The following is a 47,525-nucleotide window of genomic DNA, read 5'->3' on the forward strand; positions in this document are numbered from 1 at the left end:
CCGATCCATTCGCCGGTGGCAAGCTTGGGCAGGAAACGCTGTTTCTGCTCTTCGTTTCCGAATTTGAGGATGGGAACGCAGCCGACGGAGCTATGGACGCTCATGATCGTCGAGCAGGGGCCATCGCCGGCGGCGATCTCTTCGAGCGCGGCGGCGTAGGCAACCGTTCCCGTATCGGAGCCGCCATAGGCCTCCGGCACCAGCATGCCGAGAAGGCCGAGTTCACCCATCTCCTTCAGTTCGTCGCGCGGGAAGTTGTGTGTGCGGTCCCGCTCGGCGGCCCCGGGTGCCAGTCTTTCGCGTGCAAAATCGCGCGCGAGGTCCCTGATTTGGCTCTGCGTGTCGGACAAGATCATCAGCGCACCTCCCTTTTGCGCTCACTGACGCTCTATGGCGATCGCGGTCGCTTCGCCGCCACCGATGCACAGCGTCGCCATCCCGCGCTTCATCCCGTATCGCTCCAGCGCCGCAAGCAGCGTAACGATGACACGAGCTCCGGACGCGCCGATCGGATGGCCCAGTGCGCAAGCGCCGCCGTGGACGTTGACCTTGTCGTGGGGGATCTCGAGATCACGCATGGCGGCCATCGGCACGACGGCGAATGCTTCGTTGATCTCAAACAGATCGACGTTCGATAGCTGCCATCCGGTGCGCTCGGAGAGCTTTCTCAACGCGCCGATCGGCGCCGTGGCGAATTCGCCGGGTGCCTGGGAATGCGTGGCGTGCCCGACAATGGTCGCGCGCGGTGCGATGTCGTGTTGGTCGGCCCGCGAGCGGCGCATCAGCACCAGCGCTGCAGCTCCGTCGGAAATCGAGCTCGCATTGGCTGCCGTCACCGTGCCGCCCTCACGGAAAGCCGGCTTCAGCCTGGGGATCTTGTCGATGCTGGCCTTGCCGGGCTGCTCGTCCTCACGGATTGTCGCTTCGGTTTTGCCTGCCATGACCGAAACCGGCACGATCTCGTGATCGAAATAACCAGCCTCTATCGCCTTCTGTGCCCGCGTGAGGGACGTGATGGCATAGGCGTCCTGCGCCTCGCGCGTGAATTGGTAGGCTTCGGCGCAGTCTTCCGCGAATGTCCCCATCAAGCGCCCCTTCTCATAGGCATCCTCGAGCCCATCGAGGAACATATGATCGACCACGCGCCCATGGCCGAGCCGATAGCCGCCCCGAGCACGATCAAGTAGATAGGGCGCACTCGTCATGCTTTCCATGCCGCCCGCGATCACCACCGAAGCGCTGCCGGCGGCGAGCAGATCATGGCCGATCATCACGGCTTTCATGCCGGAGCCGCACATCTTGTTGACGGTACTGGCGGCGGTAGAGAAGGGGAGGCCGGCGCCAATCGCCGCCTGTCGGGCCGGTGCCTGTCCCTGGCCAGCCGCAAGCACGCAGCCCATGATGATCTCATCGACACACTCAGCCGGGACTTGGCTTTGCGATAACGCCGCTGCGATTGCCGATCCTCCCAGCTGCGGTGCGGCCAGGGAGGCGAAGGCTCCCTGAAAGCCACCGATTGGCGTGCGGGCGGCGCCTGTGATCACAATCGGATCCTGCATCGTCATCGCGACCTCCTCCTCGAAGCCGGCATCGGGCTGTACCGTAGGCCATAACGAACTTGGCCCCGAGAAGACCAAACGTCGTCAAGCTGCACGGTTCTCCTCCCATGCATCATCTCGTGAATTGCACTTCGCCGCATCAACCTCCAGCAGCACGTCAGGCAATCAAGATAACGCAAAGTCTATGCGCGCTCTTCGTTGAAAGCGATGGCAAATTGTTGCGATGTTTATCGGCAGCGGGCAACGAAATTGCCGGACGAATGGCTGCGTCAGACCGATCGTTGCGGCGCGGCTCAGCCGCGTTGTTGCAACCGGTTGAGCCTCGGATCCAGCAAATTGTCGTCCCGCGATGCCGCCCTTTATCGGCCGTATCGGGCGAGCGACAGGTCGCTGACGTCGATATCTGCCTTTCGGCCACCGACGACATCCGTCAGCACCCGTGCGGAGCCGGTGCTCATGGTCCAGCCAAGCGTGCCGTGGCCGGTGTTGAGGAACAGATTACGGATGTTGGTCGCGCCGATGACGGGCGTGCCATCCGGCGTCATCGGCCGCAGCCCGGACCAATAATTGGCGGCCTTCAGATCGCCGCCGGGGAAGAGATCGCTGACGGAATGCTCCAGGGTTCTCCGGCGCGCGGGGCCGAGGTCGTTCGTATAGCCAGAAATCTCCGCCATGCCGCCGACCCGGATACGGTCGCCCAAGCGCGTGATGGCAATCTTGTAGGTTTCGTCCATCACCGTGGACTCAGGCGCACGCGATGCATCGGTGATCGGGATGGTCAGGGAATAGCCCTTTACCGGATAAACGGGGAGCTCGATCCCGAATGGCTTCAACAGCAGCGGCGAAAAACTGCCGAGCGCCACGACGACGGCATCGGAGAAGACGGTGCCGGTATCGGTGACGACACCCTTGGCCTGTCCCGCCTCGATCACGAGGCCCTTGATCTGGCGTCCATAGTCGAAGGTGACGCCCATCGAAACGCACTTGGCGGCGAGCGCATTGGTGAATTTGAAGCAATCGCCGGTCTCGTCCTTGGGCGTCAGCAGGCCGCCGACGATCTTGTCGCTGACGTGGCGCAACGCCGGCTCCATGCGGATGCAGCCCTCGCGGTCCAGCACTTCGTAAGGAATGCCGTCAGCCGCCAGCGCCTTCACATCCTTGGCCGATGCGTCGAGTTGCGCCTGCGTGCGGAAGAGCTGCAGCGTTCCCTGCATGCGCTCGTCATAGGCGATATCAGTCTCAGTGCGCAGCTCGGCGAGCGACAGGCGGCTGTAATCGGCAAGGCGCAGCATGCGCGACTTGTTGATCGCGTAGCGCTCGGATGTGCAGTTGGCGAGCATCCTGATCATCCAGGAGATCATCGCGTAGTCCACCTTCGGACGGAGGACCAAAGGCGCATGTTCCATGAACAGCCACTTCAGCGCCTTCTGCGGAATACCCGGCGCTGCCCACGGAGAGCAATATCCGAAAGACACTTCGCCGGCATTGGCGAAGCTGGTTTCGAGAGCCGGGCCGGACTGGCGATCGATAACGGTGACCTGATGTCCCGCCTTGGCCAGATAGTATGCGCTGGTGACACCGATGACGCCGGCGCCGAGAACTGTGACTTTCATGCTTGCCCCTCTTATGTATGCTTTTTTCAGATGTATTGGCGATGGTAGCGCTGGCCAAGGCCCGTGAGTATCTCATACGAAATCGTGCCGGCATCGCGCGCGATGTCCTCAAGGCTTTGATCGGCGCCGATCAATTCCACGAGGCTGCCGAGACCAACCGCATCTGCTGGAAGAGATGAAATGTCGATCGTCATGCTATCCATGGACACGCGGCCAACGATCGGCAGGCGCTGGCCAGCGAAATAGGCGGCACCACGCCCGCTGAGACTTCTCGGCAAACCATCGGCATAGCCAGCGGCGAGCGTCGCAAGCCGCATCTCCGACGGGACCCGGTAAGTACCGGCATAGCCAACCAGCGCGCCTTCAGGCACGGTGTGCGTCTGGACGACGCGGACGCTCAGTTGAACAACCGGCTTCACCGGATTGGCAATGCGATCGCTTGCCGCGCCGCCATAGAGCGCGATCCCCGGTCGCACCATGTCGCCATGAAAGTCAGAGTTGAGGAGAATGCCGCCTGAATTGGCAAAGCACAGCTTGGCCTGCGGAAAGCGGGCCGCGTGATCCTGCATGACGGCAAGCTGCGCGGCGTTCTGCGGGTTGTCCCTCTCATCCGCGCTGGCCAGGTGGCTCATGATGAATTGCACGTCGATATTGCGCAGCAATGTAGGATCTTGCGCAAGAACCGATGCATCGTCCAAGCTCAGGCCGAGGCGCGACATGCCGGTATCGAACTGAAGCACGGCAGACAAGGGTGCACCGCGCCGTTCGGCGGCGAGAGACCAGTTATGAAGCTGCGCCATCGAGTTGAGAACCGGAATGATCCCGTTTGCAGCCGCAAACTCTTCACCACCGGGCATGATCCCATTCAGAACAAAGAGCTTGGCATCCGCTGGCAAATATCGCTTGAGGTGTCGGGCTTCGACGAGGTGTGCCACGAAGAAGTGGTGGCACCCTTCGATAGCCAGTGCCCGGGCGACGCGATCGGCTCCCAGGCCATAAGCATCCGCCTTGACGACAGCGCCGCAAATCGATGGCGCGACTTGGTTTGCGAGGAGCCGGTAATTCGCCGCAAGCGCGCTAAGGTCGATCGTGAGAAGACCGGACAACGCGCCCTCACTGAGAGTATTTGTGACGGCAGCGTCCATCATGATCCCCTTTGACTGTTGCCATGAAGATAGCGAAACAATCGAGCAATTTCCTGGTGATCAGCATTGCGATATTGCAATCGGTCGATGAATGCGAAATTATCGAGCGTCAAAAGAGGAATTATTGCGCATGATCTTGGATGCGATCGATCGTAACATTGTCCGGCAACTCAGATTGAATGCGCGCATCGCCAACACGGCACTTGCAGCCGAAGTCGGTCTTTCTCCATCAGCATGTCTCCGACGGATCGCAAGACTGGAAAAATCCGGCCATATCAGGGGGTACACGGCCCTGATCGGTACCTCCGACAGCGACGATGCGCTTGCAGTGATCGTCAATATCACGCTCGATCGACAGACCGAGGAACACCTGAACAGGTTCGAGGCGGCCATCCGCCGTTATCCAGAGATCCAGGAGTGCTTCCTGATGACGGGCGGTTCGGATTATATTCTCAAGGTCGAGGTCGAAAGTGCGCGCGATTTTGAGCGGATCCACAAGGATATCTTATCGACTTTGCCTGGCGTCGCACGTATCCATTCGAGCTTCTCTATCAGGGACGTGTTGAAGCGGGGACCAAGAAGGAGCTCATCGGGATGATGCCTTCAGGTTGCAGCGCAGGCGCGGCGCCGGCGTGATGGGCCAAAGGCCAATTCGCAAGAGTTGGGGGAGGAAAATTGCGACCCCGCAGTGTGGTCGAATGCGAAAACAACTGAAGCTTTTGTCGACAGGTGGCTGATTTGCCATCATGTGAAAAGATGCCGTCTAATTTGGCAGGTGGCTGCAGTCGGGCTCCTGAGCCACTCTCGTGTGAAAACGCTTTGCTCGTTTGGGTAGATCCTTGCACACGCCGCGCATACATATTAATGGCTGTCGCGGTTGGCAAAGACGTGTGTCCAGCGAGAAACCTATAGCGAGTTTGGCGCCCGATGGATGCCCCAGGAGACCACTGTGCGTGAACGCCAGCAGACTGACAGCGCAGCTGACGACCAAACGCGCCGATCCGCAACAGGCGAGACCTTGTCTCGGCGGCACATCGTGTCCTACGTCATCAATCTCGATCGCTCCATCGACCGCTGGCAGCATATAAAGAGCCAAGCCGAAGAATTCGGCCTTGATGTGCAGCGTATCGCAGGCGTCGAGATTGATGCGGCGAGCACCGCGCAGTGGCGAGACTACGACCGAGCCGGTTTTGTTCGCCGCAATGGCCGTCCGATGCTGCCGCAGGAATATGGTTGCTATCTCGCCCATCTAAAGGCGCTTGAAGCGTTTGTCGAAAGCGCGGCGGAGTGCGCAATCATTATGGAAGACGACGTCAACCTCAGCGGCGACCTCGTTTCTCGTGGCTATAGCGCACATAAGGCTGCGCCATTTGCTGACGTGCTGAAATTATTGAACCACCGTGTCGTCTGGTTTCGACCCGTTGCCCGATCCGTCGACGGCGATATCGTCGGTAAATGCCTGTTCGGACCACAGGGGTCGGCAGCATGCTATCTCGTGACCCGAGCGGGCGCGCAAAAACTCGTCGACGCCCTCAAGGTCATTACATGCCCGTTCGACATAGCGCTGGAACGCGGTTGGGCAACCGGCGTTGAAGTCTACACCCTCAAACACGATCTGATCTCCCTGTCGGTTCGCTCCAAGGAGAGCCAGATCGCCGATCGCGCGCGGTATCGATCAGTGAAGCTGCGCGGGCTTCGCAAAATTCCAACTCATGTCTGGCGCACGCTGGAACTCCTTCGCCGTGTACGGTACGCAGTTTCATGAGCCATCTTCTCCGAAACAGTTTTTGCCGTAGCATCCAATGTCGGCCGCTATTGCCAAACCCGTCACAATCGAGCCAGCGCCATGTTTGACAATTACGTGCAGCAGGTTCTTGCCTTGCCCCGGCCAGCCAAGCGCGTCATCGCGCTGCTGTTTGATGCCTGTCTATGCATCATAACGGTTTGGATTGCATTCTGCTTCCGCTTCAACGACTGGTACCTGCTCACGGGTGTGCAGTTCTGGACGATCCCGGTATCGCTCGTCATCGCGCTGCCGTTGTTCATCACCTTCGGTCTTTACCGCGCCATCTTCCGCTTCATGGGCTGGGCCGCATTTTCGACAGTCATCAAGTGCGTGCTGATCTATGGCGCCGTCTACATGGTGATCTTCACGGTCATCAGCGTACCGACGATCCCTCGGACTGTTGGCATATTGCAGCCGATGCTGCTGTTGCTCGCCGTTGGCCTTTCGCGCTTCGTGGCACGCTATTTTCTCTACGATGCCTATAGCGAAATTCTCGGCGAGGCCGCGCCGATCCGGACCCTGGTCTACGGCGCCGGCTCGCAGGGACGGCAGCTGGTCAGCGCCTTGGGCCATTCGGCCGAGTTCAAGGTCGTGGGCTTTCTTGATGATGATCGCGGCCTGAAAGGAATGTCGCTCAACGGGGTGAAGATCTACAGCCCTCAAAACATCGAGAAGGTGTGCGCAGATCTCGAAGTCAAGACCGTTCTTCTGGCCTTGCCACAGATCGAGCGGGGCCGGCGCAACGAGATCATCGAACGCTTGCGTTCGGCACGCGTTGCCGTTCGCACCGTCCCCGATATCAGTGCATTGGCAACCGGCCAGGCGCAGCTGACGGACCTACAGGACCTCGATGTCGAGGACCTGCTGGGCCGTACCGCGGTGTTGCCGAACACCGCCTTGCTGGAGCAAAACGTCGCCGACCGCATTGTCCTGGTCACCGGTGCTGCAGGCTCCATCGGCAGCCAGCTGTGCCGCGAGATCGCCAAACTGCGTCCCAAGGCGCTTCTGCTTCTGGACCAGAACGAATTCGGCATCTACGCGTTGCAGGGCGAGCTTGCCGGCGAAGATGCAGAACCGCCATTTCCGATCGTCCCGCTGCTTGCCGACGTGTGCGATGAGCACCGCATCAGCACGATCATCCAGACATGGAAGCCCGCGACCGTCTATCATGCGGCCGCCTACAAGCACGTGCCGCTGGTCGAGCAAAACCCCGCCGAAGGCGTCAAGACGAACGTCTTTGGTACGCTTACGGTCTCCAGGGCAGCTCTCGCCGCCGGCGTCGAGCGCATGATCCTTGTCAGCACGGACAAGGCGGTGCGGCCGACCAATGTGATGGGTGCGACGAAGCGCCTGGCCGAAATGATCCTGCAGGCGCTTTCCGAGGAGCACGGGAACACGACCTTTTCCATGGTGCGCTTCGGCAATGTCCTGGGTTCATCGGGATCCGTCGTGCCGCTCTTTCGCCAGCAGATCAGCCGCGGTGGCCCGATCACGCTGACGCATGAGGAGATCACACGCTTCTTCATGACCGTTCCCGAAGCCGCTCAGCTCGTCATCCAGGCTGGTGCGATGGCATCGGGCGGAGATGTCTACCTGCTCGACATGGGCGAGCCGGTCAAGATCATCGATCTTGCGCGCCGTATGGTCGAACTCTCCGGACTGACGGTTCAGGACGATCTGAACCCGGGCGGCGACATCGCGATTGTAACAACCGGTCTGCGGCCGGGCGAGAAGCTCTACGAGGAGCTGCTGATCAACGACAATCCCGAAGTCACGGACCACCCGAAGATCCGGCGCGCGCGCGAACTCTTCCTTGGCTGGTCGCAACTGTCAGGAAAGCTCGACGCGCTGGCGCAGCTTGCACGCGATGGCGATGCAAGGCGTCTGAAGGAAGCTTTGAGCGATCTGGTGCCGGGATACAGTCCCATGGAGCGCGTGGTGGATCTCGTTGCCCTCAGGCAGGAGGTTTCCAGGTGAGGGCCTTCGTCTTGCCGATATGCCTGCTGCGCTGGAGGCCGTCATGTTTCTCGTAACCGGTGCCTCTGGCTTTGTCGGTCAGGGGCTTTTGCGCACGTTGCAGCAACGCTCCATTCCGTTTCGTGCAACGAGCAGGCGGGGCGGTGATGGGCTGTTTGCCGTCGGCGACATAGATGGCGCGACCGACTGGTCGGCTGCCCTTGAAGGGGTTGATGTCGTCGTCCACCTCGCTGCCGTCAATCAAAACGTCGTCGAAGGCTCGCCGGCGGTTCTTGCGCAGTATCGGTCCGTGAACGTTGAGGGCACGATCAATCTGGCGCGCCAGGCAGCGGCGGCGGGCGTAAGACGGTTCGTGTTCTTAAGTTCAATCAAGGCGAACGGCGAGGCAACGACCAGAGGCACGCCGTTTACAGCGACGGCCACACCCGACCCGCAAAGTGACTACGGTCGAACGAAGCTCGAAGCCGAGCGGTTGCTGCTTGCCCTTGGCGCCAGCTCGAAAATGCAGGTCGTCGTCATCAGGTCGCCGCTCGTTTATGGACCCGGCATGCGTGGAAGCTTCCAGGCATTGGTGCGGCTCGTGCAACGTGGCCTGCCACTGCCCTTCGCCTCGATCGATAATCGCCGCTCGATGGTCTATCTCGAGAACCTGACCGATCTTATCGTGACTGCCGCAAACCACCCGGATGCGGCAGGGGCAACATTCATGGTTGCTGACGCCAAGAGCCCATCGACACCAGAACTCGTGCGCATGATTGCCGCGGCATCCGGCTCGACGGCCTCGCTGCTGCCGTTTCCTCCAGTGCTGCTGGAACTTGCTGGTAGCGTTGCTGGAAAACGCGAACTGGTTCATCGCCTGACACGCTCGCTTGAAGTCGACACTCTTGGAACCAGGCGGTTAGGCTGGACGCCGTCGTTTTCGATGGACGAAGCACTGGTTCGAACGCTTGGCACGGCAACGAGCGCCAAGGCCCCGCAACCCTTTAAGGACTGACATGACAAGCAAGCTCGACCAGGGGATCAAGAGGGCTTTCGATTTCTGTGCGGCAGCCGGTGGGCTCGTCGTTTTGTCTCCCGTCTTGCTTGTGCTCATCGTCATGGTCCGGCGTTCGTCGCCTGGCGGTGCATTGTTTCGTCAAAAAAGAGTGGGCCGAAACGAGTTGCCATTCACCTGCCTGAAGTTCAGGACCATGGCCGCCGGTACGCCTGATGTGGGCTCCCATGATGCGGCCGAAGCTTGGATCACGCCGATCGGCAAGACGCTACGCGCCTACAAGCTCGACGAATTGCCCCAGCTCGTCAACGTCTTGAAGGGCGAGATGAGCCTGGTTGGCCCGCGCCCATGCCTGCCGAGCCAGCCCGATGTCATCGCGGCCCGCAGAGCCCGGGGCGTATTTGCTGTTCGCCCCGGCATAACCGGTCTGGCGCAGATTGCCGGCATCGACATGTCGACCCCCGAGCGACTTGCTGCGGCAGACGCCGAATACGTCAAGACCGCCAGCCTTTGGAATGACATCGCCATGATCCTCGGCTCCGTGATGGGCAAGGGAAAAGGCGACGCAGCGCGGAAATAGCTGTTGGCGTCGACGAGCGGTTTCTTCGCTCTATCGCGCGGTCTGCTCACAGAGTTCGCGAAGTAACTAGCCTGCGGCCGCCTGCAGACCCGCTAGGTTTTCCTGCGCTGGCCGCAAGCGCAGATTGCACCAACAGGCAAAGGCTGACGTCACGAGCGCAAGACTTTCTCCGATCGCCAGCCGGTTGTTGGAGTTGCTGAGAAGGGTGAGCGCGAAAAAGAAGATGCAGACAAGATAGGCGTGCATGGCCGCACGCGGGATGATGCCCTGGCGACGGGCCTTGCAGACGGAGACGATGAAGCTCGCCAGGATAAGCGCCATGACGACGGCCCCGAACAGACCAAAGCGCACCAGTATCTCCAGATATCCATTGTGTAGCAGCGTATAGGAAACGTGGGCGTAGCGTGTGTGCTGCCAGCGCTCGAGCCATTCGTTGCCCCATCCGAAGATCGGCGCGGAGGAGAAAAGCTCCCAACCGTTCGACCAGAGCTGGAGGCGTTCGTCCATCGCAACAGGCGTCGTGTCCGACTGAATGGTCTGCGTGATCGTCTCAGCATGGTTCGAGCTGCCCAGAACGCTAGAAAAGAGCGAAGCGGTTGCTTTGATCGTCGGGCCGGCTGTCTGATCGAGATTATGGCGCACGGCGTAGATTCCAACCCCAAGCAGCGCAATCGCGCAAACCATCACCAATCCACTGCGCGCGCGCACCTTGATGTATCGCATGCCGACAATGGCGAGAACCGGCAGTGTGAACATCATCGCGAGCCACACGCCCTTGGATTTGGCGCCATAGATTGCGATTACGCATAAAACCAGAATAAGCGGGGATACCACATAGGCTAGCCTGGCGTACCGACGATCGGCATCAGGGGTTGTCAGGTAGTGCAAAAGCCAAAAGGTCGACATCACGAAAATCAGGCCACAGGCGACTGCGCCGTGGATCTGATTGTTCATGACGAGTGGGCGCACGGCGACACCGGTGGTAATCGTGCCAATCGTCAGCGCCACCGTAACGGCAAGCATAGCAACGGCGACGACGAAAAATGCCGCGATGATCCTTTCCATCTCGCCCTCGTAGAGCGCGAATGCGACCCCGAGGATCGGGAAGAACAAGGGAAATGCAAAGAGCCAGTCGGATCCGCCCATATCATGATGTTCGGTCGTGAGGTAGATGAACGCAAAGCGTGCCAGAACATAGAGTGCCCAGCCCATGCACAGCCAACCCAGCCAGTTCGTGCGCGGACGCGACGGTTCCTTGACATAATAGACCAGTGCAATGACGGCCAGGATCGCGCATGCGTAGCGATAAGTGTCACTCTCTACCAGCAGGGCCGATGAGGCGAGCACCCAAAGCAGGCCGCCGAGCAATTTAAGAGCAAGGCTCATGGATGCGCTCGAGGCGCGGAACGAACTGTTCAAGATGTCTACTTCTGCCCGCGCGCGTGTTCCAGCGTCAATGTCGATGGCCGCTCACCGAAAACATGACGCGCACCAGCGCCTGTCAAAGGCGTGGTGCGTCAGATTACCAAGTCGATATTTACGAAAAAAGTGTGACCGACAAGGCATTCCAGCAACAGTTCACCGCAAAAGCTTTGCCACTGCGCAAAAGACATCCGAGCGCGCTGTGTCATGAGTGACCCTCGAACCGAAGTCATGCGCTGCGCGCAGTCGGGTCAAACTATTCAGTGAGTAGCAGCCCGGTTCAGCTTTGAAAGGCTCAAGATATAGTCGTCAGCGATGTCGGCAATCGCCATCGCGATCTCCGCGGGCGAGTATTCCATCTGCTTTTCGCCGAAGATCATTTGATGAACGGCTTCCTCGATCTGCTGACGGCAGGCCAACAAACGGTCCGCGTGGTTTATCTCAATGGCAGGTATCTGCATGACGTCAATCCCCATCTGCTGCGCCTGAAGTCGCGGTGTGCGGTGATTGCCCCGTTTTTGGAAAGCACCCACCTAACGTTAACCGAGCGCATGCCCCAATTTTACTCAACCATTATAAATGGGAACTCCAATTGCTTGCGTGAAATCGGCGTGACACCAGTTAAAGTGGTTCTTGGTGAAGAATACGCCCTTCTGATGTGACAAAGACAAGCGTTTCGGAGGATGGTTGTGGATAGTTTTTACGACGTTCGGAGAAGTCTTTAAAGATTTTGAGTGGCCGCTTTACTTTTAGTTGCATTTTTCTGCGGTGGCCCCATTATGCACCTGCATTCCTATTGTTGCAGGCGAGGGACGCCATGAAGGCGAAATCGACGAACGCGATCGACGGCTATGTCGGGGAGCGGGTGAGGCTGCGTCGCAAGATGCTCGGCATGAGCCAGGCCAGCCTTGCCGAAGCGTTGGGCATAACATTTCAGCAGATCCAGAAATATGAAAAGGGCATCAATCGCATCGGCGCCAGCCGCCTTTTGCGAATGGCCGAAATTTTTGGTGTAACCGTCGGATATTTCTTCGAGAACGGCACCTCCAGTGCCGGTGAAGACGGCAGCCGTCCGGAGACGGACGCAGTCGCCGCTTTCATGGCCTCGAAGGAGGGGTTGGCGCTCGGCAAGGCCTTCATCGCCATCGAAGACCCGAACGTGCGGCAGAAACTACTCGCTTTGACCCGCAGCCTCGGTTCGCCTGGCATCGTGATCAATGATCGCTACGGTGCGGACCACACGGAGCACGAAGGCACCTAGAAAGATGCGCCAATCGCCCTTGTGCCTGATAATGCGAGTGGTTGTCTGCCCGTTTCTTTTTTTGGGTGACTGGCACTGACCTCGATCATCGAACCGCCAAGCTATTCGGATCGGATAATCTCAGCGCCGGCGACGCTGGCGCGCGTCACGCCGCTTCTGGCGCAATTCGGCATCACGCGCGTGGCCCGCCACACCGGGCTTGATCATATCGGTATGCCTGTATGGTGCGCCTACGCACCGAACGCACCCTCTGCTGTCGTGGCACAAGGGAAGGGACTGTCAGACGTTGATGCACGCGTCTCGGCAGTCATGGAGGCGCTCGAACGGGCTGTTGCCAGCAGACCGGCGGTGTCAACATTTCGCGCCACCGTCCAGGAATTGCGCGACAACGGTCATCCTCTGACAACGCTCGAGTGTTTGATCGGCTTGCACCAAGCAGATATCGGTCCGCATGAGCCGGTCGAGTGGGTGAAAGGGCGCGAATTGATATCGGGCGGGATGATCCATGTCCCGTTCGAGGCTGTTATCTTAAACCGCACCAGACAAACGCGCTTCTGGATGTCGTCCGACGGACTGGCGTCGGGAAACACTATCGACGAAGCCATCTTGCATGGCATGCTCGAACGCATCGAGCGGGATGCATATGTGCTATGGCAAATCAGCGACGAGAGCGTCAGGCACTCCCGATGTGTGGACCCGGCATTGTTCCGCGACGATGTTCTTGATCGGCTGTTGGAGAGGATAAAATCCTCCGGCCTGGTCCTCAAACTGTTTGATATAACCAGCGATGTCGCCATTCCCTGTTTTACCGCCTTGCTCGGACCACGGGCCGCCCTGTCGGGCGCAGCTGTGCGTTTTGCCGAAGTGACGGGCGGGAGTGGTGCCCATCCATCAGCCGTGCGTGCAGCCATTCGCGCGATAACCGAGGCAGCTCAGTCGCGCCTGACCTTTATCAGCGGAGCGCGTGACGATATTGCGCCGACGGCCTTTCAAGCGCTGCTGCCCGCCGAGCTGCGTGTCAGTTTCACGAGCAGGCCAACGGTGCCCCCGCCGCCGTCTGTTGCGAAGGGTCTATCCTTGCAGCAGTATCTGGATCATACGACGGACAAGCTGCGCGCCGCCGGGATTGCCATGGTGGCTGCTGTGCAGCTTAGTCACCCGGATCTTCCATTCGCCGTGGTCAAGGTGTTGATACCGGATCTGGAAAATCCAGACGGAAAGCGAGCCCGGCGTTTCGGCAATCGGGCTCTTTCGAGCGCCTTTCTTTTCTAGGTCTTCTATCCTGGCAGCTGCAAGGCAATCCCGCGAGATAACACCCTGAAGTTGTTTCACACTTTATTCACGGGCGCTGCGCGTGTCGCCGGCTTATGTTGCCTCGGATTGGCGGAGAGCAAAGATGAGTGCAATGCCTGAAGACCACGGGGATGATCACGGCGACAACGCAAGATCGCCAGAGGATATCAAGGAGCTTGCGGCACTCGCGCGCCTTATCAGCTACGCGCGCGCTGCTGCGGAAGATGTCGAACTTGTCGGCGCAGTCCATTGGCTCGAGCTTGCAATGCAGGCTGTAAAGCGGGAAATTCTCGCCTCGCCGCACCTGGAAATCGTCGCGCCGCACCTTACGACCGTCACGGACAGCCGAAGCACCCATTGATGCCGAAGCACCCACTGAAATTGTGATTGATACTCGTGAGCAGGCACGGGCGATAAACCCCAAAATTAGCTGGGTTGTAGTACAGCTGTGGCAAGCATTTTCGAATAGATACACAAGGCGTTCGACCGGTTATAACCATTCGTCTTGTAATAGTTTGCAACACCACCGATCTGGCGTGACACGAGCCAAACCTGCAAGTAGCCGAGCTGGATCGCGGCACGCTCGACGTGAGTAAGCAGGGCCGTTCCAAATCCCATTCTCTGGTGCGATGGCGAAATTGCAATCTCTGCGACATACAAGCCGGTGCCGATTGCTGAGGTATGCGGTGATGCGAACGCGAAGCCAACGAGCTGGCCCTGACAGAACGCGCCGAGCCTGATGGCGTCCGGGGGCGAAGACAGCTCGATGAGCCGCCTCCTGGCGTTCTCCATTGTCCAAGCCTCTTCCCATGGGGGCTCGCCATAGGCATGAACCAGAATATTGGCGCCGCCTAGCGCCTCTGCCTGATCAATTCGTCTTACGCTGAACGTCATACGAACCCGCTACCGACCGATGCTCACTTTGTGTCGTGCTACCCAGTAGAACATAAGCATGCCTCCAGGTGGTGTGACTTCGACGTGACACAGCTTAAGGGTGAACCTCAACGTCACTACGTACATCCCCGAATGCAAGTGGGAGAGGAGCACAGATATGATCGGTTTGAATGGCTTGAGGGTGTAGCAGCGATCGAGCGCCAGCCAACGTCGTGTGGCAAGTTCGCGTCTAGATGTTGACTTTAGCATTCAGCATTCCAAATGCCATATCTTGGATTGTTTCGAGCTGACGTTTGGAGGACATGCATGGCGGAATTAGCAGTTTATATCGGATGGGATTCCCGCGAAGATATCGCCTACCAGGTCGCCAAGGCGACCTTGCTCGAAAAGGCATCCATCGACGTCGAGGTCCATCCTATCAAGCTGCAGGAGCTCGTTGATCAGGGTGTCTACACCCGCGAAGTCGATCCGCTTGCGTCGACCGAGTTCACCTATTCCCGTTTCTTCACGCCGTGGCTTGCAGACTATAAGGGCTGGGCGCTGTTTTGCGACTGTGATTTTCTGTTTTTCGGGGATGTGGCGGAGCTGCTGCGCTACAAGGACGATACGAAGGCCGTTGCGTGCGTCCATCACGACTACACGCCCAAGGAAGGCGTGAAGATGGATGGCAAGGTACAGACAAACTACCCCCGCAAGAACTGGTCGTCGTTCATGCTGTTTAATTGCGCGCACCCTTCCACCCGCCAGCTGACACCCGAGCTCGTCAATTCACAGACCGGCGCCTATCTCCACCGCCTGCAATGGGCCAAGGACAGTGAAATCGGCGAGATCCCGGAAGAGTGGAACTGGTTGGAGGGCTGGAGCACCAGGCCCTCGCAAGGTTTTCCAAAAGGCGTCCATTACACCAATGGCGGCCCTTGGTTCCATAACTGGCAGGACGTCGAATACGCGGATGTGTGGCTAGAAAAGGCTCGCGGACTCGATCCTCATTTCGCACCTGTGTGATCCCGTGAACCTCGGCTTTGTGGTTCGCCTGCGCGCCACCTTATCGCGCGGGGCGTTGCGGATCGGCAAGGGCGCAAACATGCGATACCTGCCAAAGCTTCGCTATCGCAACGGCAGGATTGAGATCGGGGATCGGCTTTTCACTCGATGTGGCGTCGTCCTCGATGCCCAAAGCGGCGCGATCGAGATCGGCAACGAGGTATCGATAAACGATTACTCGATCGTGCTCGGACATGGTGGCGTCACGATCGGCGACGGTTCCCGGATTGCGGCGCACGTCGTCATTGTCTCGTTCGAGCACAGCTATGACGACGCCACGCTCCCCATCAAGGATCAGCCAATCAAAAAAGGCAGGGTCGAAATCGGTAAGGACGTCTGGATCGGCGCGGGCGCCAAGGTGCTTGCCGGCACCAAGATCGCCGATGGCTGCGTGATTGGGGCAAACAGCGTGATCAAGGGGGCAACGGAGCCGTTTGGCGTCTATGTTGGGTCACCCGCGCGTTTGGTCAAAAGGCGCGGATTGCCCGACACGACTAGGAGGGAACAATGACCGACGGGCATGGAGATACCGGTTCAAAAAAGGCGAACGCTGTCGCCGAGGAGTGGAAATCTCTCCTGGCAGGATACAGCGATGTTGTCTTGGTCGCAAACAGCGATGAAGTGAACATCGAGGAGCTCAAGGCGCGCTTTCCCGACACCACACTTTTTATCTTCTTCAACAAGGTCTTCAAGGTTCTGAATGAGCCCTTCACCCGTCCTTCCTTGCTCCTGTCGAGAAGCGGAACCCTGGGTGCCAACCTCGTGAAGAGCGGTAAAGTCGACAAGGTCCTGCCCTATTTCGACATGCGCACTTTCCACGGTGTGGTGAACGTCAAGGCGGGGCCGAACGAGCAACTCAGTCCGGCATCGGAGTTCGGCGACGTTCATGTCAGACACCTTGATCTGACGGAGGTGTTTACGCCGTTTTATCCACGCGCGAGCGTGCCCACGACTGGGTTCGCGCTCTGCTTCTGGCTGACAACACTTGATCTTGGTGCAAGGATCACACTGGCCGGTTTTTCGTCGAAGCGAAGCGAGCGCTACAAGGTGCTCGATGTTCACGACTGGACTTTTGAACAGGTGCTCCTGCGTCTGATGTTCCGCAAAGGGAAGATCAATATAGTCGGAAGAGACGCGGCCAATCCGTATGCGGACCTTTCGGCCCACTTTCCCGAGTACACGCCCGCCGACATAGAGCTCACTGCCAATGAGATCATAGACGAACGGCTTGGCAACCTGAGTTCGATCGTCGACCGCCTGATGGATGTCACCCGGTTTCTCCGCTTTGTCGATCGAACCTGGAAGAGCCTGAAGCCAAAATCACGTAAGCAGCGGCGATGGGACGAGATGGAAAAGAAGAAGACCGATCGGTGAGCTGCAACGGGCCGTGATCTTCATTTCGTACCGCGCGATGATGAGCTGAGCGACGTGTGACAAGCTCACCCTTGCAAACGCAGTCCATTCGTACAATCCTGCCGCGGCAGTCGTTTTATGTTTGATGATGGTGGTCGAAGGCCGGCCACTGAATCGACGCGCGACTTGCCGGCAGTCAGAGAATGTCGCGGCAATCGATGTTGACTGCTTCGGAGACGGATGATGATTGCTACGCCCATCGACCCGACTGATCCCTGGCTGCGCCAGGCGCAGACATTCCCGGTTCTGTCCTTCGAGATGATCGAGCGCGCCAAGGCCTATGGTCTTGAAGAGAAGGTGACTGAGGATACCATCGTTTTTGAGCGCGGCCAGCGCACGATCGACTTCTTCCTTGTGCTGGAGGGGGAGATCGAGTTGTTCATCGATGATGTCAGGCGGGGTCGCCGCTTGGTCTTCACCTATCACCCAGGCCAGTTTTCCGGCGAACAGAACATCTTCACGAAGCGGCCCATGCTTCTGACCGGGCTGGCAAAAGCCGGTTCGCGCCTGTTGCGGATCACCAATCGCGACTTCCATAGTTTTATCACGGGCGAGCCCGATATCGGCGAGACGATCATCCGATCCTACATCCTGCGCCGCGCCGGTTTCGTGCGCCATTCCGAAGGTGGCGTCTTGTTGATCGGGGACCGGCACCACGGTGACGTTCTGCGTATCCAGCGCTTTCTCACGCGTAACCTCTATCCGGTCGCAGTCGTCGACCCCGCGATCGAGCCGACGGCTTTGCCCCTGATGCAGAAATTGGCAGTGACCCCAGATATGCTTCCTGTCGTCGTGACGCCTGACAGGAAAGTCTGGTCGCGTCCGTCCAACACCGCACTCGCTGATCTGGTTGGCATCAATGAGCCTCCGGAGGCAGACACCATCTATGACGTTGCGGTCGTCGGTGCCGGGCCTGCCGGTCTGGCAGCATCGGTTTATGGCGCCTCAGAAGGTCTTAGCACCATCGTGCTTGAAACAATGGCGCCTGGCGGGCAGGCGGGCACCTCATCAAAAATCGAAAACTACCTCGGCTTTCCCACTGGTATCTCCGGCCAGGCGCTGGCCGGCCGGGCGCATATTCAAGCGCAGAAGTTCGGCGCCAGGATTTCGGTCTCGCATGAGGTCATGACGCTCGATTGCTCCTCGCATCCCTATAGGCTCGTTCTTGACGACAAAACGTCCTTGCGCGCGCGCTCCATCGTGATCGCGACAGGCGCGCGCTACCGAAAGCTCGACGTGTTGAACTACGACAAGTTCGAAGGGCAGGGCATCCACTACGCGGCAACAGCCATGGAGGCCCAGATCTGCGCGGATGAAAATATCGTCGTTGTCGGCGGTGGCAATTCCGCGGGTCAAGCGGCAGTCTTTCTGTCACGAACGGTCCGGCACGTACACATGCTGATGCGCAGCGGCATCGCGTCAACCATGTCGGATTATCTCGTTCAGCGCATCGAGCGGTCGCCGCGCATTAGTCTCTATCAGCAGGCTGAAATCGCCGCGCTGCATGGCGAAAAGTCATTGAACGGCGTGACCTGGATCGATCATCGCACAGGAGAACGCCATGAGCTGGCGGCCACCAACATCTTCGTCATGATCGGTGCATCCCCGAATACCGGTTGGCTCGATGGCTGCCTCGATCTTGACCAGCACGGGTTCGTCAAGACGGGCATGGTTGCGACGGAGCATAGCCCCGCGTCGCCCTATGCAACCTCGAAAGACGGCATCTTCGCGGTCGGTGATGTACGCGCCGGTTCGGTCAAGCGCGTCGCCTCCGCCGTGGGCGAAGGGTCAGTGGTGATTGCGGCGATCCACCAGTTCCTGGAGCGTGAGCGCCAAAGCGAGCATGACGATCCGGTACTGAGCGCGACCGCTGTGCGATAAGAGCAGCGACCACGGCTTGACCGCCAGACTACTGACCGCTCAGTCGATGTTTTTTTCCAGTTGTTCGGCTGCGATATCGGGTGGGGTCCATCCGCGTTCGGCCTTTTCGCCAAGCGCGCTGCGGTCGCCCATCATTGCCTGCTCCAGCAGGTCGGCGATTTCCTTTGCCTTGGCGATGTATTCCTTGTTGTCGAAGACCGCGACCTCTTCCCGCCACAGTGGTGCGAGTTTGCGAAGGCCCCGGACGTCTTGACGCACGAACACCGCCTTGCTCTTTTCGACATCGTAGGGATGCATGCCGAGCCCCTTCAGCGCGTAGCCGGCGGCGCGAACAGAACTGTCGAACACCTCACGGACGATATCGTGGGCGCCGGCCTCATAAAGCCTGTAGACGGTCGTCCGATCAAACGCGCGGGCGATAATGTGGATATGCGGGTTCTCCCGGCGCGCATGCTTGACGATTTCGATCGCCCGCTCCGGATCGTCGATCGCGACCACAAGGACCTTTGCCTCATGTAAGCCCGCCGAATGCAGGAGGTCCGGCCGGCTGGCGTCGCCGAAGAACGAGCGGACGCCGAACTTTCGCAGGCCCTCGATGACGTCAGCCTGGTGGTCAAGCACTATGGTCTTGTAGCCATTGGCGAGAAGCATGCGGTTGACGATCTGCCCGAAGCGGCCAAGGCCGGCAATGATGACGGAACCAGGTTCGGGAATCTCGTCAGCGTCCTCCTCCTGCCGGCGGTCGAAGCGCGGCACGATCAGCCTGTCGAAAATGATGAAGAGTGCTGGCGTCAACAACATGGACACCGCGACGACCAGCAACAAAACCGCGGCCAGATCGGGCGGCAGCACGGCGCTTTGCACGGTAAACGAGATCAGCACGAAACCGAATTCGCCAGCCTGCGCCAGCCCCAGCGCGAAAAGCCAGCGATCGGTGCCACGCAGCTTGAACACGACGGCGAGCGCCAGCAGCACGATCGCCTTCAGCACCATCACGCCTACCGTGATCCCGAACACGGACCAGACCTGCGCATAGAGCAGCGAGAAATCGATGCTGGCGCCCACAGTGATGAAGAACAGGCCGAGCAACAATCCCTTGAACGGCTCGATATCGCTTTCGAGTTCGTGGCGGAATTCGCTGTTGGCAAGCACAACGCCGGCCAGGAACGTGCCGAGCGCCGGCGACAGGCCGACCACGGTCATCAGCAATGCGATGCCTATGATGAGAAGCAGGGCGGCGGCGGTGAAGATCTCGCGCAGCTTGGAGCGGGCGATCAGCCGGAAGATCGGGCGCGACAGATAGTGGCCAGCGGCGATGACGAAGGCGACGGCAACAATCGTCACCAGCGTCACCTGCCAGCCCGGCAATCCATCGACGAGGCTGAATGAGTGGTGCCCACCATTCTCGGCATTGCTGCCGAGGGGATGGCGCACGAGCTCGGGCAAAGCCAGCAGCGGGATGAAGGCCAGCATCGGAATGACGGCGATATCCTGGAACAGTAGCACTGAGAAGCTCGCCTGTCCGCCGGACGACCGCAGCAGGCCTTTTTCACCGAGCGTTTGCAGAACGATTGCGGTCGACGATAACGAGAAGATGAAGCCGATCGTCAGCGCGACGCTCCAGACCTGACCGAAAAGCATGGCGCAGCCCATTACGACCAGCGAGGTCACGATCACCTGCAGCCCGCCAAGGCCGAGCAGCTTCGAGCGCATCTCCCATAGCGCTCGTGGCTGCAGTTCGAGGCCGACGAGAAACAACATCATCACCACGCCGAACTCGGCGAAATGCTGCAGATCCTGCGTTTCGTTGCCAACCAGATGCAGGGCCGGCCCGATGACGATGCCGGCGATGAGATAGCCGAGCACGGAGCCGAGCCCCAGTCTCTTGGCGATGAGCACCGAGACGACGGCTGCCAGCAGATAGATGAAGGCCTGGAAGATAAAGCTATTCATGGGGCATGCTCTCACGAAGCGGAAGCGTTTCGGCGCTCAGCAATTCCATGCCGGCGGCGGCGTCGATGTCGAAGGTCTCGTCGCGCAGAGCCTCCAGCAGCCGCCGGTAACCCTCCAGATGCGGCTCGGCCCGCCCGTCGCCACGCGCATCGTGCGCGGCAAACAGTGCGTACGGTGCAACGAAGCGCATCCGGCACAGATTTGCAGTCTGCTCCAGCGGTGATAGCAGCGCCCGGAGGCGGAAATGGTTGCTGCCCTGTTCGGTATAGGCGTGGTCGGGGCCGCCGGCGGTAATGACCGGCAGGAACAATTTGCCTGCAAGCTTGTCTCCGGTGTGGCCGTAGGCAAATCCATACTCCAACACCAGGTCCTGCCACTCCTTCAAAATCGACGGCGTCGAATACCAGTAGATCGGAAACTGAAAGATGATTACGTCGTGCTTCAGCAACCGGGCCTGTTCGACGTCAATGTCGATATCGAGCTTTGGATAATCGGCGTAGAGATCGACGAAGGTCACGCCTTCCATGCTGCCCGCGATCTTGGCCATCAGGATATTGACGCGCGAATGGCGCTGTCCGGGGTGGGCGAAAAGCACAAGCACCTTGGCCATGTATGGGCTCCCATCTGAATTCAAAATGCCTGAGATCCAGGCCGGATCGGTCTGAAGAGCGCCGTATCCACAAGGGCCTTGGCAAGACCTAGTAGAAGTGCGGGATCGGCCCTACCTGTTCGGTTTGATCCGGCAAGTCAACCATGATTTCATCCACATAGCACCATCCCCAGCCCTCTGGCGGATCATAGCCCTCCATAACGGGATGACCGGTTTGAAGGAAGTGACCGGTCGCATGCCTGCCGATCGACTGATCGCAGCAGCCGACATGGCCGCATTCCCGGCACAGTCGCAGATGGACCCAGGCCTGACCAATCGCCAGGCACTCTTCACAACCGCGCGTCCTTGGGCGGACATCGCGGACCAGGCGAACATGCTTGCAAGTATGCGACATGGTTTTCCTCGAGTGAGCTCAATTTATGCAAGCGGCTTCGGCCATTTAAAATTACTTCCTGCGAGCCTGTGGGCATGAAATTCTCGCACCGTGACACGACGGATTCGCAGTTTCCTCACGCAACTTATGCAGCCCTTTGGTGCGCGGGCAACTATACCCGAGTATGCCCCCCATAAGACCCAGGTCTATGCAAACTTGATCATAGTAGGATTCCGCCGGCACGGTCCCATCGCCAGAATAGAGCCAGAAAATCACACCTCAACCGGTTCCAGGACGGAGATTGACGATGCAGGCGACCACGACAATTGCGATGGACCACTACGAGCCCAACGTCGGCGCTCTCGGCGTCTTCCAGCAAGGCGCCTCAAACGTATCACAGCTCCTGGCACGCGCCATACATTGCGTCGACCAGGACGAGGCGATCGCCATCGATCTCGTCAAACGCGCCTCGATGCTGCTGAAGCCATCCCGTGTCGTGTCGGGTGGTCCGCTATCGCGCGAAAGGGCGGCATCGGGCGGGTTGGCGCCATGGCAGGTGGCGCGTGTCAAGCGGTTCGTCGAAGATAACATGGCGCGGAGCGTTGCGATCGACGAACTGGCGGAACTGGCCAGGCTGAGCACCAGCTACTTCTCGGCGGCCTTCAAGAGGAGTTTCGGTCTGTCTCCGCATACCTACATTATCGCCCAGCGCGTGGAGCGCGCCAAGCAGCTGATGCTTTCCACCAACGCACCCCTATGTGAGATCGCGCTCGATTGCGGCCTTTCCGATCAGGCTCATCTTTCGCGGATTTTCCGCCGTGCAACCGGTACAACACCCAGCGCCTGGCGTCGCTTTCGCCTTCGCCCTGCCGCCAAGCGCGAAGCTGGTGAATATGACCTCGCGCTTGCTGTCTGATCGAGGCTCTTGAAGCACGAGTGGGGCGGCGACCAATGATGCACGCGACAACAGGCCGACTGATACCGGAGCGTTCGGTCCCGCGATCAGGGGGGCGGTTCGGCGAGCGTGGATCGGATCGCGGAGATAAAAACCCGCACTTTCGGCAGTATCAGCCTGGTCGTCGGGTAGACCGCCCAGATCGCGTTGGTTTCCGGCACTGCGTCCTCGAGCGTGATGCGAACCAGGCGGCCGGCGTCAATGTCGTCTTCGACATACCAGTGGGAAAGCAAGGCGAGGCCGCCGCCGGCAAGGCAGGCGGCGTGGCAACCGGCGATGCTGCTCGACGAGAAGCGCGAATTCAATCGCACATGGGTTTCCCCGTCCTCACGCACGTCCCCACGGATGCCTCCACGCATGAATGTCCAATGCGAGACGCCGGTCATGGGGAGACAATCGTGCTCAAGCAGGTCGTGCGTGTTCATTGGGGCGCCGCGCCGCTTGAGGTAAGCGGGTGCGGCGACCAGCGAGCGTGCATTGTCGGCGAGCTTCTGGGCAATCAGGCTGCTGTCCTTCAGCCGCGCAATCCGGATCGCAAGATCGGTGCCCGAGGCAACGAGATCAGGCAGGCTGTCGTTCATATCGACCGAGATCTTAAGGTCCGGATTGTCCTGCAGAAGCTTCGGCACCAGCGGCATGACGAGCTTCAGGCCGAAAGCCACGGGAACCGAGACACGCAGCAGGCCCGCTGCACCCTTGCCGTCTGTCCGCAGCCGGGCCCTGGCCTCCTCCTCGCTTTCCACCAGCGCCTGGGCAAACGGCAGGAATGTCTCACCCTCCGGCGTCAGCGAGAGGGATCGTGTCGTACGATGCATCAGACGCACGTCGAGCGCCGCCTCCAGAGACGCGAGGCGGCGCGTCGCGACCATTGGCGCGATCCCGAGGCGTCGTGCGGCCTCCGAGAGACTACCGGCCGCTGATGCAGCAACGAAGATCCTGACATCCTCGGTATTCATTATATCAGATTTCGATATCCCGGTTGATCATCTTTGCTCAGTACACCGAAATTCGAGAAAATAATAGATAGGTTCCATCTTCTGAAGCCAGAAAGGCTACACGCATGACCACCGTGACCACTATCGAAAGACCCTTAGCTGCCACGCCAGCCGGCATAGGCCGGATCGGGCTGCTTGCAATGGCCGTAGCCAGTGGCGTCGCCGTTGCCAATATCTATTACAACCAGCCCATGCTCGGCATCATCGAAGCCGATTTTCCAGGCCAGTCCGCCACTGGGCTTATCCCGACAGCCACTCAGCTTGGCTATGCGGTCGGCCTCTTCCTATTGCTGCCACTTGGCGATCTCGTTCATCGCCGGCGTTTGATCATCAGCCAGTTCCTGATACTTGCCGTCACCTTAGCGCTTGCGGCGATCGCACCCACCGCCTGGACACTGGTCGCGGCATCACTTGTGGTCGGCGCGAGCGCAACTGTTGCCCAGCAGATCGTGCCCTTCGCGGCCTCATTGGCCTCTCCTGAAAAGCGAGGGGCCACGATCGGCACGGTGATGTCGGGCGTGCTCTCAGGCATCCTGTTCAGCCGCACCCTGTCCGGTTTCGTCGGCGAACATGCCGGATGGCGCGCCATGTTCTGGATCGGCGTTCCGATGGCGCTTTTGGGTGCAGCCATGATGTTCGCCGCCTTGCCAAACCATCGCCCGACCTCGCGCATGCGCTATCACAACGCGATCCGTTCGCTGGCACAACTGTGGAAGCAGCATTCTGCGCTGCGTACCGCCACCTTGGTACAGGCAGCGCTGTTTGCGTCATTCACGAGTTTCTGGACGATCCTGGCACTCTACCTGCAAGGTCCACGTTTCGGGCTCGGTGCTGATGTCGCGGGTCTGTTTGGTATCGTTGGGGCGGTCGGCGTCTTCGCGGCGCCAGTGGCGGGCCGTATTGCAGACAAACGCGGCCCGCATTTCGTGGTGTGGCTCGGTGCTCTCTTGACGCTCGTCGCCTGGATCGTCTTCGGCGTGTGGTGGTCGATCGCAGCGCTGATCATCGGCGTCATCGTGCTCGATTTCGGCATTCAGGGCGCGCTGGTCTCAAATCAGCATATCATCTACGCGCTGGACCCCGAGGCCCGCAGTCGGCTGAACACGATCTTCATGACTGGCATGTTTCTCGGCGGTGCCGCCGGATCAGCGCTTGCCGCCCTTGCCTGGGGCTACGGCGCATGGTCGGCCGTGACTGTTCTCGGCGGATTGCTCGCCATCGTGTCGCTCGGCGTCCGGCTGCTCGATTACTGGGCGCAGCCAAAGACGGCGGGAAACCGCTAGGTGAGACCCCAATGCGCAAAGGAAAAGCGCCAGCCGTGCTTCCGGCTGGCGCTTTCGATTCAATTAAACGTGAAATTCAGCCTTCGATCTGAAGGTTGGCATCGCGAGCTGCGGCGATCAGGGCCTGTCTCGCATGCCCGCCGCCACGCTTTCCTTCCAGGACAGCGGCACAGGCCTTGAGTGCGCGAACAAAGGATTCACCGGTCAACACCGGCCATTTATCGGCCAGCAGCCAGGCCGCGTCGCGCGTGCCTTTCACCACGTATTTCACGGAGCCAATCGCGATTGTGAGTGGTTTCTTCCAAAGCTTTTCATCAGTCATGCATCACCTCATCGGCGGCCTTAACGCCGGCTGGAGGATTTGGTTCCAACGATAATGTTAGATGAGGCGATGCTCATGTTGCGACCGTTTGGCGGCAGTCGTGTCGCACAAAAATCACCGTGCGACGCATTGTGGGCGTTTCATGGCGTTTTGTTCATCGCACCCCGCATCGTTTTAGGTGAAGATCGCCCTTTCTCTTGTTTGGTGGTGCAGATCGATGGCTTCGCAGGATCCCCTACTTCAACCATTCCAATTGAAACACCTCACGCTGAAGAACCGGGTGATGTCGACCGCGCACGAGCCGGCTTATTCCGAAGACGGCATGCCGACCGATCGCTACCGGCTCTATCATCTCGAAAAGGCCAAGGGCGGTATCGCGCTGACCATGACGGCCGGTTCGGCGGTTGTGTCTCCCGATTCACCGCCCGCCTTCGGCAACCTGCACGCCTACCGCGACGAGATCGTGCCATGGCTGAAGCGGCTGGCCGACGACTGTCACGAGCATGGTGCGGCCGTGATGATCCAGCTCACCCATCTTGGCCGCCGCACCGGCTGGAACAAGGGCGATTGGCTGCCGGTGCTTGCGCCAAGCCCGATCCGCGAACCCGCCCACCGGGCCTTCCCCAAGGAGGCTGAAGAGTGGGATATCGAGCGGATCGTCGACGATTACGTTTCAGCTGCTGAGCGCATGCAGGCCGCCGGCCTCGATGGCATCGAGTTCGAGGCCTACGGCCACCTGATGGATGGCTTCTGGTCGCCGGCCACCAACATCCGCGAGGATGAATTCGGTGGCGGACTTGAGAACCGGATGCGCTTTTCAACAATGGTCACTGAGGCCGTGCGCAAGGCGGTCGGCCCCGATTTCATCGTCGGCATCCGGCTTGTGGCCGACGAGCAATGGGACAAGGGCCTGTCGCGCGAGGAGGGCGTGGAGATCGCCAAGCGGCTCGTCGCCGGTGGGGCAATCGATTTTCTCAATGTCATCCGCGGCCATATCGATAGCGACGCTGCGCTCAACAACGTCATCCCCATTCAGGGCATGCCGTCCGCGCCGCATCTGGATTTCGCCGGCGACATCAGGGCCGCCACGAAATTTCCGGTCTTCCATGCCGCCCGCATCTCCGACGTGGCGACCGCCCGCCACGCGATCGCCGAGGGCAAGCTCGACATGGTCGGCATGACGCGGCCCCATATCGCCGATCCGCACATCGTTAGAAAGATCGAAGCCGGCGAAGAGGCGCGTATCCGCCCCTGCGTCGGCGCGACCTACTGTCTCGATCGCATTTATGAGGGCGGCGAGGCGCTCTGTATTCACAATGCGGTGACGGGCCGCGAAACGGAAATGTCGCACGAGATCGCCCCTGCTGCGTCGGCGCGACGGGCCGTGGTTGTGGGCGCAGGGCCGGCCGGGCTTGAGGCGGCCCGTGTGCTGGCTGAGCGCGGCCACACGGTGGATGTCCTTGAGGCGAGCGGCGAGGCGGGCGGTCAGATCAATCTTTTGGTCCGCAATCCAAGGCGGCGCGAGATGGTTGGGATCATCGACTGGCGCCTGGAGGAACTTGAGCGGCTGGGCGTCACGATACACTACAACGTCTTTGCAGGTGGCGACGACGTTCTGGCCTTCGAGCCGGATCTGGTGGTAGTGGCAACCGGAGGTATCGCGCAGTCGCCGGCGCTCGATGCCGGAGATGAACTGGTCACCTCGACGTGGGATATCTTGGCCGGCTCGACGAAGCCGGGCGATACTGTGCTTCTCTTCGACGATAACGGCGCCCATCCCGGCATGTCGGCGGCCGAGGTTATCGCCGTTGCCGGCGCCGAGCTGGAACTGGTGTCACCGGAGCGTTTCTTCGCGCCCGAGATCGGCGGCATGAACCATGTGCCCTATGCCAAGGTCTTCGCCGAAAAGAACGTCAAGGTCACGATCAATACACGGCTGAAATCGGTGCGCCGCGATGGCAATCAGCTCGTGGCCGTGCTGGGCTCCGATTACGCCGAAGCGACCGCGTTGGAGCGCCGGGTGTCGCAAGTTGTCGTCGAGCACGGCACCATGGCCAATGCCGATCTCTATTTCGAGCTGAAGCCGCTGTCGCGCAATCTCGGCGCCGTCGACTATGGCGCCCTGATCGCAAGACGTGCGCCGTTGCGGCAGCGCAATCTGGAGGGCCGCTTCGATCTCATTCGAATCGGGGACGCGGTGGCGGGCCGCAATATCCACGCCGCGATTTACGAAGCGTTCCGCTTTGCATCACTTCTTTGAGATCAGGAGCGACAAGGATGATCTTATTGCGACTGCCAATACATGAGAACATTGAAAGAAAGCTCCAATGCGCCATTTTTTGACGCAATCGGAATGGCGCATGCCGAGCCAATGACGGCTCAATGGGGAGGCTGGCGGACGCGGTGCTGCCGGCGCCCGGGTTCACGTTGCACCGCGACCAGAGGGAACAAGAAAATGAAAATGCTTTTGGCTTCCACCGTTCTCGCCGCCGGCCTGCTTGGCCTTGGCGGTGTTGCATCCGCCGCCGAATGTGGTGATGTCACGATCGCCAACATGAATTGGCAGTCCGCCGAAGTGGCGGCAAACATCGACAAGCTGATCCTCGAGGCGGGTTACGGCTGTAAGGCCGAACTGGTTGTCGGAGACACCGTCCCGACGCTCACCTCTATGGCCGAAAAAGGCCAGCCCGACATCGCGCCCGAGGCCTGGGTCAGTCTCCAGCCCGAGATCGTCAACCGGGGCCTGACCGACGGCAAGTTCATCAAGGCCGCCAAGATCCTCTCAGATGGCGCCATCCAGGGCTGGTGGATCCCCAAGTATTTCGCCGACGCTCATCCTGATGTGAAAACGATCCCAGACCTGATGAAGCATCCGGAGCTTTTCCCGGCACCTGAAGACAAGAGCAAGGGCGCCGTATTCAACGGTCCGCAGGGCTGGGGCGGCACGGTCGTGACCGCGCAGCTCTTCAAGGCTTACGGCGGCGACAAGGCCGGCTTCACGCTCGTCGACACCGGCTCTGCCGCCGGCCTCGACGGCTCGATCGCCAAGGCCTACGAAGCCAAGCAGCCATGGGTCGGCTACTACTGGGCACCGACCGCTCTTCTTGGCAAGTACGAGATGGTGAAGCTCGGCTACGGCGCCGAATATGACGCCGCCGAATGGAAGCGTTGCACCTCGGTTGCCGATTGTGCCGATCCGAAGGAAAATGCCTGGCCCGCCGACAATGTCGAGACGCTGGTCACCAAGACCTTCGCTGATCGTGCCGGTCCCGATGTCGTCGGCTACCTCAACAAGCGCGCCTGGACCAACGACACGGTCAACAAGTTGATCGCCTGGATGTCGGACAACCAGGCCAGCGGCGAAGAAGGTGCCAAGTACTTCCTGAAGAACAATGAAGCGCTTTGGACCACTTGGGTTTCTCCCGAGGTCGCCACGAAGATCAAGGCTTCGCTGTAAGCACCGCATCGACAGCGGGCGGCCCCGATCAAGGGATCGCCCGCCTACACACCGGCAGGACGGTCAAAAATAATCAAAGCCGCCGCCGATATTGTCATGGGGAACCGACATGGATTGGCTCTGGAAATTTCCGTCGATGGACGAGGACATGCTGCGCGCCTTGAAAAAGAGCGTAGACGAAGGCTTTCGCGCCTTCACGCGCGGCTATGGCAGTGGCATCGAAAATCTGTTCAGCCCGCTGCAAAGCTTTTTGATCTGGGCTGAACGCCTGATGACGGGCATGCCATGGCCGTTGGTGATCGCGCTGATCGGCGCCATCGCGTGGCTGGCGACGCGCAGTTGGCGCATTGTCATCGGTTGCATCGTCACGCTGCTTCTCATCGGCTATTTCGACATGTGGGAAGACACGATGAAGACGGTCTCGATGATCTTCGTCTGTACCGTTCTTTCGATCGCGATCGGCATTCCGATCGGCATTGCCATGTCGCGCTCGGACAGGCTTCAAAGGATCGTCAACCCGATCCTCGACGTCATGCAGACAATGCCGAGCTTCGTCTATCTCATTCCCGTCGTCATGCTGCTCGGTATCGGACGCGTGCCCGGCGTCATCGCCGTCGTCATCTATGCACTTCCGCCGATGATCAGACTGACCAATCTGGGCATCCGCATGGTCGACCGCGATGTGCTTGAAGCCGCAGATGCCTTCGGGTCATCGAGCTGGCAGAAACTGCGCAATGTCCAGCTGCCGCTGGCACTGCCGACGATCATGGCCGGCATCAACCAGACGATCATGATGGCGCTCGCCATGGTCGTCATCGCATCGATGATCGGCGTGCAGGGCCTCGGCCAACCGGTATTGAAGGCCATCGCCAACCAGTATTTCACGCTCGGCGTCTTCAATGGCCTCGCCATTGTCGGCATCGCCATCATTTTCGACCGTATAAGCCAGGCGTACGGTCTGCGTCTTCAGAAGCATCGGGAGGTCGTTCATGGTTAGCCAATCGATCAATATCCGTAATCTTTACAAGATTTTCGGACCTCGAGCTCGTGATTTTGTTGAGCCCGTCATGCGGGGAATGTCGAAGACTGAACTCAATCGCGAACACGGTCATGTCCTTGGCCTGAAGGACATCAACATCACTATCCCAGGCGGCGGCATCACTGTCATCATGGGGCTATCCGGCTCCGGCAAGTCCACGCTGATCCGCCACATCAACCGCCTGATCGACCCGACGTCCGGAGAGGTTCGTTATGGCGATGTCGATGTCTGTCGCATGGACAAAGAGCAGTTGCGCCAGTTCCGCCAGAAGAAGACGGCCATGGTCTTCCAGAAGTTCGGCTTGCTGCCGCACCGAAACGTGTTGCAGAACGCCGTCTACGGGCTTGAAATCCAAGGTGTGGGGAAGGGCGACCGCGAAGAGCGCGCGCAGCACTGGATCAAGCGTGTCGGACTTGAAGGCTTCTCCAACCACTACCCCAATCAGCTTTCGGGCGGCATGCAGCAGCGCGTCGGCCTTGCCCGTGCGCTGACCAACGATGCCGAAATTCTGTTGATGGACGAAGCCTATTCGGCGCTTGATCCATTGATCCGCGTGGATATGCAGACGGTGCTGCTCGATCTACAGAAGGAGTTGAAGAAGACCGTGGTCTTCATCACCCATGACCTCGACGAGGCGTTGCGGCTCGGAGACCGCATCGCGATCCTTAGAGACGGCGAGGTGATTCAGCAGGGCACCGCGGCCGATATCGTGCTCAGGCCTGCCGACGAGTACATCACCGCCTTCGTCAAGGAAGTGAACCGCGCCAGGGTCATCCAAGTCGACGCCGTCATGTCACCGACGTCAGCGCTTGCGAAGTCCGGCGTTCGCATTCCTGCGGGGACAGCCGTCGAGGAAGCCTTGCGGCAGCTATCGGCCGCTAACGCGTCGGCAGCAGCCGTCGTGTCTGGAGACGGTCAGGAGATTGGCAGCGTCAGCATGAGCGAGCTGATCCGTTGCCTCGTCGGTCACGAGCCGGGCACGCCGCAAGCGGCGGCGCCCGCGACTGCGGCTAAAGCCATGTCGGCCATCCCGTAATCGGCGCGGATACAGCCTTGCATTGAGCTTGGAGCATGCGCGGTCAGGCGAAGTCTCGGCCGCGCATTTTTCTATGAAACCAGTGGTTACGCCTTCGCGATCCAGCCTTGGTTGAGGTCTGCAAAGGATGCGGCTGGAAGTGGCCCGGCGGTCATAAAGGTAAAGTCGAAGGCGGAACGCAGATCCGAGCCCAGTACGTACTGTCGATGCACGCGCAAGAAATCGCGGCGGATCTTGCGATAGTGCTCTCCAGTCAGCATATGGCGCATGCGGATCGTGGCAATCGAGGCCTGAGGCGCGTCGGCATGGCCGCAGCAGGCCACGACGCGCGACTTGTAGAAATGGATCACGTCGGTCAGACAGTGGATCTCAAGCCAGAAAATCTGTTGTGTGCGCGCAATCGCGCCAACTCTTGCCCGCAGGCTCTTTGCCGATCGAAGTAGGGCGCACTGCAAAATCGCGCCGCCGAGCGTCACGAAGACGACCCGCTTATTGGCGAAGAGCTCTGGTTCTTCTTCGACCAGCATGCCGATGACATGGCTGGCAATGCTCGATCCCATGCTGTGCGACGTGATCAGATACTCGTCCGCATTCTCGCGCATCGCATCGCGCACCCGCGCCTTGCACCGCTTGAGCCACTGAACAATGGCTGGATCGTCAAGCTTTGCCAGCGCCACCGCCAAGTCCCAATCCGCAAAGAGATGCAGCGTGTGGAACCTTGCGGCGAAGGGCAGGAAGACGAAGCGGAAGAACATTATGCCAAGCAGCGCGCTCCAGAGGAAATTCCAGCGCTCGAGGCTTAGAACATAGGGGGCAGCAGTGATCGTAGCGCTAAGGACTAGTGCGACCAGAACCAAGGCGAAGGGAAACACGAAGAACAGGCCGAAGCGCCATGCGTGCTTGAAGTAACCGAACAACCCGCCCTGAGCGATAACGCGGCCAGCGCTCGCATAACCTGATAAGAGACGCTGTAGCAGGCCCCGGTCACTATATTTCCGGACGAGGTCATTATGGTCGAAGACGAAAACGCGACTTGACGTTTTTTGCGCCTGAAAGCTGCAGGTGACGTCAAATTGACCGTCCTCCTTGCAGGCGCCGACAGTCAGGTCGAGGTTCCAGGCCCTGGCACTCAGATTGGCGGACCGCACGTAGCGTGCATGGTGGGCTTTCGAATCAAGCGGCTCGAAACCAGGAAAATGCAGAACGACGCGTCTTTCCACCATTGGGTTGGCCACGGGGTTGATGGCAGCTTCTTGATTCAATGTTTATGACCCTGGCGGAAAATCGAAATGCGGCAGCCGGCCTCTTGGCCATGTCGCTCTTACGGACGATGATGGACGGTAGACCACTAACATTTCGGGGTGCTCGTCAATCCAGTCCTGAGAACTGAAATAGAAAACCCTAAAAAATGAGTGGTCGCTTCAATGGCTCATCTATGAGCCGACTATGGAAACAACAAGGCCTTTTACCCTTCTTTTCATCAAAACCGGTGGCTTGTCAGATGGTTCCGACATTTTTGCGCTCTCGCGTGGCATATCGGAGACGGGTTTCTTGCTGCTCATGGAAAATTGCGCGATATTTCAACAGACTGTATTGCGCATATGAAGGGAGTTCGTCAGTGACCTGCGCCAAGGACATGGTTCAAGGAACGCACGGTTGAAGACGGCGAGGCGCCTTTCTGTGTCTGGTTCGCCGAGGACACGCGATCCGTCAGATGCACGGCCTGGGATCAGCCCTGTCGATATCGCTGATCATAATTCCCGTACAACGCTCGGGCTCATCCGCCGCTTCGGACCGCTTACGCGCCAGGAGCTATCACGACGCCTCGGGCTGACGGAGCCCGCAATCGCAGGCATCGTGCAGCGCCTGGCAAGTGCCGGGCTGGTCGCCGGGCGAAAGCGCGCTAGCACGACGCGCTACGCGGCGCTGGAATTCGCGCTTTGTCCCGACGCTGCCTTCTCGCTCGGGATCTCGGTCGCGGCGCAAGGTGGAGAGATCATTGTCATCGACCTTTCTTGCTCGATCCGCGCGCGCGTCGGCTTCACGGATATCGATGAGATCGGCGAGGCGGTGGGAAGCATCCGGCATGCGGCGTCGGGCAAGCTTGTCGGCTGTGGCGTGGCACTTGCACCCGGAGCGTCCTTCGACCATCGGGTGCTAAAGGATTGCATTGGCGAGATGGTCGGGCCGCTTTATGTCCTCGACGACAGCGACGCCGCCGTCGGCGCGGAACGCACGCTTGGGATCGGCGATCCGGATGGGGGGCTTGTGACCATCCTGATCGACGATACCGTTCGCGCGGGGCTACTCATCGGGGGCAGACCGTTTCGTGGCATCCACGGACTTGCCGGCCAGATCGGCAATATGCGATCTGGCGTGGACGGCGCGACGTTGAACGAGGTTGCGACATTGCCCTCGCTTGAGCATCACCTGGCGGCCCAATCCGCTTCGGTGGATGCGTGGACTGTCGTGGCCGCGCGCCACCTTCACGAAGCGGTTTTGACGATCTCCGGTTTCATCGCTCCGGGGGCGATCCTCATAGGCGGGTCGTTGCCTGACGACATTCTGGCGTCAGTGATATCGTGCATGGTGCGGGAGCGAGAGGAAAAAATCCGCGACCTTGTGATCGCTCCCTGGATTCCGGTGGTTCAACCGGCAACCCATCCGAAAGACGGCGTCGTGCTGGGCGCTGCCCTGCGACCGTTCAATGAGACGCTGTTTCCCCTTTGAAGCGTCAACCGGCCGCAACCTTGGAAACCACTTCGGGCCACTGTCCCACATTGTTTGCCAGGCCACCTATCGGGTTGCGGAACCGCTGCGCGGGTTCGGCCGATGGCAGACCGAGACGATGGGCGAGCGGAATGGCCGCAGCGCCGAGGGCTGCCGCATCCTCCGAGCCGGCCGCGCGATGCAGCGACGGCGCCTTGGCGCCGAGACGGCCAATCTCCTCGTGAACGTAAAGCAACAGCTCGTCGATAATCCGGACGGGAAAGCGGCCGCCGATGAGAACGCCCTCCGGATCGACGATTATGCCGATATGAACGATCGCCTGGGCGATCTTGACACTCACTTTGCGCAGCCATGCGCTGACGATTGCGCGTCCGTTCGTATCGAGCGTCAGGAGATCAGCCGGGGTGGAAGCCTCCACGCCGTTCCGCTTCAGGTGATCGAGCAGGATGAACAGTGAAAACATCTCGCCAAGCGGCTGGGTGCTGCCGGCAAACGGGCCATCATCAAACAGCACCGGCAGCCAGCCGATCTCGCCGCCGATGCCGCTGGCACCCTTGTGGCGCATGCCGTCGATCACCAGGCTGCCCCCAAGGCAAGCATTCGCCAGGATGTAGAAGAAGCTGCCGATCTCGGTGCCGAGACCGTATTCAATCTCGCCCAGAGCAGCAGCATTCGCATCATTGTCGATGAAAACAGGATGGTCGGAGATCGCTTCGAGCGCGCCGCGCACATCATAGCCGCTCCAGCGTCGGTATTCCGGCGGAAAGCCGATAACGGGTACTTCACCGAGCCAATCGGGGATGGCAAGGCCGATCCCGGCCAGGCGGCTTTCCTCGATGATCTTGCGTCGCCGGAAAGAGGAGAGCGCATCAGCCATCAAAGCCGCGAAATCATCCGGCAGCAGAAACCGTGCCTCGTGATGAATGCGGCCACGCACCGTACCAACAGCGTCGACAGCAACGATGGTAAGGTGATCGCGGTCAATATTGGCGCCGATCGAAAAAACACCTTCCGGATCGATCTCCAGCTCGATGGCCGGCTGCCCACGCAACCCGTGCCGGCGCCGCGCCTCCATGACGAGGCCCTCGTCGAGCAGGCGCTCGACGATCCGTGTCACAGCCTGCTTAGTCAGCCGCGATTGCGCCGCCAGTTCGGTACGCGAAATCGGCCCGCCGCGATGGATCGCGCTCAGGATCATGGCCCGGTTGGCCGCTGCCGCCTGCTCAGGATTGGAACCCGAAACCTGCAACTCCACTCTTCTCCTTGACCGTGTCGGACATGTTGAACTGCCACAAGATCTATCGAGACTAAGTCATTGTGGCGTAAACGGAAAGAGCCCAGTCACGCCGTGACCGGGCTTTCACCATGCTTTGCTCTCGACTTAGCGCGAGATATGCCAGCTCTTGACCTGGAAAGGCATCAATCCCTCGAGCGGCACGTCGCTCATGGGTTCCTCCATGATGCTCACCGGCCCCTCGTTACGCCATCCTTGCGGTAGCGTCAGGTCAAAGGCACCACGCCGACCGGCGGGCTCGTAGACACGCAAGATCAGGCCATCATTATCCTCGCTCGGCTTGATCGCCGAGAGAGCCGCGCAGATGCCATCCGTCTTGATCGGCTGCCATGCCCCCACGGCACGATCCGATACGGCCAGGGCAAGAAGCGGCTGGTTGAGGTCGTCGGCTTCTTCTCTTACGCCACCCTCGTGCCATGGCCCCTCATGTGGCATCAGCGAATAGGTGAAGCTCTGCAACCCCTCATCGGCCAAAGGGTCGGGATAGATGGGCGAACGCAGAAGTGAAAGGCCGAGTACGTTACCCCTGATGCTATGGCCATACTTGGCGTCGTTGAGGATTGCGACGCCGAAGCCGGGCTCGGACAGATCGGCAAAGCGATGGGCAGGGGCCTCGAACATAGCCGCGTCCCATGACGTATTGGCGTGAGTGGGCCGCTCGACGACGCCATATGCGCATTCGCAGGTGGCACGCGCATTGCGAACGGCGACCGCCGTCAAGGTCCTGAGGAAGGCACGGCGGTCGTGCCAGTCAAGCTCGGTTTGGATATCCAGGCGGCGGGAATTGGCGCCAAGCGACAGGATCTGTGTGATGCGCGAATGGCGCCAGCTGCGAACGATGCGGATCGCGGCGCGGTGAGCCGTGTTTTCGATCAGCTCGATGCTATCAAGCGCGGTGATTTCCTCGCCACGCGCGGCGTAATCCTCCTCGACGTCCCAGGCGTCCCAGTTGCGCGGCTTGTCGGCCGGGTAGACGAAGAGCCGGTTGCCCGCGCCTTCAAGCGCTTCGCGGCCGCTGGGCTTGTGCAGTATGCTCGAAATCGAGCCGTCCTTGGCCAGCGTCACCTTCAGCGTTACGTTCTCGAGGTGGCTGCTGCTGGCCGAAAGACCCGGCTGCGCCTTCAGCGAGGCAATGTCGATGACCGCGATGGCGAGCGGGGCGATGCTGTCGCGTGACGCGACGTGGCTGCCATCGGCGAGTGTCAGCCTGACAGGCCGTTCATCCAGCGACGGGTTGACCACCAGCACGTTGCTGCCGCTTCCCGATGGCAACTGTTTGGCGATGGCCGCCAAAGCGCTTGCCTGCGCGGCCCGGCCATCGGCGATCACGCCGTCGAGTTCTTCCGCGCTGTCGGCATAGACCTCGGCGATCGAAGATCCCGGCAGAATGTCGTGGAACTCGTTCTTCAAAACAACACGCCATTCTTTCTCCAGCGAGGCCGGCTTCTCGCCACCCATGAGATGCGCCAGTCCGGCAAGGGTTTCCGCAGTGATCAGGCTACGCTCGGCCTTGCGGTGCAGGCGCTTGACCACGCTCTGGCTGGTCAGCGTTGCGCGGTGCAGCTCGAGATAGATCTCGCCCTGCCAGGTGGTGAGCTCCTTTTCAGAGGCACTCTTGTGAGCACCCTCGAAGAAGTCGTGCACCTTGGTCCAGCGCGCTGCGGGCAATGCCGGGAATGCACGCAGTTGCTCTTCGCGGACAATCATCTCCGGTGTCACGCCGCCACCGCCGTCACCATAGCCGACAGCCAGAAGCGTCGTGTCGTGCTTGTCCTTCTGCTGGAAGTTCCGCCAGGTGGGCACGAAACAATCCGGCTGCACAAAGCCGTTATAGCCATGCATCGGGTTGTCGAAGGTGTGGGTCAGCACCCGGCTGCCGTCGAGGCCTTCCCACCAGAAGAGGTCGGCGGGGATTTTGTTGGTCTCCGACCAATTCACCTTGATCGTGAAGAAGCTCTTCATCCCGCCTTGGCGCAGAAGCTGGGGCAGGGCGCCGGAGAAGCCGAAGCAATCGGGCAGCCAGCACACGGTGTGGCGAACGCCGAAGGTCTTTTCGAAATAGCGCTGGCCATAAAGGATCTGCCGGCTGAGGCTCTCGCCTGTCGGCATGTTGGTGTCGGGCTCGACCCACATGCCGCCGAGCGTTTCCCATTGCCCCTCTTTGACGCGCTCGACGATGCGCTTCAGAAGCTCGGGATCATCCTCGGCGATCTGGTTATAGTAATGCGCCGTCGACTGGTTGAAGCGGAAGTCGGACGACTGTTCCATCAGCGAGAGCGCGGTGTGGAAAGTACGGCGCATCTTGCGGCGGGTCTCGCGGTAGGGCCACAGCCAGGCAAGGTCGATATGCGCGTGACCTGTCAGCGCGATCTCACCCTGCGGCGGGAAGCGTTCGCGCAGCTGCTTCAGCTCCTTGATCAGCGTGTCGTAAGCCGCGACCACGCTGGCGCGCTGTCCCTGGTTGAGACCTTCAGGTGCGGTTTCGAGTTCGGGCAGCTGCCAGATCTTCTGCTGGCCGACCGACGGCGACATGCGCGCTATATAGGCTGCCGTCGATGACGGCCAGTCAAGCCCGCGCATGGCGGCCTCGGCGATATCGATCAAATGTGGAATGACCTCATGGCCCTCAAGCGTATCGACCGCCTCCGAGATCTGGCGCAAGAGCAGCCACAGCCGGTCGACCGGCTCGTCCAGCCACAAAAGGTTTGCCCGTTCGAGCCGGGGCGCGCGCACCGGCTCGCCGAACGGCAGACGTGCGACCGTTTCTGACGAGATCGCGAGCCGGCGCGACGTCAGGCGGAATTCCTGGTGATAGGGATCAAGACCAAGGCGCGTTTCGTTGCCGGCCTCGTTGGTGATGGTGATGAGGCTTTCGCCGCCAAGATTGAGGCTGAGGCGGGCTTCCTCTACCGGCCAATGTTCCGGCACGCGCGCCGAGGCGGAGAAGCTCACCGTGCCGTCCTTGCGCGGCCATGCTGCGCCGATCGCGATCGGTTCGCCGTCAAAGGTCCAACCGCTGATCTGCACTGTTTCACGGGAGCGCCAGTGTTCGAGTTCCGACATGCGGACGCGGATGCGGTCGAGGCGTTGGGCAAGCGTAAGCGACATGATCATATCCTGATGTTTGAAAGAAATCAGCCCTTGACGGCACCAGCCGTCATGGCGCCGAGAATGAGGCGTTGGAGCGAAAGAAATGCGACGATGGCGGGCACGACAGACACAAGGCAGGCGGCCGCCAACAACTGAATGGAGCTGTCGTTCTGGGTGCCGGCGTACTGGAAGATGCCGACACCGATCGGCATCAGCGCCTCTTTGCTGATCAAGAGGAAAGGCACAAGAAATTGCGACCAGCCGGCGATGACCGAGATGATGAAGGCAGAGGCAATCCCTGGTTTCGCGAGCGGCAGAATGATGCGCCAGAAGACACCGAAATGGCTGCACCCGTCGATCAGTGCCGCCTCGTCGAGGCTTCGTGGGATGCCGTCGATGAAGCCCTTGAGGATCCATGTGACCATCGGCACGGCAAGCGCGATATAGACCATCGTCGCGCCGAAATGGCTGTCGGTGAGACCGATCTTGGCCATGTAGCGATAAAGCGGGACCATGATGACGAGTGGGGAGATCATCTGAAAGGCAAGCAGTACCATCATCCATGGGCCTTTCCCGCGGAAAGGAAAGCGCGAGAAGGCGTAGGCAGCCGGCAATGCCACGATCAGGCAGCCGATCGCGCTCGACGCCGACAGGATGAGCGCGTTCCAAAGATAGCCAGCGAACTTGTCGGAGGAGAGGATCGCGATGAAATTGTCGAGCGTCGGCGACTTGGGGATCAGCCTGGAGACGCCGAGGAACACCTCCTTGCGGGTGCGCAGCGCCAGCGACAAAAGCCAGACCAAAGGCCAGGCGAAGAAGAGGAAGGTGATCAGCATGAAGAGATAGCTGAAGAGGTCGCCGATGCGTTCCTGTCTCGAATTGATCATACCGGTTCTCCCTTCGGCAGAAAGCGGGCATAGACGAGCGCCAGGCTGAGGCTGATGACAAGCATCAGGATCGACAGCACCGCGCCGGCCGCCAGATCATAATTCCGGAAGACGACGTTGAACGTGTAGAGCGACAGAACCTCGGTCGCCCGGCCCGGGCCGCCACCGGTCAGCGAGATGATCGCATCGAAGGTGTTCAGCGTCTGGATGGTGATGAGGATCATGTTGACGAGGATCGCTGCGCGCAACTGCGGCAGGGTGATGTAGATCAGCCGTTGCCAGGGATTGGCGCCGTCCATTTCCGCGGCCTCATAAAGCTCCGGGTCTATCGCCTTGATGGCGGCGTACATAACGACCATCGAAAAAGCCGTTCCACGCCACACGTTGGAGATGACGACCGACCACATGACCATGTTCGGATCGGACAACCACTGAACGGGCGAGGCCCCGAGCATCCTGAGCAGGCTGTTGAGGCCGCCAAAGGGCGCCTCGTTGAATAGCATCTTCCAGATGATGCCGCCGGCGATCCCGGGAACAACCCAGGCGACCAGCGCCGTGGTGCGCACGATGGTCGAGCCGAACAGGCCGCGTTTTTCGCTGCGCACGACCACCTGCGCAATGAACAGGCCAAGCACCTGCTGGGCAACGACGCTGGATCCGGTGAAGACGAGCGTCACCCAGAGGATCTGCAGCAGTTCCGGCTTCGAGAGCGTGTTGGCGATCGTTCGCAGCGTGTATTCCTCGTCGTTGCCGACGAGCGATATGTTGGTGAAGGCAAAGCGGAAGACGTCGATCAGCGGATAGAGATAGAAGACCCCAAGAACCAGGATCAGTGGCATCAGCCAGGGCGCGGGCGAGAGGTAGAACTTTCGCGCGGCAAGCCTGCTTCCGGTAGGCGCAGTCTCGGCCGCAATGCTGAGATTGGTCATCGATCCGTCCGGTCATGTGTCATTGAGATCAGGCAGTCGGCATCGGTGGCGCGGGTGAGGTTACCCCGCGCCACCGATCATCAGCTCAGCTCCGTTTGAAGGCGCTGAGCGAGGCGGTGAAGGCTTCGTCGACGGCGGCTTCCGTCGCCTGCGTGCCTGTTAACACCTTGCCCATCATGATCTGGATCTGGTTGGAGATTTCGGGATAGACGGCAGCACCCGGCCGCGCTTGCCCGACCTTCAGGGCTTCGGCGAAGGTCTTGTTTGCCGGCGTCGAGAAGACCTCATACTTGTCATAGAGGTCGGCGCGCGTCGGCAGCTGTTCTTGCAGCGCGTTGGCCGGCCCCATATAGACTTCGCGGGCAAGGTCGGCGCAGACCTTCACCTTGGCGGCATCCTTGCTGAAGGCCGCGACTGTCCAGCCGCCGGTGCCGGTCGAGCGCTCATTGGCGGTCGGGCCGGGAAGGGGAGAGAAGGTCCACTTGGCGAACTCGTCCTCGTCGAGCGCGGTCTTCAACTGCGCATACTGCCAGTTGCCGCCAACAAAGAGTGCCGTCGTTCCGGCTGCGGCCGCTGCATTGAAGTCGTCATAGCTGCCGAGCGTCGCGACGCGCTTGGGAGCTGCACCCGATTCCACCAGATCACGATAGTAGTTCACGGCCTTGACGAACTTCTCGCGGTTCTCGCCCTCGCCGAAGATCGGCTTGCCTTGATCGTCGACCAGCTTGCCACCCTGGCCCCAGAAGTTGGCGAGCCAGTCAAACGTCGTGCCTTCATAGCGACTGCCGTTGAAGAGAATGCCCTCCATGCCCTCGTCGACAGAATGCAGCGCGGCCTTCTTCAGGTCATCCCAGGTCTGAGGCGCGTCGGGCACGATCTCCTTGTTGCGGTAGAGGACGCGCAGGTCGGTCGACCACCACCAGGCATAGATGTTGCCGTCATCGCCGGTGATGCCCTCGCGGATGAACGGGAACAACTGGCCGATTTCTTCCTTGCTGAAATAGGGCGAGAAGGATTGCAGCACGCCGGACTTCTTGAAGAGCGGCAGCACGAAGGAATCGACCGCAGCGCAATCGGGCGCCGAACCGGACTTCGCCTGCTCGAGCATGCGCGCCTGCTCTTGGCCGATATCACCAGACATCATCTGCAGCTCGATCTGCCAGTCCGGGCGCTTGGCGATGAAGTCGTTGAAGAGCTTGCTGTAACCCTCGGCATAAACGGGCTCGTTGTTGCGCGGCCCGTCTGTCGTCATGCGGAAAATGAGCTTGTTGGGCGCATCGGCCTTGCCGACGATGTCGCCCGTGATCAGATCCTGAGCCGCCGCGATAACAGGCGCGGCCAGGAACGAACCCGCCAGAAGGGCGAGCATGATTGCCTTGTTCTTCACCAGTATTTCCTCCCGATTCAGGATCCCATCCGAGCCGCTGCCTCCACAACAACGGGTCTCCTCCGATCCGTTGACTAGATTAAGTCACTTTTCTTTTGTGTCAAGCAGGTCGAAACGCTCCGTGATTGCACGCACGACGACAAGTAGGATAACGCGGGTGCTGACGATGTCGGAAAAGGTCCGACCCAGGTTGATCTAGAACTCGGAGCGGTTGCTGCTTCTCGGATCGGAGACCATCTTAAGGCGATAGATGTCGCCCTTTCGCGCTAGTGCACGCCACGGTCGTGCCTTTTGCAGGGCAATCTCGTAGCGTGGATCGCGGCGGTCCAGCTCGGCGATCGTAAGATCCAGTTCCTAGGCCGGGATGCATCGCGCCGTCCATTCACCATCCGGTCCGATGATCCCAGCTGGACCTTTGTGGGATTTCTGTGTGGGCGTTGATGCGCCGATCCACAGGCAATTTAGCCCGGCATGTGCCCTGAGTGCGATCTGGAAGTACTCTGCAACTCCGTAAGACGAAAAGAGCACGCCATCCACGCCCATTCGCTCATAACTGGAGAAGACTTCTGGAAACTGCGATTCGATGCAGATGGCAAAGCCAAACCGATAGCCATCGACTTGCACCGTCACGGCATCGTTGCCGGGCGTATACCAGCCTCCTAGCTCGGCGTTCGACAGAAAGCGCTTGTCATATCGCGTTATCAGATCACCTTGCTCGCCGATGACGTAGAGGCAGTTGTGCGGAGGGACGCCGGTTGAAAGCCGGTGCGCCCCGCCGATGACCGCAAAGATCCCGCGCTGCTGGCAAAGCGCGGCAATGGCCCGCAGCTCCACCTCCTGTGTTCGCCAATCAAAGCGCGCCCACTCTTGCGGGGTTTCGATCTGGAACTTGGAGTAGCCCGATAATGCGCCCTCGCAGAAGGTGATCAGTCGAGCGCCACTATCGGCGGCACGCGCGATCATCGATCGTATCGTGCGCCCGTTTGCCTCGATATCGGGGGAGACAAAGGTCTGCGTCGTGGCAAGTTTCAATGCGTCTCTCCTCGTGGTGTTTCAACGTGCAATGTCTCCCCATTCGACGGGCGATGAAACCCCAATTGAAGCATGCCGCACCGGCAGCCCATACGAGTTGTTGATCTCAGGAAGGTTCTCAGAACAATAGACTAAGGATTTCAACCCACCGGGCAAACCGATTAAATCAAGGATCCGGTGGACAAGCCTTCCGCCCTTGCATCTGCCGCAGCAGCAGAGCATTTTGAGACAGGGTTAAAGTCATGGTGGAGAAGTCAGATGGGCGCAGTTCACCGATTCGTATCCGGCGGTGTCGTAGTAATCTTTGCCGCGCTCACGTCCGCCTGCACAACGGGGGCTAACCATAATCCGGCCGACAATTACTATAACCCGCGAACGTCAGCGAACCCGGCTTGCGACGCTGGGTTCAGGCCGACCAACAACTGGACATGCAGCTACTGACGTCCACGCCGCTGCAATCACTCTTTTCATCATCGGCCGTATGGGCATCTACGCGGACCTGTTGTGAGATGCAAAAGATGGTCGGGCTAAGCCACGAATTAATCATGCGATGCCGCGAGGGCAATCGAATCGGCGACCTCGGTGCAGCGATCGGACAGTGTCGCGGTCGCCACGCGCAGGAAGTTTCCCGGCAGTAGCGAGAATTTTGCGCCCGGATGCACGGCAATTCCGCGCGCCGCAAGCGTTACCATCGCGAATGGCTCCGAGGAGACCGGCACCCAGGCTGACAGACCGGCACCGTGCGCGGCGTTGATGTTTCGGTCGCGCAATGCCTGCACCAGGTCGTGGCGACGCCTGGCGTAGATCTCGCGCGCCGCTCGTACAGTCTCCTGCGTAGCAGGGTCGCGGATAAGCCAGGCACCCGCTGCCTGCAGAATGCGGCTTGTCCAACCCGCGCTGAAGCTTCGGAACGACTGGATCTGCTCGACGATCGCCCGCGAGCTCGACAGTGCAGCCAGTCGTAAATCAGGGCCGTGGGTCTTTGAAAAGGAGAATATGTGGATCACCCGGTCAGGGAAGATGTCTCCCATCGATTGCCGTGGCGCATCGGAGATGTCCCCGACGCCGTCATCTTCAACGATCAGCGTATCAGCGCCGCGCAGCACGTCGGCCAAGCCTTGCATGCGTGCAGCCGTGACGGTTTGGCCAGTAACCGAATGAATACGCGGCTGGAAGACAAAGGCGACGGGACGATAGGCCATTGCCTGGCGCAATGATGAAGGTAGTGGGCCTTCGTGGTCGCACTCGACCGGGATGATACGCGCGCCGCGATCCTCCAGGATATCAAGTAGGCGCATCGCCGTGGGGTTCTCGATCGCAACCGCTGCGCCAGGCATGACGAGTGCGTTCATCAAAGTGTAGACGGCGTTGTAGCCGCCGTTGGTGGCGAGAAATGCCTCCGGCTCATAAGGCCATGTTTCTCTGACCGCCGCCTCAAGCTCGGGCAGAATGCGGTTGCGCTCATAGCTATTCAGGTTTTCTGCCGATGCGCCGTACACCATGGCAGCCTCAAGTTTCGGCAGAAGAGTGACGTCTGGAACGGCTGCCGTCAGGTTCAGTACGTCCTCACCGTAGTTACCGGAACTCGCCAGACGCTCCGGCTTGGCGACAAAGCGGTCGCCGCTAACCCATGTCCCATTTCGCCCGCGGCCGCTGATGATCTTCTGGCGCCGCAATTCGCTCCATGCCTCGGAGATTGTTGCCGGGCTGATACCCAAAGCAAACGCAAGATCGCGGATGGCCGGGAGCTTTGTCCCGACGGGCAGGGCGCCGCCACGGATCAGGGCGCTGGTCTCGAGTGCGATCCCCCGAATCGTCCGATCGGTTATTTTTTGGGCAAACCAGGTCGCATCCCGAATGTCGCTCATTTTCGCACCATAATTAATGTTCAATAACGTAATAACATTTGATCAGGCCTATTTGAACATTTAACGATGCGCCAGACAAGAAATTTTGAGAGTGAATGCAGATGCCGATCACACTTCGCCTTGCCCTTCGCGACTGGGACTACATGACCCCTCTCATTCTCGGCGACGTCTCGTCGTCGAAGCTCGACGTCAAGGTCGAGCGGATCGGCACCCTGGTCTCGCATGTTGGTAAGAGCGACACCTGCGACGCGGCCGAAATGTCCTTCAGCCGTTACACCCAGCTACGTTATGACGGCGATCACAGTGTCGTAGGCATCCCGAACTTCATCATGCGTGGCTTCCGCCATCGCTGTGTCATCACCATGAAGGACAGCCCGATTACCGAGCTGTCGCAACTTGCCGGCAAGCGTATCGGCGTCACCGGCTGGCGCGACTCTGGCAATACCTGGACACGCGCTGCGGTGCGCCGTGAAGGCGTTCAGGTCGAGGATGCGATGTGGTATGCTGGGCGCCTGACGGAAGCGCATCCTGTTGTCGATCGGCTGGATGGCTTTGGCCGCCCTGGGCTCATTGAAGCCGCCCCCGGCGAACGTCCGATGGTCGATCTGCTACGCGACGGTCAGCTCGACGCGATTTTCACGCCGTTCATGCCGGATGGTTATTTTGCCAATGGTTCACCGTTCCGGCAGGTTCTTTCTGATTTCCGTGGCGCCGAGCGTCGATATTTCGACGAGGTGGGATATGTACCCGGCATGCACCTTATCGGCATCAAGGCAGAGATCGTGGAAGAGAACCCCTGGATCATTGCTGAGCTTAGCCAGCTGATCGAGGAATCGCAGCGCATGTGGCTGAACAAGCGCCGCAAATATGCAGATACGTCGCCGTGGATGTTCGATGAGCTCCTGAAGACCTCTCTCGAACTCCCTGCGAACTGGGATGAAAACGGCTTTGCCGCCAACGAGAAGATGATCGCCGATTTCTCGGCCGAGCTGCACGCCCAGGGCATTCTCGCTCGCGAGATGACGCCCCTGGAACTCTTCCCGTTCGACACCGACGGCAGCCGCACGGGTGCCAACCTCTAACCGCATGCAACCACGACAGCATTAATAAGGGGAATGAACATGTTGCTGAAGAAAATGACCTATCTCGTCCTGGCAAGCGCCGTGGCCACCACTGCCGCATTGGCACAGGATGCCGCCTTGCCCAAGCCCGCGCTCAACGCCGCGCTGCATGACAAGCTGCCTGACGCGATCAAGACCTCGGGCAAGATGATCTCCGTCAACAACGGTTCGTTCCCACCCTACGAAATCGTCACCGGCACCGTCATGACCGGCGCCAGCGCTGATCTGACCGAAGCCCTCAGCGCGGTCCTCGGCGTCAAGATCGAGCATGAGACGGTCGGTGGCCTGCCGGCGCTGCTCGCCGGCGTTAACTCCGGTCGCTACCAGTTCGCTTTCGGCCCTGTCGGCGACTACAAGGACCGCGAAGCGTCCAACGACTTCGTCGACTGGGTGCAGGAATTCGTCGTCTTCGCGACCCTGAAGGGCAATCCCAAAGGCATCAGTTCGCTCGACACGGCCTGTGGCCAGCGCATCTCGGTCATGGCTGGTGGTTCCGCCGAGCGCGTGATCAAGACCCAGTCGGACAAGTGCAAGGCAGAGGGCAAGGACGCAGTTGAAGTCCAGTCCTACACCGACCAGCCGAGTTCGATCCTTGCCGTACGTTCCAAGCGCGCAGATGCCTTCTTTTCCTCCCAGGCGCCGCTCACCTATTTCGTTAGCCAGGCCAACGGCCAGCTCGAACTGACTGGTGTCGGCCAGAAGAACGGATTTGAGGATATCTTCCAGGGCGCCGTCGTTCCCAAAGGCTCGCCGCTCGGACCGATCCTGATCGACGCCATCAAGGTACTGATGGCCGACGGCAGCTATGCTGCCATCATGAAAAAGTGGGGCCTTGAGAACAACATGATCAAGGAACCCGGCCTCAACCTTGGCGGACAGCTTCCAAAATGAGCACTAACCCCACCACCAATGCACCGCCTTCGGGCGGTGCTGACTTCCGCGACGTCGTTACCGCGCATACGCCGTTCAGAACGGGACGCCTCGTTCTTTGGGCGATCATCGCCATCGTCGTCCTCGATTTCGTCTGGATCGTCGCCAACAACGAGAATTTCGGCTGGCCGGTCGTTGCCCAGTATTTCTTCGACCCAACAGTGATCAGCGGCCTTTATGTCAGCCTTGGCCTGACGGTTGTCGCGATGATCCTCGGTGTCGCGCTCGGCCTGATCATCGCAATCATGCGCATGTCGAACGACCGGTTGGCTAGCGGCTTCGCCTCGCTGTTCATCTGGTTCTTCCGTGGCACGCCGCTGCTGGTGCAGCTGATCTTCTGGTACAACATGTCGACCCTGTTTCCGCAGCTGTCGATTACCATTCCATTTGGCCCGTCGCTCATTAGCTGGGACACCAACGCGGTGATCACGCCGATGACGGCCGCCATTGTCGGCCTGGCACTCAACGAAGCGGCCTACATGGCCGAGATCATTCGCGGTGGCCTTCTGTCGGTCGATCGCGGCCAGGCGGAAACCGCTGAAGCCTTTGGTATGACCAAGGGCAGGGCACTTCGGCGGATTATCATACCGCAGGCGATGCGCTCAATTGTACCGCCGACCGGAAACCAGCTGATCAGCATGATCAAGGCGACCTCGCTCGTCAGCGTCATCGCCATGGCCGATCTGCTCTATTCTGTGCAGTCGATCTATAACCGCACCTTCGAGATCATTCCGATGCTGCTGGTCGCAGTCATCTGGTACCTGCTCATCACATCGGTGCTCAATATCGGACAGAGCTACATCGAAGCCTATTATGGCCGTAGCGAACGCCGCAACGGTGCAACGGCCAAGCCGGCAGCCGTCGCTACTGCAGAGGAGGCAAGCCATTGACCGCCGTCTCCAACACCAAGCCGCTGGTCCAGGCGCGCAATGTCCACAAGTCCTTCGATCATCTAGAAGTACTCAAGGGCATCGACCTCGACATCATGCCAGGCGAAGTCGTCGTTGTCCTAGGTCCGTCGGGCTCGGGAAAGTCCACATTTCTGCGCTGTATCAACCACCTTGAGTCCATCCAGAAGGGTTACATCGAGGTGGATGGTGAACAGATTGGCTACCGGGTGCACAACGACCGGCTGGAGCGGCTTTCGCCCAACGGCATCGCCCGGCAGCGCCGCAAGATCGGCATGGTGTTCCAGCAGTTCAATCTTTATCCGCACATGACGGTTCTGCAAAACATCATCGAAGCGCCCGTGGGCGTCCACGGTGAAAAGCGCAAGGACGCGATCGAAAACGCCAAGCAGCTATTGCAGCGTGTCGGCCTGTCGGAAAAGGCCGATGCCTATCCCCGTCAGCTCTCCGGCGGCCAGCAGCAG

General features: G+C 59.9%; 44 protein-coding genes. 25 read left to right on the top strand and 19 right to left on the bottom strand.

All coding sequences use genetic code 11. From position 1 onward, the window contains the following. From B3605_RS07035 to alr, 4 genes are all read right to left on the bottom strand, one after another. The coding region (locus B3605_RS07035) for an acyl-CoA dehydrogenase family protein (RefSeq protein ID WP_296433413.1) at positions 1-356 on the bottom strand (356 nt) is incomplete at its 3' end. A gap of 21 nt (positions 357-377) precedes the next feature. Continuing rightward, positions 378-1,565: an acetyl-CoA C-acyltransferase gene (locus B3605_RS07040; protein ID WP_296433414.1), complete on the bottom strand. Its 1,188-nt coding sequence runs from the start codon at positions 1,563-1,565 to the stop codon at positions 378-380. 353 nt (positions 1,566-1,918) lie between these two features. Then, entirely contained in the window at positions 1,919-3,172 is a 1,254-nt protein-coding gene (locus tag B3605_RS07045) for a D-amino acid dehydrogenase (protein WP_296433415.1), read from the bottom strand. 26 nt (positions 3,173-3,198) lie between these two features. Beyond that, positions 3,199-4,317, bottom strand: coding sequence for an alanine racemase (alr, locus tag B3605_RS07050; RefSeq protein ID WP_296433416.1), 1,119 nt, complete (start codon positions 4,315-4,317; stop codon positions 3,199-3,201). Between the two features lie 130 nt (positions 4,318-4,447). On the opposite strand from alr, the gene B3605_RS07055 reads away from it, so the two are divergent. The 5 genes from B3605_RS07055 (at position 4,448) to B3605_RS07075 (ending at position 9,654) form a co-directional block, all read left to right on the top strand. After that, a complete protein-coding gene (locus B3605_RS07055) occupies positions 4,448-4,915 on the top strand; it encodes an Lrp/AsnC family transcriptional regulator (RefSeq protein ID WP_112941996.1) in 468 nt (155 codons plus the stop codon). Positions 4,916-5,266: 351 nt separating this feature from the next. Continuing rightward, entirely contained in the window at positions 5,267-6,082 is an 816-nt protein-coding gene (locus B3605_RS07060) for a glycosyltransferase family 25 protein (RefSeq protein WP_113010724.1), read from the top strand. An 81-nt stretch (positions 6,083-6,163) separates the two neighbouring features. After that, on the top strand, positions 6,164-8,080 hold the full coding sequence (locus tag B3605_RS07065) for a polysaccharide biosynthesis protein (RefSeq protein ID WP_113010673.1): 1,917 nt from the start codon (positions 6,164-6,166) through the stop codon (positions 8,078-8,080). 43 nt (positions 8,081-8,123) lie between these two features. Then, positions 8,124-9,074, top strand: coding sequence for an NAD-dependent epimerase/dehydratase family protein (locus B3605_RS07070; protein ID WP_183794249.1), 951 nt, complete (start codon positions 8,124-8,126; stop codon positions 9,072-9,074). Between the two features lies 1 nt (position 9,075). Continuing rightward, complete coding sequence (locus B3605_RS07075; RefSeq protein WP_112819024.1) at positions 9,076-9,654, top strand: sugar transferase; 579 nt, start codon at positions 9,076-9,078, stop codon at positions 9,652-9,654. 66 nt (positions 9,655-9,720) lie between these two features. Here B3605_RS07075 and B3605_RS07080 read toward each other — a convergent pair whose 3' ends face one another. Further along, positions 9,721-11,040: an O-antigen ligase family protein gene (locus tag B3605_RS07080; protein ID WP_296433418.1), complete on the bottom strand. Its 1,320-nt coding sequence runs from the start codon at positions 11,038-11,040 to the stop codon at positions 9,721-9,723. Between the two features lie 419 nt (positions 11,041-11,459). On the opposite strand from B3605_RS07080, the gene B3605_RS07090 reads away from it, so the two are divergent. The 4 genes from B3605_RS07090 to B3605_RS07105 all read left to right on the top strand — a co-directional run bounded on the left by B3605_RS07090 (position 11,460) and on the right by B3605_RS07105 (position 13,991). Further along, positions 11,460-11,738: a hypothetical protein gene (locus B3605_RS07090; RefSeq protein ID WP_162726964.1), complete on the top strand. Its 279-nt coding sequence runs from the start codon at positions 11,460-11,462 to the stop codon at positions 11,736-11,738. Between the two features lie 155 nt (positions 11,739-11,893). After that, positions 11,894-12,337 (top strand): helix-turn-helix domain-containing protein, encoded by a 444-nt coding sequence (locus B3605_RS07095; protein WP_183794245.1) that lies wholly within the window; start codon positions 11,894-11,896, stop codon positions 12,335-12,337. A gap of 117 nt (positions 12,338-12,454) precedes the next feature. Beyond that, complete coding sequence (locus B3605_RS07100; protein WP_296433449.1) at positions 12,455-13,609, top strand: YcaO-like family protein; 1,155 nt, start codon at positions 12,455-12,457, stop codon at positions 13,607-13,609. A 124-nt stretch (positions 13,610-13,733) separates the two neighbouring features. Beyond that, positions 13,734-13,991 (top strand): hypothetical protein, encoded by a 258-nt coding sequence (locus tag B3605_RS07105; protein WP_112941990.1) that lies wholly within the window; start codon positions 13,734-13,736, stop codon positions 13,989-13,991. 65 nt (positions 13,992-14,056) lie between these two features. Here the strand turns inward: B3605_RS07105 and B3605_RS07110 are convergent, their stop codons facing one another. Continuing rightward, complete coding sequence (locus tag B3605_RS07110) at positions 14,057-14,524, bottom strand: GNAT family N-acetyltransferase (protein WP_296433420.1); 468 nt, start codon at positions 14,522-14,524, stop codon at positions 14,057-14,059. A gap of 306 nt (positions 14,525-14,830) precedes the next feature. On the opposite strand from B3605_RS07110, the gene B3605_RS07115 reads away from it, so the two are divergent. The 4 genes from B3605_RS07115 to B3605_RS07130 all read left to right on the top strand — a co-directional run bounded on the left by B3605_RS07115 (position 14,831) and on the right by B3605_RS07130 (position 18,862). Continuing rightward, complete coding sequence (locus B3605_RS07115) at positions 14,831-15,529, top strand: glycosyltransferase (protein WP_296433421.1); 699 nt, start codon at positions 14,831-14,833, stop codon at positions 15,527-15,529. Positions 15,530-15,533: 4 nt separating this feature from the next. Next, positions 15,534-16,079, top strand: coding sequence for an acyltransferase (locus B3605_RS07120; RefSeq protein WP_296433422.1), 546 nt, complete (start codon positions 15,534-15,536; stop codon positions 16,077-16,079). Further along, complete coding sequence (locus tag B3605_RS07125) at positions 16,076-16,942, top strand: 3-deoxy-manno-octulosonate cytidylyltransferase (RefSeq protein ID WP_296433424.1); 867 nt, start codon at positions 16,076-16,078, stop codon at positions 16,940-16,942. Before B3605_RS07120 ends, B3605_RS07125 begins: the two co-directional genes overlap by 4 nt. A 222-nt stretch (positions 16,943-17,164) precedes the next feature. Beyond that, positions 17,165-18,862 (top strand): FAD-dependent oxidoreductase, encoded by a 1,698-nt coding sequence (locus B3605_RS07130; RefSeq protein ID WP_296433426.1) that lies wholly within the window; start codon positions 17,165-17,167, stop codon positions 18,860-18,862. Positions 18,863-18,901: 39 nt separating this feature from the next. Here B3605_RS07130 and B3605_RS07135 read toward each other — a convergent pair whose 3' ends face one another. From B3605_RS07135 to B3605_RS07145, 3 genes are all read right to left on the bottom strand, one after another. Next, positions 18,902-20,815, bottom strand: a complete 1,914-nt coding sequence (locus tag B3605_RS07135; protein ID WP_296433427.1) for a monovalent cation:proton antiporter-2 (CPA2) family protein — start codon at positions 20,813-20,815, stop codon at positions 18,902-18,904. Beyond that, positions 20,808-21,425: an NAD(P)H-dependent oxidoreductase gene (locus B3605_RS07140; RefSeq protein WP_183794238.1), complete on the bottom strand. Its 618-nt coding sequence runs from the start codon at positions 21,423-21,425 to the stop codon at positions 20,808-20,810. Before B3605_RS07140 ends, B3605_RS07135 begins: the two co-directional genes overlap by 8 nt. Before the next feature lie 88 nt (positions 21,426-21,513). Further along, positions 21,514-21,747, bottom strand: coding sequence for a UBP-type zinc finger domain-containing protein (locus B3605_RS07145; protein WP_296433451.1), 234 nt, complete (start codon positions 21,745-21,747; stop codon positions 21,514-21,516). On the opposite strand from B3605_RS07145, the gene B3605_RS07150 reads away from it, so the two are divergent. Beyond that, entirely contained in the window at positions 21,640-21,897 is a 258-nt protein-coding gene (locus tag B3605_RS07150; RefSeq protein ID WP_296433456.1) for a hypothetical protein, read from the top strand. The two genes, B3605_RS07145 and B3605_RS07150, sit on opposite strands and share 108 nt — an antisense overlap. 208 nt (positions 21,898-22,105) lie before the next feature. Then, the gene (locus tag B3605_RS07155) at positions 22,106-22,714 is read left to right on the top strand and encodes a helix-turn-helix domain-containing protein (RefSeq protein ID WP_183794234.1); all 609 of its coding nucleotides are present in this window, start codon (positions 22,106-22,108) and stop codon (positions 22,712-22,714) included. Between the two features lie 86 nt (positions 22,715-22,800). Here B3605_RS07155 and B3605_RS07160 read toward each other — a convergent pair whose 3' ends face one another. Continuing rightward, entirely contained in the window at positions 22,801-23,709 is a 909-nt protein-coding gene (locus tag B3605_RS07160) for a LysR family transcriptional regulator (protein ID WP_296433428.1), read from the bottom strand. Positions 23,710-23,813: 104 nt separating this feature from the next. Here B3605_RS07160 and B3605_RS07165 point away from each other — a divergent pair, with 104 nt between their 5' ends. Continuing rightward, a complete protein-coding gene (locus B3605_RS07165) occupies positions 23,814-25,031 on the top strand; it encodes an MFS transporter (protein ID WP_296433429.1) in 1,218 nt (405 codons plus the stop codon). A gap of 76 nt (positions 25,032-25,107) precedes the next feature. Here the strand turns inward: B3605_RS07165 and B3605_RS07170 are convergent, their stop codons facing one another. After that, positions 25,108-25,353: a DUF982 domain-containing protein gene (locus B3605_RS07170; RefSeq protein ID WP_296433430.1), complete on the bottom strand. Its 246-nt coding sequence runs from the start codon at positions 25,351-25,353 to the stop codon at positions 25,108-25,110. 217 nt (positions 25,354-25,570) lie between these two features. Between B3605_RS07170 and B3605_RS07175 the strand changes: the two genes are divergently transcribed. From B3605_RS07175 to B3605_RS07190, 4 genes are all read left to right on the top strand, one after another. Continuing rightward, complete coding sequence (locus tag B3605_RS07175; protein WP_183794226.1) at positions 25,571-27,613, top strand: NADH:flavin oxidoreductase; 2,043 nt, start codon at positions 25,571-25,573, stop codon at positions 27,611-27,613. A 195-nt stretch (positions 27,614-27,808) separates the two neighbouring features. Beyond that, on the top strand, positions 27,809-28,810 hold the full coding sequence (locus B3605_RS07180) for an ABC transporter substrate-binding protein (RefSeq protein ID WP_112941978.1): 1,002 nt from the start codon (positions 27,809-27,811) through the stop codon (positions 28,808-28,810). 109 nt (positions 28,811-28,919) lie between these two features. After that, positions 28,920-29,807, top strand: coding sequence for an ABC transporter permease (locus tag B3605_RS07185; protein WP_112819040.1), 888 nt, complete (start codon positions 28,920-28,922; stop codon positions 29,805-29,807). Beyond that, entirely contained in the window at positions 29,800-30,885 is a 1,086-nt protein-coding gene (locus tag B3605_RS07190; protein ID WP_296433433.1) for a quaternary amine ABC transporter ATP-binding protein, read from the top strand. Before B3605_RS07185 ends, B3605_RS07190 begins: the two co-directional genes overlap by 8 nt. 86 nt (positions 30,886-30,971) lie before the next feature. Here B3605_RS07190 and B3605_RS07195 read toward each other — a convergent pair whose 3' ends face one another. Beyond that, complete coding sequence (locus B3605_RS07195) at positions 30,972-32,108, bottom strand: hypothetical protein (RefSeq protein ID WP_296433452.1); 1,137 nt, start codon at positions 32,106-32,108, stop codon at positions 30,972-30,974. 457 nt (positions 32,109-32,565) lie between these two features. Between B3605_RS07195 and B3605_RS07200 the strand changes: the two genes are divergently transcribed. Continuing rightward, the gene (locus B3605_RS07200; RefSeq protein ID WP_296433435.1) at positions 32,566-33,615 is read left to right on the top strand and encodes an ROK family transcriptional regulator; all 1,050 of its coding nucleotides are present in this window, start codon (positions 32,566-32,568) and stop codon (positions 33,613-33,615) included. A 4-nt stretch (positions 33,616-33,619) separates the two neighbouring features. On the opposite strand, the gene B3605_RS07205 is transcribed toward B3605_RS07200, so the two are convergent. The 7 genes from B3605_RS07205 to B3605_RS07235 form a co-directional block, all read right to left on the bottom strand. Next, positions 33,620-34,864, bottom strand: a complete 1,245-nt coding sequence (locus B3605_RS07205; RefSeq protein WP_409457184.1) for an ROK family transcriptional regulator — start codon at positions 34,862-34,864, stop codon at positions 33,620-33,622. A gap of 132 nt (positions 34,865-34,996) precedes the next feature. Then, complete coding sequence (locus B3605_RS07210) at positions 34,997-38,017, bottom strand: alpha-mannosidase (protein WP_296433436.1); 3,021 nt, start codon at positions 38,015-38,017, stop codon at positions 34,997-34,999. A 26-nt stretch (positions 38,018-38,043) separates the two neighbouring features. Further along, on the bottom strand, positions 38,044-38,886 hold the full coding sequence (locus B3605_RS07215) for a carbohydrate ABC transporter permease (RefSeq protein ID WP_112973574.1): 843 nt from the start codon (positions 38,884-38,886) through the stop codon (positions 38,044-38,046). Further along, positions 38,883-39,815 carry a carbohydrate ABC transporter permease gene (locus tag B3605_RS07220; RefSeq protein WP_296433440.1) on the bottom strand — a complete coding sequence of 311 codons (933 nt, stop codon included), beginning with the start codon at positions 39,813-39,815 and terminating at the stop codon, positions 38,883-38,885. Before B3605_RS07220 ends, B3605_RS07215 begins: the two co-directional genes overlap by 4 nt. An 85-nt stretch (positions 39,816-39,900) precedes the next feature. Then, positions 39,901-41,184 carry an extracellular solute-binding protein gene (locus B3605_RS07225; RefSeq protein WP_113010728.1) on the bottom strand — a complete coding sequence of 428 codons (1,284 nt, stop codon included), beginning with the start codon at positions 41,182-41,184 and terminating at the stop codon, positions 39,901-39,903. Between the two features lie 372 nt (positions 41,185-41,556). Next, a complete protein-coding gene (locus tag B3605_RS07230; RefSeq protein ID WP_296433441.1) occupies positions 41,557-42,234 on the bottom strand; it encodes a carbon-nitrogen hydrolase family protein in 678 nt (225 codons plus the stop codon). Between the two features lie 539 nt (positions 42,235-42,773). Beyond that, positions 42,774-44,102: a PLP-dependent aminotransferase family protein gene (locus tag B3605_RS07235; RefSeq protein WP_296433442.1), complete on the bottom strand. Its 1,329-nt coding sequence runs from the start codon at positions 44,100-44,102 to the stop codon at positions 42,774-42,776. 101 nt (positions 44,103-44,203) lie between these two features. On the opposite strand from B3605_RS07235, the gene B3605_RS07240 reads away from it, so the two are divergent. From B3605_RS07240 to B3605_RS07255, 4 genes are all read left to right on the top strand, one after another. Further along, a complete protein-coding gene (locus B3605_RS07240; RefSeq protein ID WP_296433443.1) occupies positions 44,204-45,184 on the top strand; it encodes a nitrate ABC transporter substrate-binding protein in 981 nt (326 codons plus the stop codon). 39 nt (positions 45,185-45,223) lie between these two features. After that, complete coding sequence (locus B3605_RS07245; RefSeq protein WP_183794217.1) at positions 45,224-46,114, top strand: ABC transporter substrate-binding protein; 891 nt, start codon at positions 45,224-45,226, stop codon at positions 46,112-46,114. Next, the gene (locus B3605_RS07250) at positions 46,111-47,043 is read left to right on the top strand and encodes an amino acid ABC transporter permease (RefSeq protein ID WP_183794215.1); all 933 of its coding nucleotides are present in this window, start codon (positions 46,111-46,113) and stop codon (positions 47,041-47,043) included. Before B3605_RS07245 ends, B3605_RS07250 begins: the two co-directional genes overlap by 4 nt. Further along, positions 47,040-47,525 (top strand): amino acid ABC transporter ATP-binding protein (locus B3605_RS07255; protein ID WP_296433445.1); only part of this gene is annotated, 486 nt, incomplete at its 3' end. The genes B3605_RS07250 and B3605_RS07255, both read left to right, overlap by 4 nt.

It is taken from the genome of Rhizobium sp. UBA1881 (genome assembly GCF_002338015.1).
Lineage (GTDB): Bacteria > Pseudomonadota > Alphaproteobacteria > Rhizobiales > Rhizobiaceae > Rhizobium.

Excerpts from the sequence above, each read along its gene's own strand:
- B3605_RS07160 (WP_296433428.1), bottom strand. The coding sequence starts at position 23,709 with ATGAATACCGAGGATGTCAGGATCTTCGTTGCTGCATCAGCGGCCGGT.
- B3605_RS07155 (WP_183794234.1), top strand. The coding sequence starts at position 22,106 with ATGCAGGCGACCACGACAATTGCGATGGACCACTACGAGCCCAACGTC.
- B3605_RS07055 (WP_112941996.1), top strand. The coding sequence starts at position 4,448 with ATGATCTTGGATGCGATCGATCGTAACATTGTCCGGCAACTCAGATTG.
- B3605_RS07075 (WP_112819024.1), top strand. The coding sequence starts at position 9,076 with ATGACAAGCAAGCTCGACCAGGGGATCAAGAGGGCTTTCGATTTCTGT.
- B3605_RS07185 (WP_112819040.1), top strand. The coding sequence starts at position 28,920 with ATGGATTGGCTCTGGAAATTTCCGTCGATGGACGAGGACATGCTGCGC.
- B3605_RS07180 (WP_112941978.1), top strand. The coding sequence starts at position 27,809 with ATGAAAATGCTTTTGGCTTCCACCGTTCTCGCCGCCGGCCTGCTTGGC.
- B3605_RS07250 (WP_183794215.1), top strand. The coding sequence starts at position 46,111 with ATGAGCACTAACCCCACCACCAATGCACCGCCTTCGGGCGGTGCTGAC.
- B3605_RS07080 (WP_296433418.1), bottom strand. The coding sequence starts at position 11,040 with ATGAGCCTTGCTCTTAAATTGCTCGGCGGCCTGCTTTGGGTGCTCGCC.
- B3605_RS07215 (WP_112973574.1), bottom strand. The coding sequence starts at position 38,886 with ATGATCAATTCGAGACAGGAACGCATCGGCGACCTCTTCAGCTATCTC.
- B3605_RS07235 (WP_296433442.1), bottom strand. The coding sequence starts at position 44,102 with ATGAGCGACATTCGGGATGCGACCTGGTTTGCCCAAAAAATAACCGAT.
- B3605_RS07165 (WP_296433429.1), top strand. The coding sequence starts at position 23,814 with ATGACCACCGTGACCACTATCGAAAGACCCTTAGCTGCCACGCCAGCC.
- B3605_RS07195 (WP_296433452.1), bottom strand. The coding sequence starts at position 32,108 with ATGGTGGAAAGACGCGTCGTTCTGCATTTTCCTGGTTTCGAGCCGCTT.
- B3605_RS07045 (WP_296433415.1), bottom strand. The coding sequence starts at position 3,172 with ATGAAAGTCACAGTTCTCGGCGCCGGCGTCATCGGTGTCACCAGCGCA.
- B3605_RS07065 (WP_113010673.1), top strand. The coding sequence starts at position 6,164 with ATGTTTGACAATTACGTGCAGCAGGTTCTTGCCTTGCCCCGGCCAGCC.
- B3605_RS07110 (WP_296433420.1), bottom strand. The coding sequence starts at position 14,524 with ATGACGTTCAGCGTAAGACGAATTGATCAGGCAGAGGCGCTAGGCGGC.
- B3605_RS07095 (WP_183794245.1), top strand. The coding sequence starts at position 11,894 with ATGAAGGCGAAATCGACGAACGCGATCGACGGCTATGTCGGGGAGCGG.
- B3605_RS07040 (WP_296433414.1), bottom strand. The coding sequence starts at position 1,565 with ATGACGATGCAGGATCCGATTGTGATCACAGGCGCCGCCCGCACGCCA.
- B3605_RS07090 (WP_162726964.1), top strand. The coding sequence starts at position 11,460 with ATGAACGGCTTCCTCGATCTGCTGACGGCAGGCCAACAAACGGTCCGC.
- B3605_RS07225 (WP_113010728.1), bottom strand. The coding sequence starts at position 41,184 with ATGCTCGCCCTTCTGGCGGGTTCGTTCCTGGCCGCGCCTGTTATCGCG.
- B3605_RS07240 (WP_296433443.1), top strand. The coding sequence starts at position 44,204 with ATGCCGATCACACTTCGCCTTGCCCTTCGCGACTGGGACTACATGACC.
- B3605_RS07220 (WP_296433440.1), bottom strand. The coding sequence starts at position 39,815 with ATGACCAATCTCAGCATTGCGGCCGAGACTGCGCCTACCGGAAGCAGG.
- B3605_RS07175 (WP_183794226.1), top strand. The coding sequence starts at position 25,571 with ATGGCTTCGCAGGATCCCCTACTTCAACCATTCCAATTGAAACACCTC.
- B3605_RS07070 (WP_183794249.1), top strand. The coding sequence starts at position 8,124 with ATGTTTCTCGTAACCGGTGCCTCTGGCTTTGTCGGTCAGGGGCTTTTG.
- B3605_RS07170 (WP_296433430.1), bottom strand. The coding sequence starts at position 25,353 with ATGACTGATGAAAAGCTTTGGAAGAAACCACTCACAATCGCGATTGGC.
- B3605_RS07140 (WP_183794238.1), bottom strand. The coding sequence starts at position 21,425 with ATGGCCAAGGTGCTTGTGCTTTTCGCCCACCCCGGACAGCGCCATTCG.
- B3605_RS07125 (WP_296433424.1), top strand. The coding sequence starts at position 16,076 with ATGACCGACGGGCATGGAGATACCGGTTCAAAAAAGGCGAACGCTGTC.
- B3605_RS07105 (WP_112941990.1), top strand. The coding sequence starts at position 13,734 with ATGAGTGCAATGCCTGAAGACCACGGGGATGATCACGGCGACAACGCA.
- B3605_RS07245 (WP_183794217.1), top strand. The coding sequence starts at position 45,224 with ATGTTGCTGAAGAAAATGACCTATCTCGTCCTGGCAAGCGCCGTGGCC.
- B3605_RS07115 (WP_296433421.1), top strand. The coding sequence starts at position 14,831 with ATGGCGGAATTAGCAGTTTATATCGGATGGGATTCCCGCGAAGATATC.
- B3605_RS07135 (WP_296433427.1), bottom strand. The coding sequence starts at position 20,815 with ATGAATAGCTTTATCTTCCAGGCCTTCATCTATCTGCTGGCAGCCGTC.
- alr (WP_296433416.1), bottom strand. The coding sequence starts at position 4,317 with ATGGACGCTGCCGTCACAAATACTCTCAGTGAGGGCGCGTTGTCCGGT.
- B3605_RS07210 (WP_296433436.1), bottom strand. The coding sequence starts at position 38,017 with ATGTCGCTTACGCTTGCCCAACGCCTCGACCGCATCCGCGTCCGCATG.
- B3605_RS07130 (WP_296433426.1), top strand. The coding sequence starts at position 17,165 with ATGATTGCTACGCCCATCGACCCGACTGATCCCTGGCTGCGCCAGGCG.
- B3605_RS07190 (WP_296433433.1), top strand. The coding sequence starts at position 29,800 with ATGGTTAGCCAATCGATCAATATCCGTAATCTTTACAAGATTTTCGGA.